This is a genomic window from Shewanella sp. 10N.286.48.B5 (genome assembly GCF_002874355.2).
Lineage (GTDB): Bacteria > Pseudomonadota > Gammaproteobacteria > Enterobacterales > Shewanellaceae > Shewanella.
Window position 1 is genome coordinate 1,268,774 of the sequence record NZ_MCVG02000001.1, and the last position, 57,671, is coordinate 1,326,444.

47 protein-coding genes, 2 pseudogenes and 1 riboswitch (2 of these 50 running past the window's edge) are annotated in these 57,671 nt (G+C 41.3%); of the genes and pseudogenes, 25 read left to right on the forward strand and 24 right to left on the reverse strand.

Translation table 11 applies throughout. From position 1 onward, the window contains the following. The 4 genes from BCU57_RS05485 to BCU57_RS05500 all read left to right on the forward strand — a co-directional run. Positions 1 to 659 carry the 3' portion of an SDR family NAD(P)-dependent oxidoreductase gene (locus BCU57_RS05485; protein WP_055024799.1) on the forward strand. 142 nt of this gene lie to the left of the window's left edge, so the window shows 659 of its 801 coding nt (coding positions 143-801); its start codon lies beyond the left edge, outside the window; it ends in the stop codon at positions 657 to 659. A 45-nt stretch (positions 660 to 704) separates the two neighbouring features. Beyond that, on the forward strand, positions 705 to 1,016 hold the full coding sequence (locus BCU57_RS05490; protein WP_055024798.1) for an EthD family reductase: 312 nt from the start codon (positions 705 to 707) through the stop codon (positions 1,014 to 1,016). 120 nt (positions 1,017 to 1,136) lie between these two features. Further along, positions 1,137 to 1,781, forward strand: coding sequence for a DsbA family oxidoreductase (locus BCU57_RS05495; RefSeq protein WP_055024797.1), 645 nt, complete (start codon positions 1,137 to 1,139; stop codon positions 1,779 to 1,781). Positions 1,782 to 1,846: 65 nt separating this feature from the next. Further along, positions 1,847 to 2,290, forward strand: coding sequence for a YiiD C-terminal domain-containing protein (locus tag BCU57_RS05500; RefSeq protein WP_082419996.1), 444 nt, complete (start codon positions 1,847 to 1,849; stop codon positions 2,288 to 2,290). A 309-nt stretch (positions 2,291 to 2,599) separates the two neighbouring features. Here BCU57_RS05500 and BCU57_RS05505 read toward each other — a convergent pair whose 3' ends face one another. The 8 genes and pseudogenes from BCU57_RS05505 to BCU57_RS05540 all read right to left on the reverse strand — a co-directional run bounded on the left by BCU57_RS05505 (position 2,600) and on the right by BCU57_RS05540 (position 11,335). Next, positions 2,600 to 3,256, reverse strand: a complete 657-nt coding sequence (locus BCU57_RS05505; RefSeq protein ID WP_102437146.1) for a recombinase family protein — start codon at positions 3,254 to 3,256, stop codon at positions 2,600 to 2,602. Positions 3,257 to 3,295: 39 nt separating this feature from the next. After that, positions 3,296 to 3,760, reverse strand: coding sequence for a thioredoxin-dependent thiol peroxidase (bcp, locus tag BCU57_RS05510; RefSeq protein ID WP_102437148.1), 465 nt, complete (start codon positions 3,758 to 3,760; stop codon positions 3,296 to 3,298). 146 nt (positions 3,761 to 3,906) lie between these two features. Beyond that, positions 3,907 to 4,392: a bacterioferritin comigratory protein gene (locus tag BCU57_RS05515; protein ID WP_102437150.1), complete on the reverse strand. Its 486-nt coding sequence runs from the start codon at positions 4,390 to 4,392 to the stop codon at positions 3,907 to 3,909. Beyond that, positions 4,392 to 6,593, reverse strand: coding sequence for a tyrosine-type recombinase/integrase (locus tag BCU57_RS05520; protein ID WP_102437152.1), 2,202 nt, complete (start codon positions 6,591 to 6,593; stop codon positions 4,392 to 4,394). The genes BCU57_RS05515 and BCU57_RS05520 overlap by 1 nt, the downstream gene beginning before the upstream one ends. A gap of 13 nt (positions 6,594 to 6,606) precedes the next feature. Next, complete coding sequence (locus BCU57_RS05525; protein ID WP_102437154.1) at positions 6,607 to 8,964, reverse strand: hypothetical protein; 2,358 nt, start codon at positions 8,962 to 8,964, stop codon at positions 6,607 to 6,609. 1 nt (position 8,965) lies between these two features. After that, the gene (locus BCU57_RS05530) at positions 8,966 to 10,360 is read right to left on the reverse strand and encodes a tyrosine-type recombinase/integrase (RefSeq protein ID WP_102437156.1); all 1,395 of its coding nucleotides are present in this window, start codon (positions 10,358 to 10,360) and stop codon (positions 8,966 to 8,968) included. A gap of 90 nt (positions 10,361 to 10,450) precedes the next feature. After that, a pseudogene (gene bcp, locus BCU57_RS05535) lies at positions 10,451 to 10,786 on the reverse strand (thioredoxin-dependent thiol peroxidase); the annotation flags it as partial. 21 nt (positions 10,787 to 10,807) lie between these two features. Beyond that, on the reverse strand, positions 10,808 to 11,335 hold the full coding sequence (locus BCU57_RS05540) for a glycine cleavage system protein R (RefSeq protein ID WP_102437160.1): 528 nt from the start codon (positions 11,333 to 11,335) through the stop codon (positions 10,808 to 10,810). A gap of 353 nt (positions 11,336 to 11,688) precedes the next feature. Between BCU57_RS05540 and dapA the strand changes: the two genes are divergently transcribed. The 5 genes from dapA (at position 11,689) to BCU57_RS05565 (ending at position 18,651) form a co-directional block, all read left to right on the forward strand. Beyond that, positions 11,689 to 12,576 carry a 4-hydroxy-tetrahydrodipicolinate synthase gene (gene dapA / locus BCU57_RS05545; protein ID WP_102437162.1) on the forward strand — a complete coding sequence of 296 codons (888 nt, stop codon included), beginning with the start codon at positions 11,689 to 11,691 and terminating at the stop codon, positions 12,574 to 12,576. Next, positions 12,577 to 13,677, forward strand: a complete 1,101-nt coding sequence (gene bamC, locus BCU57_RS05550; protein ID WP_102437164.1) for an outer membrane protein assembly factor BamC — start codon at positions 12,577 to 12,579, stop codon at positions 13,675 to 13,677. Positions 13,678 to 13,988: 311 nt separating this feature from the next. Beyond that, positions 13,989 to 15,071 carry an efflux RND transporter periplasmic adaptor subunit gene (locus BCU57_RS05555; protein WP_102437166.1) on the forward strand — a complete coding sequence of 361 codons (1,083 nt, stop codon included), beginning with the start codon at positions 13,989 to 13,991 and terminating at the stop codon, positions 15,069 to 15,071. Then, entirely contained in the window at positions 15,068 to 18,160 is a 3,093-nt protein-coding gene (locus tag BCU57_RS05560) for an efflux RND transporter permease subunit (protein WP_102437168.1), read from the forward strand. The genes BCU57_RS05555 and BCU57_RS05560 overlap by 4 nt, the downstream gene beginning before the upstream one ends. 155 nt (positions 18,161 to 18,315) lie before the next feature. Continuing rightward, complete coding sequence (locus BCU57_RS05565; RefSeq protein WP_102437170.1) at positions 18,316 to 18,651, forward strand: Fis family transcriptional regulator; 336 nt, start codon at positions 18,316 to 18,318, stop codon at positions 18,649 to 18,651. Positions 18,652 to 18,772: 121 nt separating this feature from the next. On the opposite strand, the gene fadE is transcribed toward BCU57_RS05565, so the two are convergent. Then, complete coding sequence (gene fadE, locus BCU57_RS05570) at positions 18,773 to 21,220, reverse strand: acyl-CoA dehydrogenase FadE (protein WP_102437172.1); 2,448 nt, start codon at positions 21,218 to 21,220, stop codon at positions 18,773 to 18,775. Between the two features lie 240 nt (positions 21,221 to 21,460). Here fadE and BCU57_RS05575 point away from each other — a divergent pair, with 240 nt between their 5' ends. After that, a complete protein-coding gene (locus BCU57_RS05575) occupies positions 21,461 to 22,240 on the forward strand; it encodes a class II glutamine amidotransferase (protein WP_102437174.1) in 780 nt (259 codons plus the stop codon). Here BCU57_RS05575 and BCU57_RS05580 read toward each other — a convergent pair. The 3 genes from BCU57_RS05580 to trhA form a co-directional block, all read right to left on the reverse strand. Then, positions 22,223 to 23,026, reverse strand: coding sequence for a DUF3108 domain-containing protein (locus BCU57_RS05580; protein WP_241903482.1), 804 nt, complete (start codon positions 23,024 to 23,026; stop codon positions 22,223 to 22,225). The two genes, BCU57_RS05575 and BCU57_RS05580, sit on opposite strands and share 18 nt — an antisense overlap. A gap of 23 nt (positions 23,027 to 23,049) precedes the next feature. Further along, positions 23,050 to 23,394: an MGMT family protein gene (locus BCU57_RS05585; RefSeq protein WP_102437176.1), complete on the reverse strand. Its 345-nt coding sequence runs from the start codon at positions 23,392 to 23,394 to the stop codon at positions 23,050 to 23,052. Positions 23,395 to 23,596: 202 nt separating this feature from the next. Next, positions 23,597 to 24,277, reverse strand: a complete 681-nt coding sequence (gene trhA / locus BCU57_RS05590) for a PAQR family membrane homeostasis protein TrhA (RefSeq protein ID WP_102437178.1) — start codon at positions 24,275 to 24,277, stop codon at positions 23,597 to 23,599. Positions 24,278 to 24,537: 260 nt separating this feature from the next. Here trhA and BCU57_RS05595 point away from each other — a divergent pair, with 260 nt between their 5' ends. The 8 genes from BCU57_RS05595 to BCU57_RS05630 all read left to right on the forward strand — a co-directional run bounded on the left by BCU57_RS05595 (position 24,538) and on the right by BCU57_RS05630 (position 33,793). Next, positions 24,538 to 25,938 (forward strand): hypothetical protein, encoded by a 1,401-nt coding sequence (locus tag BCU57_RS05595; protein WP_102437180.1) that lies wholly within the window; start codon positions 24,538 to 24,540, stop codon positions 25,936 to 25,938. 225 nt (positions 25,939 to 26,163) lie between these two features. After that, a riboswitch (TPP riboswitch) is annotated at positions 26,164 to 26,263 on the forward strand. Between the two features lie 255 nt (positions 26,264 to 26,518). Beyond that, positions 26,519 to 28,585: a phosphomethylpyrimidine synthase ThiC gene (gene thiC / locus BCU57_RS05600; RefSeq protein ID WP_102437182.1), complete on the forward strand. Its 2,067-nt coding sequence runs from the start codon at positions 26,519 to 26,521 to the stop codon at positions 28,583 to 28,585. 2 nt (positions 28,586 to 28,587) lie between these two features. Further along, positions 28,588 to 30,405, forward strand: a complete 1,818-nt coding sequence (gene thiE / locus BCU57_RS05605; protein ID WP_102437184.1) for a thiamine phosphate synthase — start codon at positions 28,588 to 28,590, stop codon at positions 30,403 to 30,405. Beyond that, positions 30,402 to 31,250 (forward strand): HesA/MoeB/ThiF family protein, encoded by an 849-nt coding sequence (locus BCU57_RS05610; protein ID WP_102437186.1) that lies wholly within the window; start codon positions 30,402 to 30,404, stop codon positions 31,248 to 31,250. Before thiE ends, BCU57_RS05610 begins: the two co-directional genes overlap by 4 nt. A gap of 22 nt (positions 31,251 to 31,272) precedes the next feature. Beyond that, on the forward strand, positions 31,273 to 31,476 hold the full coding sequence (thiS, locus tag BCU57_RS05615; RefSeq protein ID WP_102437188.1) for a sulfur carrier protein ThiS: 204 nt from the start codon (positions 31,273 to 31,275) through the stop codon (positions 31,474 to 31,476). A gap of 2 nt (positions 31,477 to 31,478) precedes the next feature. Next, entirely contained in the window at positions 31,479 to 32,243 is a 765-nt protein-coding gene (locus tag BCU57_RS05620) for a thiazole synthase (RefSeq protein ID WP_102437190.1), read from the forward strand. Positions 32,244 to 32,338: 95 nt separating this feature from the next. Further along, positions 32,339 to 33,448: a 2-iminoacetate synthase ThiH gene (thiH, locus tag BCU57_RS05625; protein WP_102437239.1), complete on the forward strand. Its 1,110-nt coding sequence runs from the start codon at positions 32,339 to 32,341 to the stop codon at positions 33,446 to 33,448. 81 nt (positions 33,449 to 33,529) lie between these two features. Then, positions 33,530 to 33,793, forward strand: a complete 264-nt coding sequence (locus BCU57_RS05630) for a chemotaxis protein (RefSeq protein ID WP_102437192.1) — start codon at positions 33,530 to 33,532, stop codon at positions 33,791 to 33,793. Positions 33,794 to 33,862: 69 nt separating this feature from the next. Here BCU57_RS05630 and BCU57_RS05635 read toward each other — a convergent pair whose 3' ends face one another. The 8 genes from BCU57_RS05635 to cmoA all read right to left on the reverse strand — a co-directional run bounded on the left by BCU57_RS05635 (position 33,863) and on the right by cmoA (position 42,727). Further along, the gene (locus tag BCU57_RS05635) at positions 33,863 to 34,765 is read right to left on the reverse strand and encodes a LysR family transcriptional regulator (RefSeq protein ID WP_102437194.1); all 903 of its coding nucleotides are present in this window, start codon (positions 34,763 to 34,765) and stop codon (positions 33,863 to 33,865) included. Positions 34,766 to 34,851: 86 nt separating this feature from the next. After that, on the reverse strand, positions 34,852 to 35,997 hold the full coding sequence (locus BCU57_RS05640) for a DUF3541 domain-containing protein (RefSeq protein WP_102437196.1): 1,146 nt from the start codon (positions 35,995 to 35,997) through the stop codon (positions 34,852 to 34,854). Further along, the gene (locus BCU57_RS05645) at positions 35,975 to 37,780 is read right to left on the reverse strand and encodes a hypothetical protein (protein ID WP_102437198.1); all 1,806 of its coding nucleotides are present in this window, start codon (positions 37,778 to 37,780) and stop codon (positions 35,975 to 35,977) included. The genes BCU57_RS05640 and BCU57_RS05645 overlap by 23 nt, the downstream gene beginning before the upstream one ends. Further along, a complete protein-coding gene (locus BCU57_RS05650; protein WP_076536381.1) occupies positions 37,743 to 38,699 on the reverse strand; it encodes an alpha-L-glutamate ligase-like protein in 957 nt (318 codons plus the stop codon). Before BCU57_RS05650 ends, BCU57_RS05645 begins: the two co-directional genes overlap by 38 nt. Then, positions 38,699 to 40,204: an inactive transglutaminase family protein gene (locus tag BCU57_RS05655; protein ID WP_102437200.1), complete on the reverse strand. Its 1,506-nt coding sequence runs from the start codon at positions 40,202 to 40,204 to the stop codon at positions 38,699 to 38,701. The genes BCU57_RS05650 and BCU57_RS05655 overlap by 1 nt, the downstream gene beginning before the upstream one ends. An 8-nt stretch (positions 40,205 to 40,212) precedes the next feature. Beyond that, entirely contained in the window at positions 40,213 to 40,977 is a 765-nt protein-coding gene (locus tag BCU57_RS05660; protein WP_102437202.1) for an ATP-dependent zinc protease, read from the reverse strand. Positions 40,978 to 41,006: 29 nt separating this feature from the next. Beyond that, entirely contained in the window at positions 41,007 to 41,999 is a 993-nt protein-coding gene (gene cmoB, locus BCU57_RS05665; protein ID WP_102437204.1) for a tRNA 5-methoxyuridine(34)/uridine 5-oxyacetic acid(34) synthase CmoB, read from the reverse strand. Continuing rightward, a complete protein-coding gene (gene cmoA, locus BCU57_RS05670; protein ID WP_102437206.1) occupies positions 41,996 to 42,727 on the reverse strand; it encodes a carboxy-S-adenosyl-L-methionine synthase CmoA in 732 nt (243 codons plus the stop codon). Before cmoA ends, cmoB begins: the two co-directional genes overlap by 4 nt. Before the next feature lie 236 nt (positions 42,728 to 42,963). Here cmoA and BCU57_RS05675 point away from each other — a divergent pair, with 236 nt between their 5' ends. The 7 genes from BCU57_RS05675 (at position 42,964) to BCU57_RS05705 (ending at position 54,182) form a co-directional block, all read left to right on the forward strand. Next, positions 42,964 to 45,795, forward strand: coding sequence for a diguanylate cyclase domain-containing protein (locus tag BCU57_RS05675; protein WP_102437208.1), 2,832 nt, complete (start codon positions 42,964 to 42,966; stop codon positions 45,793 to 45,795). 301 nt (positions 45,796 to 46,096) lie between these two features. Continuing rightward, positions 46,097 to 47,878 carry an aspartate--tRNA ligase gene (aspS, locus tag BCU57_RS05680; RefSeq protein ID WP_102437209.1) on the forward strand — a complete coding sequence of 594 codons (1,782 nt, stop codon included), beginning with the start codon at positions 46,097 to 46,099 and terminating at the stop codon, positions 47,876 to 47,878. A gap of 118 nt (positions 47,879 to 47,996) precedes the next feature. Beyond that, on the forward strand, positions 47,997 to 48,743 hold the full coding sequence (locus tag BCU57_RS05685) for a YebC/PmpR family DNA-binding transcriptional regulator (RefSeq protein WP_102437211.1): 747 nt from the start codon (positions 47,997 to 47,999) through the stop codon (positions 48,741 to 48,743). A gap of 15 nt (positions 48,744 to 48,758) precedes the next feature. Then, complete coding sequence (gene ruvC, locus BCU57_RS05690; protein WP_102437213.1) at positions 48,759 to 49,280, forward strand: crossover junction endodeoxyribonuclease RuvC; 522 nt, start codon at positions 48,759 to 48,761, stop codon at positions 49,278 to 49,280. Then, on the forward strand, positions 49,277 to 49,894 hold the full coding sequence (ruvA, locus tag BCU57_RS05695) for a Holliday junction branch migration protein RuvA (RefSeq protein ID WP_102437215.1): 618 nt from the start codon (positions 49,277 to 49,279) through the stop codon (positions 49,892 to 49,894). Before ruvC ends, ruvA begins: the two co-directional genes overlap by 4 nt. Positions 49,895 to 49,929: 35 nt before the next feature. Then, positions 49,930 to 50,937: a Holliday junction branch migration DNA helicase RuvB gene (ruvB, locus tag BCU57_RS05700; RefSeq protein WP_076536398.1), complete on the forward strand. Its 1,008-nt coding sequence runs from the start codon at positions 49,930 to 49,932 to the stop codon at positions 50,935 to 50,937. Between the two features lie 731 nt (positions 50,938 to 51,668). Further along, a complete protein-coding gene (locus BCU57_RS05705) occupies positions 51,669 to 54,182 on the forward strand; it encodes a TonB-dependent receptor plug domain-containing protein (protein ID WP_102437217.1) in 2,514 nt (837 codons plus the stop codon). Between the two features lie 122 nt (positions 54,183 to 54,304). On the opposite strand, the gene gloA is transcribed toward BCU57_RS05705, so the two are convergent. From gloA to BCU57_RS05725, 4 genes and pseudogenes are all read right to left on the reverse strand, one after another. Then, on the reverse strand, positions 54,305 to 54,715 hold the full coding sequence (gloA, locus tag BCU57_RS05710; RefSeq protein ID WP_102437219.1) for a lactoylglutathione lyase: 411 nt from the start codon (positions 54,713 to 54,715) through the stop codon (positions 54,305 to 54,307). Positions 54,716 to 55,048: 333 nt separating this feature from the next. Further along, positions 55,049 to 56,052: pseudogene (locus BCU57_RS05715) on the reverse strand (acyltransferase family protein). A 346-nt stretch (positions 56,053 to 56,398) separates the two neighbouring features. Continuing rightward, positions 56,399 to 57,067 carry an endonuclease III gene (nth, locus tag BCU57_RS05720; RefSeq protein WP_102437224.1) on the reverse strand — a complete coding sequence of 223 codons (669 nt, stop codon included), beginning with the start codon at positions 57,065 to 57,067 and terminating at the stop codon, positions 56,399 to 56,401. Between the two features lie 3 nt (positions 57,068 to 57,070). Continuing rightward, positions 57,071 to 57,671, reverse strand: partial view of an electron transport complex subunit E gene (locus BCU57_RS05725; protein WP_102437226.1) — the 3' portion only. It continues 95 nt past the right edge of the window; only the last 601 of its 696 coding nucleotides appear in the window; its start codon lies beyond the right edge, outside the window — the gene reads right to left on this strand; the stop codon is at positions 57,071 to 57,073.

Here is a 57,671-nt window from a genome sequence, read left to right on the forward strand (position 1 = left end):
AAGAGCAAGCTACGTTGCTTACGGAACGCTACGGAATTAAAGCAATGACAGTTTCTGCTGACTTAAGTACGTCAGAAGGCGTCGAAAAAGTTAAGCAAATTGACAAAAGTATTGGGCTACTTGTACTAGCCGCTGGTATTGAAGTTAATGGTTCGTTTGCTAAATCATCTCTAGAGCAAGAGTTGAAGATGATACAGCTTAACGTTACCTCTGTATTGCAACTGACTCACCACTTTACACCAGCGATGATCGAAAGAAAAAGAGGCGGTATTTTAATGGTATCAAGTCTTTCTGGTCATATGGTTTCCCCATATTTTTCAAATTATGCAGGTACCAAAGCCTATGTTCTTCAGCTAGGTGCATCTCTTCATGGCGAACTTAAACCCAAAGGTATTGATGTAACGGTTCTTTCTCCTGGGTTAACAACTACACCGATGACTGCTGATAATGGTGTTGACTGGTCAAAACTACCTATGGTTGCAAAAGATCCTGCGGAAGTAGCAGAAATAGCTATCAATGGTTTGGGTAGAAAAGCAGTTGTGGTTCCAGGTAAACGTAATCGAATGACCGCTATTCTTTCTGGGATCATCTCCCACCAAAAGCAGGCAATAATGGGTGAATCAATGATTGGAAAAGCAATGCCCAAGAACAAAATGTAACCCCCAACAGTTTAAAACTTTAGTGAAAGAAAAAGGGAAAAAGCAATGATTAAAGTATACGTAATATACCCAAATAACGATGATGTGATTTTTGATTTTGATTACTACTGCAACAAACATGTTCCTATGATAGGAGAGCTTCTGGGAGACGCACTAAAAGGGGCGACAGTAGATGCAGGGCTAACAAGTGTTGTTCCTGGTGAAGCAGCGGCATATGTGGCGATTAGTACAATTTCATTTGAATCTATAGAGTCATTTCAAACGGCATTTGGCCCAAATGCAGAGAAGATAAAAGCTGATGTACCGAACTTCACTAATACCGTTCCAACAATTCAGCTTTGTGAGCAAAAAATATAGAACCGCAACTCTCTACGGTGAAAATGAGCAGGATACCGAATAATAAACAATTTGGATTCAGCTTAGTGTTATTTAATGAAATAAAATTGAAGCTAAACGCTTGATAAAAAAGAGTTAAATATGAATAAGAAAATCAAATTGGATATAGTGTCAGATGTGATTTGTCCTTGGTGTATTATCGGTTATAAGCGTTTAAATACCGCGATAAAAGAGCTTGGGATAGAAGATCGCATTGAGATTGAGTGGCAACCTTTTCAGTTAAATCCAGATATGCCGCTTGAAGGTGAAGACCTACGTGCCCACCTTAAAAGGAAGTACGGTACTACATTAGAAGATAGCATTCGTTTCAGAAAAGAGATGACAGAGCTTGGAGAAGACGTTGGGTTTAAATTCGACTACTTTGACGGGCTAAAAGCTGTAAATACCCTTGATGCTCATATTCTTCTGGAGCATGCAAAAAGTGTAGGCAAGCAAACCGAGCTTAAAAACCGGTTATTTGCTTCGTTTTATAGCGAGCAAAAAGATATATCCAGCAAGAGTACCCTCGAGCAAGAGTTGCAAAGTCTTGGTATTAATGTTGACGAAGCAATGCAATGCCTAGATGACGATAATATGCGAAGTCATGTCCAGTCGCTGGAACAGAAATGGAAACAAGCGGGTATATCAGGTGTTCCAACAGTTGTATTCAATCGCGAGAGCGCTATTTCTGGAGCCCAATCAGTGGATACGTATAAGCAAGTATTAACTGAATTAGCTAAAATGTAATTCCTGCATCCCTCTAAAACGGACTTTTGCAATATTTTGGCGGTCTAAAAAAGGCAACGGTCTATATGAAACATAGAGAGCTTGAAGTCTACCTTCATCATCATATACCAGTATCAAAGTCTCTCGGTATCGGTGTGAATACTTGTAGCAGCAAAAATATCGAGATTACTGCACCATTGAGAATGAATACAAACCACATGAATACGGTGTTTGGCGGCAGCTTGTCTGTTGTTGGTATTTTGGCAGGTTGGTCTTTAGTTTATGCCCAGCTGGAGGGTAAAAAACATCAAATTGTTATTCAAAAAAATAGCATTCGATACTTGAAACCCGCCAGCAAAGATGTAACAGCAGTATGTAAATATGACAACCTTACGGCGTGGTCTCGGTTTCATCGTGCGTTTCAACGCAAGGGAAAAGGTCGTGTTCAAATAGCCTGCAATCTATTTTGTGCGGATGAGTTGGTTGCTACTTTTGAGGGAGTATACGTCGTTTTTAATAAAGAGTTATAAGGTCAAAATGCAATGAAGGCTACAAAGTACTTGAATAAATTGAGCTTAGACATGGTTGACTTGGTTTGTTATCAAAAAGAAGTATAAGATAAAAAACTTAGCACAAGGTAAAGCTTCGTGATCTTGCCCTGTACTCTTCGGCTACCGTTCACCGCTCGTTTTGTAGATAAAGAGGGTGAAACTAATTATAGATCTTTGATAATTTCGGATACTTTTTCTAATCAATATTAGTCGACGTAGACAGAGTACTCTAAATGATTTCTGTCCAAAAACGAGTTAGTGATTAGCGGGGCTTGAAGTTAGTTAGCTTTATGTTTGGAACATATCGGTCTGGAATTCAGCCTTCTTATTATGAAGTCCACGGTCTTCTAACCAAGAATAAAATCTACTTCTAGTAATCGAAACACCGCGTTCGTTTAGTTTTCTTAGGATTTCAGCTTTGGAGGCCTTGGTGTCGAGGAGGTTCAATATAAACGCCGTATGCTCATCAAGCCTGGACTTAACCTTCTGTCCCTTCTGACGACCAGATGATAGCCCTTTGGCCTTTCGTTTAGCGTGACCTGCTTTGGCTCGTTCAGATCGTTTCTGAGCCTCTACAGCGCTGGCAAAAGACTGCCCAATAACTGTAAAAATGATTTCAGCATTATCAACGTTCTCAGAGTTAATTATGATGTCGTTGTATGCTAAATGCAGCTCACCGTATGAGGCTATCTGGCCGATAGCGCCGACCAACTCCATAACCTTGTGGCGACCCAGCCGAGTGATATCCGATACAATGATGCTTTGTTGAGAGGTAATGAGGGAAGATAACTTCCGCTCACTAAGTTCAGTCTTGGTGGCAGACACATGTTCTTCTATCCAATCCGATATTTGTATGCCACGTTTAGCGGCATACGCCTTGATAGCTTCTCTTTGTGATTCGCCATCGGCTCTTTGTGGATCTGATATTCGAATGTAGCCAATCATGCCTGCCCCCAAGTTGAAGAGTTAATTGCTCATGGACGGTTATTTGCTGTTTAGGTAGTTCAATACAACTTCATGGTGGTCTTTGGTTTTGAACTTGTTAAACACATGCTCAAGGTTACCAAACTCATCAATCAGAAAGCTTGTTCTTACAACGCCCATGTTTTCACGGCCCATGAACTTTTTGAGTTGCCAGACACCGTACTTCTCACACACTTCGTGCTCTTCATCGGCTAGCAGAGTGAAGTTCAGCTCTTGCTTGTTGATAAAGTTCGTCAGTTTTTTCGGGGTGTCGGGGCTTAGACCTAACACAACAACGTTGTGAGCATCTAACTCAGCTTTAGTGTCACGCAACCCTTGAGCCTGAACTGTGCAGCCTGGTGTTGAAGCTCGTGGGTAGAAGTAGAGCAGGACCTTCTTTCCTTGAAGCTCAGATAGCTTCACTGGGTTATTGTCTTGGTCATTTAAAGTAAAATCTGGTGCTGTTTGTCCGGCTTCGATTGCCATTGGTTTTGTCCTTACTTTCTCAATTAATGGTATGTGGCGTAGCTTTGTTCGCTATGTCCTATTTAGTGCATTTATATTACGTTAGAGTATACATTTTTAACGTTAATTCAGTGTCCTGTCTAGTGATTACACTAAACAGGATACTTTTATCTAAAATCGCCTTTGATAAGGTTGTCTGGCCTTGCTTTGATGACCTTATCCATTGCCTTCTCTCGCTCACTTTCATGCAACATCTCCATGAGTTCCTTAACCATTTTTATGTGGCTTGCTGCTTGTTTGGCTAGTGCTTGTTCATGGCTTCTAGCGATGTCGAGGTACTCCTTTTTTTTCTTATTAGCTTGAGTCTTGTCGAGCTTTAGCTGTTTCACTTCCGCCTGTAAAACATCAATAGGTGACTGGCTTGAATCATCTTGTGCTACACGAAATTCCAGTGACTTATTCTCCACCATATCCTTAACATCTTTGTGCCTGCGCAATGCCCCAACAGAAAGTCCAGCTTCTTTCTCGACGGTACTATTGTTGATTTTTAGCTTACCTTCTCGGGCTTTCTTCTTTAGCTCTCGGTTTTCAGGCTTACCCTCTAACAGTCGCTCTAGGGCATTTATGAGCTTATTCTTGGTTGTTTGTGTCATTACGCAGTCACTCCGCAGGGTATCAGCATGTCTTGAACTTCTTGTGGTATTACAACGGGTTCATAGCTGATATCTAAGTCTTTCATAATGCGTTCAGCCGCCGTGATTTTGACATACACTTCTGACGCTGTTTGAGGCGTTAATTCATCATGCTCAATGTCCCATAGCATATGAATTTCGGCTTCCTTGCGCTTAGCTTCGGCAAACACGGCATCGACAATATAGTCGTTCTTACAGTCTACACATTCTAATAGGTTGACTTGTGTACGTAGGCTACAACCTGTTGAAGTGCAGTAAACGCCAGGGGCGACAGCGTGGATGTGGCGCTTTTGATCTCGGATTTGATTTTTCCAATAGTTGAGCGAGAGCATGTCGTTATCGACCTTATCTTTAAAAAGGTTACGCTCAGCCTTGATAATGTTTTTGGCAAACTCTTTGCCCTTGCCGCCAGCGACACGCTCTTTGTTTGCTAGCTTCTTGTAGATGTTGAGGTACACCTGCGCTTTTTGATCAATCCTTTCTTCATCAATGGCGTGAGCCAAGCTTTGTTTTTGCTTTCTGATTTTTTGGAACTTACTGGCATTCTTAGCGTAATGGCGTGTCATCGCCATCGATACATGGCTGAACTGCTGCTTGAGTTGGGGGAACGCACAAAGCTCGAAGCCGATAAGATAGTAGGCAAACGAGCGACGCAGCTGATGTCCTGAGAAGTTATAGTCATCCCCCACATTAAACGAAAGGTTAGGGTCGGAAATCTTCAAATCGATGACATCGTCATTGGTTAGCGCTAGCTTCTTTCCTAGTGCGCCTTCAAACCACTTCTTTGTATGTCTAGTAAGGTTATCTTTGTTGGTAGCACCGCAGCCCTCTTTTGTCTTGTGGAAAAATGCTTGGCTATCGGGGTGACGCTGTCTAAGTGGCGAATGAAGCGCTTGCAGGATCTCGTAAGCCTTTTTGCCGACCTCTGTGGTGACAAACTCATCCTGCTTTGACTGAGAGCCTTTGGCGGTTTTTGAGAGGTCTGCATGAATAACGTAAATGGTTTGCCCTGATATGGTTTCTGTTGTGCACCCATTTGCGGTATGTAGGTGAAAGGTTTCATCAGCGCGCATACCTGTGCGGGACATTAATGCCCAGAGGCAGCCACCATTGAGTTGTTTAAATAATGATTGCGCCTCTCTAAGTCCGGTTATCTTCCTGTTGCCAATCGTCAATGTTCGCTCAGGGTGGAATTTGTCGACGTATTCATAATGGAGTGCAGGCTTGTGTTTGTTGAGTAGTTCAAGGGTTGATTCTTGTGTTGGGTTATTGAGCGCGAGAAAAGCCGATTGAAAGGCTATATTCTTTTCCTTAGAACCTTTATTTGCTGAAGAAAAATACCACCGAAGCCCGTCATTTTTTAACTGTGCCTCATCGCTAACAAGGTATTTAGCATACCCTTGGTAGGTTTTGTCATTGTAGTCAGCTATGTAATTAGATAGTTTGCTCAGCTCGTCACGAATGGGGTATAGCTCGTTCACTAATGCTTCTGATTGTTGAAGTCCCAAATAGTACAGCCGCTGCGGGATAACCGTGTACTGCACTGGCTCGTTAATGGTTAAACCAAAATCCGAGGCAGATAACGCTTTGGTCAGGTTAACCTTGAACGGTAGTCGTGTTGCCTCTATGAACAGTTTCTTGAGTGCTACATAAGTATGTTCTCGTTCGAAGTCCAAAACGGTAACATCACCTAATACCCAAGCCTCTAACAGCTCAAAACTTAATAACTCAAAGCTATTGTGGCCTTTATTCAGTAGGGCGGTGGCGACTTTCTTTAACCCAGTGATAGTTTGCGCAATGCTCATAAATGAATAATCTTTGGGCGAGAGCCACATCATACTCAATGCCAGTGCCTTCAATTGGTTTGTTAGGTTACGTTCCATCACCTTTCCGTTTAGAAAGAAATCTAGAGTATCCTTTTTGGTGGCATAAGGCTCAAAGAACGATTGGAGTTGACGCCAAGCATTGTTATCTCCAATTTTACCCAGTGACTCACCTGTGACGCTAAAACCAATATCTAGCGCTTCAAAATCATCCCACTCGCCCGATTTAATGGCAGGTTCTAACACATCCTTCAAGTAATTTGTGTAGCTTCCAACGTGATTTTGTGCGCTTAACAGGGCATCTTGTTGGCCAATGTTGTACTTAGGTAACTTTATCATGATTGGCTCCCAATTAACGGTGTAGGGCTAAAATGGCGTGATCCATAGATACCCGAGGGTGACGCCCGTTTTGGTTAAATAATACCATTGCACCGTCGTACACATCCTTGCTGGCACCATCGAGAGTAACCTCAAAAGCGGCGATTCTTTCATGGACTTCCTCTTGCGCGTTAGGGTATAGGTTTACTGCCTCCTTCAGCACATCAATAAAAGAGATAAGTTTATAGATGGATTGAGTCTCATCAACGGCTTTGGCTGATTGGCATTTATGGCACATGTCGTATTCAGCACAAGATAGTTGTAGCTTCATGGCGTTATTGGTTTCACGCTGGGTGTTTTTTCCACCTGCAATGTTTTGTTGCCCATTGCAATGAATGCCATTGGGGTTGGTTTTTGCCCTTTCTTCCTCTTGCTTCTTTTTCCATTCATCATGCGTCAGCATTGAGATGCCAAGTTTGGCTGCCACTATCTCTTTTGCTTGCTCTAAACCCGTGTCTTCATCCAATAGCTCTATCACTTGTAGAGCCTGTGAGACGATGACTCTGTTGAGCCTTGGGTCACCATTTGCATAGTGCTTATCAATGGTTTGAAGAAGGTTTTGCAGGAGGCTTTGAACGCCGCCAGCGCCACTCACTGAGTACGCTTGGTTACTGGTCATTTCTCGCCAGCGGCTTGATTGAAGCGATATGAAGTATTCGTTGGTTTCAATTGACCATGTTGTCATTAGATTAGCGCTGATAAGGCTTATTCCGTCCCAGTCTTTAGGGGCTTCCTTCTGATGACCTCGTTTGAGCAGCAACCGCTCAGCTCTTTTAGATTGTTGCTTATCGGCTAACTCTGTGGCGAATTGTTCAATATCTTCGATTAACGCCTTGTCAGCAGCAGGAACAGAGAAGTGGTGGCTCTCGCCATTGCGGTATTTGAACGACACACTGATATTCCCCTCAGCGTCTTTATCCGAATAAGTCAGCGGCAGTAAGATGCCCTTCAGGGGTAAGTCTGTGTAACACGATAAAATGCAGTAGGCGCTATTTGTTGCGCCCTGAACGGATTTTGTTTTTGAGCACGGGCGAGTGACTTTGCTTACGACAGTTCGGCCAAGTGTATTCGTCTGTTTTTTTAACTCGATAATATGCTGGTTTCGATAGCTGTAAAACAGTTCCTTAAACCATGGCAGGCAAGATGCACGAGTGGGTGAGAGTACGTTTAACTCTACCATCAGGTGCTTATTTATTTCCATCAAATTGAACGTGCTACTTTTCTCCCCTTGGTTATTCAGCGTAAACAGTAACTCTGAGCCTTTTTCGCCACCGCCGTAGAGTGCTGAAAGCGTTTCAAGGGTTTTAATAAACTTAACTCCATCGCGTTTATCAACATCGAAGCTTTGGTTGCTAAGAACAGCGTCTACCTCTTTATTTGCGCGTGCCTTAAAGCTCGATACCTTAACCACTTGTAAGCTTTTATCCCGCTCATCAGTATGAATCGTGATTGGATGAGCGATGCTTTGTACGTCGCCATCGTTTAATGAGGTAAAAAAGCACATTAAGTGATAAGCCGCCCCCATCGCCATGTTAAACGCAGCGGCAGATTTTACGGATGTGCCCGTTTTACTCTTCCCATGGGTTTGGGCTTTGAGAGACGTTTTAATTGAAATGATTTCTTGGTGGCCACCTAAGTCAATAACGACTGGCAGCTCGATAGGCAGGACAAGGTTTTGTTTTTTTGCCGCAATGAGCTGTGGGGCTAGGATGAAAAATAACTCACTAATCCGAGCAACAAGCACCTCTTCTTCAGCGTCAGAGTAACCCTTATATGGTGTCTGTTCGCCACTAAACCCTCTGTGATGGGTTGCCCATGTGTCAGCGGGTAATCCACACCATGAAAGGGCGGTGCGAAGTGCTGACGTTTTATTAGAGGCTGTACTTTCTTGGATACCCAGTTCATCACCGTGGCTCATCTCCCATAGCCTTTTGGATGGGCGGTACATTTTCATCCGGTGCCGCAGTTCGCCATCATTCCCGGCATATTTTAAATAGCCAGCTTCAGAAAAGGGGTCAACGTTTACAGCGTCACTAAAGACAATGAAGGCTCTTAATGCATCGTATAAGGACGAGACGGTTGCTGCCGACCTGCCATAATCAACATACTGGTTGGTTTTTTTACAAAAGCTCCTTAAAAAAGGGATACGGCTGTTGATTTTGACATTATTACTGTCTGCGCCAAGGTGTAACAGGAGTGATATATCAAACTCGGTTGCCTTCCTGCTGTTGCTGTTCTTGTAGGGGATGCTGAGGTGCAACGGAACCACATTCTTATTGTTTCTGACGTGGTTAACCGTTTTTGAGTTCTTCGCGAGTGGACTTTTTGCCATGCTAGCACCCCTTGTTAATCTTGTTGTTTTTGCTCTTTGCAACCCGTAACTGCTCATTAAACTTATTCATGAACTTAATGTACTTTTCCGTCGTTGCGGTGCTTTCATGTCCCATTAGCGAGGCTAACTCGTCCATTAGGTACTCATAAGCAACCTGCCGCTCCCTAGATTCCCGCCAAAGCCAATGCGTGGCATAAGTTGAGCGAAGATCATGGATTCGATAGTACCAAGTAGGTTCTATTGCCCGGATGCACTGTCGCAGCTCGCTAAAATGCGCCTCTAGAGTGTTTAGTGTGTAAGGCCGCCCTTTATTGGAAAGAAAAAGGTACTCAGTGGTATCCAGTTCTTTTTTGGAATTAATCAGATCCTTTCGGCGAGTTAGGTTCTTTTGTCGCTGACTACATTCCTTGAATTGCTCTAATTCCTCATGCAGTGCGATAGGGATTTCAATCGTTCGTGGCTTACTGCCCTTGGTATGTGTAATGCTCAATGGCACGACATCTAATGCACTAAAATCTTTATTCCCAATATCGCGAGCAGGGAAATGGGTCGCTTCATCAATCCTAAGTCCTGCCTCTTCACATAGTCTCAGTATCAGGGAAGCAGCTTTTGGCAATGTATGAATGTGTTGAGAGAACCGTTCTTTATGCTCGGGAGTCATAGGCTTCAATTTTTGATGAGCAGGCGTTTTATCGATTTTTGGGAACATCTTCATGATGTTTGAAATCTCATAGCCCCGCTTTGCGCCAGACTTAGTATGGGCAAGCATATCATGCTGGTTGATGCCCCCTACGTTAACCTCAACCTCGGTGTAGTGTGTCAGGACATGCTCATCATTATTTTTGAGGTAACCGTGTCTCTGCATCCACTTATAAAACCCAATAACAGCACCCATATAGCTTCTTGCTGAGTTAAGCGAGTACGCTTCATCACCAGTTGCCTCATTCCTAGAGCGACAGTTAGCTAAAAGATGCTCTGCAAATTGCCAAGGTGCGCCTTCTTCTTCATGTTTAGTCAGTGTTTTATAAGTTAGGTACTGAGGTGGTATCACATCCCCTTCATCATCTTGAGGGTGGTGGGTAGACTCTAAATATCGAGTAAAGGCCAATAAGCCTTTGGCCATTGATTTGGTGTCTTGAATTTTTCCTTCACCGCTGAGTTTTGAGACAAGATAAAGAGATTGTGGATAAACAACACGCCCATCTGGTGCAACGATAATATCGGTCTTCTTTATGCGAGACTGTAATTTGGATGGGGAAAGGTAGGGTGAGTGTGTCACTTCTCCAGAGTCAGTATCGATGACCTGTGAGATTCTCAGTTTAGCTAATGTATCTACCTCTATGGAGAGCAATCGGTAGTCTTCATAAACATCATTTTCGTCATGCTTTTCTATCACAAAACAACCCTCAATATGTTACCCACATATCAAAGGTAGATTGTCATAAAAAATTGTCAAGGGTTTTTGTCATAAAAAATTTCTAGGGGTGAATTGCTTCTCGCCCCACACGCCAAAGGCATCAGCAACGGCATGATCTTCATCACTGAGTAAGGCAAAGTTTAACTCTTGCTTGTCATTGAACTTAAGCAGTTTAGCAACTGGGTCAGGGCTTAAACCCAATACTGTGACATTATGATTTGCTAACTGGTCTTTGCTATCACGCAAGCCTTGAGCTTGCACTGTGCAACCAGGTGTTGATGCTTTAGGGTAAAAATAAACTAACACAGGGCCGGTTTTTAAAGCTTCAGTGAGAGAGACTGATTGGTCAAATTGATTTTGTAGGGTAAATTGTGGTGCTAAATCACCAAGGGTTAAGGTATTCATTTTATGTCCTTATTTTATATTCTATTTGTCACTGTTTTGCATATGATTGATAGAGCACTCAAGTGATAGTTCTTTTGCCAGTTCATGGATACTTTTTTCAAGCTTTATAAGATCAATTTTTTCCGGCACATTGATAGTAAATAAAATATGCTGCGTTAAATTATCGTCGTCAGCGTGAGAGCGCACCGCAGCAAGATCAAGGGAACGATCCGCTAAGAATTCGGTTATTCGCTTCATGGTGCCACGTTGATCTTGACCGTTAACATTGACCTCGATACGCGACACGTAATTTTGTGGTGTATGCTTGGAAGTACGTTTCATTACCATGAGTAATTCAAGCTGTACACTTAAGCTGGGTAACTGGGTTTCTATCTTTGTTATTGCTGCCCAAGAGCCTGAAATCATCATAATTAAGGTAAATTCATTACCAAAAAGTGCCATACGGCTATCGACGATGTCACAGTCACATTCACTTGCTAAACGGGCTAGACGACTTACTAAACCAGGGCGATCAGCACCCATAGCAGTAACGACCAGATAGTTGGTCATGGATTTTCCTCACTTTTTCGATATCATGGAGCGTAAACTAGCGAGCTAACGCAAAGTTTTTTTGCGGGCACTAATGCTACCATAACTAATGTAAAACCACATAAGTATGTCACTATGAAAGTTAATTCATATTAAAAATTTACTTCTTGGCATAACAACTTAGGTGTAAGATTGATTTCAATGAAATAAAGTACCTAACGTCATGATATAAAAAATATGCTTAGCCATTAAACAATCATCTGACGATGTAAATTTGTGCTTTAGTAAAAATGCATTTGAGAGCCCCCGTTAATGCTTGTCATTAGTTGTAGGCATCAGTAACATAGCGAATCCTGAAACCTTGGGGAATTTAGATGATAAACGGAAGCATCGTTGCCTTAATCACTCCTATGAATAGTGATGGCACAGTAGATTATAAAAGTCTTGAAAGACTGGTAGAGTTTCATATAGAGCAGGGGACTGATGCGATCGTTGCAGTCGGTACAACAGGTGAGTCTGCTACTTTACCCATTAAAGAACATGCACAAGTTGTGTCGCAAACTGTTAAATTTGCCGCAGGTCGTATACCCGTCATTGGTGGTAATGGCGCTAACGCCACTGCCGAAGCGATAGAACTTACCCAATCAATGGCTGATTCTGGCATTGTTGCCATGCTTGGGGTCACGCCTTATTACAATAAGCCTTCACCTAAGGGCTTAATTGCACATTATAAAGCTGTTGCAGCAAGTACTGATATCCCTCAAATTCTTTATAACGTCCCTGGACGTACTTCAGTGGATATGTTGCCTGAAACCGTGGCTGAATTAGTAGCGGTGGAAAATATTATCGGTGTTAAAGAAGCCACTGGCGATTTAACCCGTGTTGCTCGATTACGCGAGCTTTGCGGTCAGGATTTCAAACTTTATAGCGGCGATGATGCCACTGCGAGAGACTTTTTATTACTTGGCGGTGATGGTGTTATTTCGGTTGCTAATAATATTGTTCCAAAAGCATTTAAACAACTGTGTGATGCAGCATTAGCAGGTGACCATGCTTTATCCGAAAAACTAAACCTACCACTGAAAGGTTTATATGAGCATTTATTCTGCGAAGCTAACCCAATCCCTGTTAAATGGGCTGCGCATCAAATGGGTTTAATTAGCCAAGGACATATTCGTTTACCTTTAACTGAACTTTCTGAGCAGTTTCATGGTCAGTTGTTAGAAGCGATGAAACAAGCCGAGATAGAGGTAACACAATAAATGTTGAAGCAAGTCACTCCAATTTTACTTATAGCAGCAGTTTCTGCTTGTAGTTCACCGACAGATCGTCGCGTTGCCAATGGCAATGATGAATATGTTAACGCCAAAGAAGTCCCACTATTAGTTATTCCAGAAGGCTTGACTGAGCCAACTTATGGCCGTGAATACGACATTCCTAAAGTGGGTAACAAAGTTGATAAAGACTTAGTTGGAAAACGTCTGGATATTCGTCCTCCTTTACTGGTCTTGCCTATGTCTGAAGGTACGCGTATTGAAGAAGGCAGTGACAATATTAAAATTATTGTCGAATCAATTACGACCACAAAAGATCTAAAACAAGAAGTTTTTGATAATTTACATGGTTTCTTAGCAAAACATGAAGTACCTATCGAAAACGAAAATTATGACGAAGGTTTTATCGAAACAGGTTGGATAGACACGCAAGACGTCATAGAAACAAGCTGGTTCGGTGAAGACAAAGTGTATTTACTGCGTCAACGTTACCGTTATGAGGTCGATGTGAGTCCTCATGGTCGCTCAGGCAGCATGGGTATTGATCTCATTGAGCATGAAGAAAGCTACAATGGTGATGATCAGCAAGTGCTATTAACGGCAGAAGATAAACGCCGTTACACCGTTGATATGCTCAATAACACTATTGCTTACATCAGCTTAAAACGTGACAAGCAAATTAAAGCTGACCGTATTCAACAAAGTAAAGGTATTAACGTTGATCTAGTGGCTGAAACAGAAACCACTGGCGCTTATTACATTTCAGAAGTTGATTTCAATAAAACCTGGGATCGATTACGTATTGTATTGCCTGAGCTAGGTTTCGATATTGTTGATATGAACAGCGCCAAAGGTTTGTATTATATTGTCTTGGAAGAAACTGGCGGGTTCTGGAGTTCATTATGGGGCGAAGATAAGTTATCACTTGAAAAAGGTAACTATCGAATTGAGCTTGTTGAAACTGATGATAAAGATCAAACTGAAATCTTTATTAAAGATGCCGCAGGTGAGCCATTAGAAAATGAAACGATTACTGAAATCTATCGCGTAGTCAGCGAAGCAATGAAAGAAGATCGTAAAGTACGATAATGCGTTAAATTAACATTACCTAATTGTTCGTATTTTAGGCTATCAAAAAAAGAGACAGTATTTACTGTCTCTTTTTTTATGCTTTAAAAACAGTAAAAATAGTCATTTAACCTTCTATATCGATTGTTTACCAATTAAAAAGCTAAGATTGATCTTAGTTAACCCCGATCCCGTATATTCCGCAAATGTTTCCTAAGTTTGTTAATTGTAAGAAAAGGTAAAACACCTTGATACCAGTATGATGCTGAGTACACTAGCGGTTGGCTAAATCCCATAACATATCGTTTTTGAGTTTGATGAATGGAATCCCGATGAAAAAAATAATAATTCTCCTCGTTGCGTTACTGATAGGCTGGTTTACATACCAATCTATGAAGCCTACTGAAGAGGCCAAGGTGCGTGCTAAACCTATCCCAAACGTTGTTGTTGCTAAAGTGGCGATGTTGCCAGTAAGAGATGAGGTTGAGGCAATAGGAACCAACAAAGCGTTTGAGTCTATTACTATTACACCAAAAATCACTGAGAAAATCGCAGACATTAAATTTAACGATGGAGATGTGGTTAAAAAAGGCGATTTGCTGGTTCAATTACGTAACCGCGAGCAGCTAGCCAAAGTTAAAGCCGCTGAGTTTAAAGTCAGCGATAATTTACGTGAACTCGACAGAATTCGTAGTTTGGTTACCAGTAAAACGGTAGCAGAACTTGAGCGAGATAGATTACAAACCTTAATCGATACGACCCGCGCTGAGCTTGAGCAAGCTAAAGCTGCTTTGGGTGATCGCGCCATTCATGCACCATTTAGTGGTCGCTTGGGACTAAAGCTTGTCAGTGTCGGCAGTTTAGTGTCACCAGGTACCCAAATATCGACCTTAGATGATGTCAGTAAAATTAAACTTGATTTCTCAGTGCCAGAGCGTTTTATCCAACAACTCAAATTAGGTAAAACCGTTGAAGCGAAAGCGATTGCTTATCCAGATCGTATATTTAAAGGTGTGGTCACATCTATTGATACAAGGGTAAACCCAACAACACGTGCTGTGGTAGTTCGCGCTATTATTGCCAATGACGATGCAGCGTTATTACCCGGCATGTTGATGAAAGTTAAACTGATTAAACAAAATCGTGAAACCTTATTATTACCAGAATCTGCCATCATTCCTATTCAATCAAAACACTATGTATACACAGTTAACGAAGAGAATATTGTCGAGCGAAAAGAAGTCATAATAGGCATTCGTAATCGAGGTTGGGTTGAAATTCTTGATGGTGTCGGAATTGGTCAATCGGTCATTATCCGCGGGTTATTAAAAGTAAGACCGGGAGATGAAGTCACCACTCAGGCTGCAGAAGCGTTTAACTTTGCCAATGTCGCTGATGTGGAGAATGCGGCATGATCCTCACTGACATTTCCGTAAAGAGGCCGGTATTTGCTTCTGTTATTAGTATTTTAATTATTATTCTTGGCATGGTGTCATTTGATAAGTTACCTCTTAGAGAATACCCCAACATTGATCCACCGGTAGTATCGATTGATACCAATTATCGCGGCGCGAGTGCTTCAGTGGTTGAAAGTCGCATTACCCAATTAATTGAAGACAGGATTAGCGGCGTTGAAGGGATCAAACAAATTACCTCAAGTAGCCGTGATGGACGCTCTTCTATTACCTTAGAGTTTAATATCAACCGTGATATTGAAGCGGCGACCAATGATGTTCGAGATAGAATTTCAGGGTTACTGGATAACTTACCAGAAGAGGCAGACCCACCAGAAGTAGAAAAGTCCAATGGTGGTGATGAAGTGATCATGTGGCTTAACTTAGTGTCTGATCAAATGAACACATTACAGCTAACAGACTATGCCCGACGCTATTTGGTCGATCGATTTTCAGTTGTCGACGGTGTTGCCAACATCCGTTTAGGTGGCGGTAAAGTTTATGCCATGCGAGTGTGGATAGACAGACAAGCTTTAGCAGCGCGTAAACTGACCGTAGCGGATGTGGAATCTGCGCTGCGCTCAGAAAACGTTGAGCTTCCGGCGGGTTCTATTGAGTCAAAAGAGCGCCATTTTACTGTCAGGGTTGATAGAAGCTTTAGAACCGCTGAAGACTTTGCCAGCCTTGTTATTACCCAAGGTGATGATGGCTATTTAGTGAAGCTTGGTGATGTGGCTAAAGTGCAAATTGGCTCAGAAGAAGAGCGGATAATGTTCCGCGGTAATACTGAATCAATGATTGGCTTAGGGGTATCTAAACAATCAACCTCAAACACCTTAGAAGTCGCCCGTGCTGCCAATGAGTTAGTCGATGTTATTAATCCGACATTACCAGCAGGAATGGAGATTAAGCGCTCATACGACAGCTCAGTATTCATTGAAGCGTCAATTAAAGAGGTGTACCAAACCTTATTTATCGCGATGCTATTAGTGATAGTGGTGATTTATCTGTTCCTAGGCAGTGTGCGCGCGATGTTAATTCCAGCGTTGACTGTTCCAGTGTCGTTAATGGGGACTTTTATTGTTTTATATTCATTAGGTTATACCATTAACTTACTGACTTTGCTGGCGATGATCCTTGCCATTGGTATGGTGGTTGATGATGCCATTGTGATGTTAGAAAATATTCATCGCCGTATTGAGCAAGGTGACTCACCGCTTAAAGCGGCCTATTTAGGTGGCCGTGAAGTTGCTTTTGCGGTAGTTGCGACAACATTGGTATTAATTGCCGTGTTTATGCCGATCACGTTTTTAGAAGGTGATTTAGGTAAGCTGTTTAAAGAGTTTGCAGTTACCATGAGCGCCGCAGTGATTTTCTCAAGCTTAGTCGCATTAACCCTAAGCCCAATGATGTGCTCTAAGTTGCTTAAACCCGCCGGTGAAAGCACTTGGTTAGTACGTAAAGTTGATGACGTGATGGATAAGTTATCTGCTATTTATCAATCGCATTTGGTGAGTGCGATTAAAAAGCCCTATCTTATCGGCGTAATTGTCGTGGTGGCTTTTGCGTTAAGTGGCTACTTGCTTAAACAAGTACCTCAGGAATTTGCCCCTCGCGAAGATAGAGGCTCAATGTTTTTGGTGGTTAATGGCCCTGAAGGAGCAAGCTTTGAGTACATTGAAAAGTACATTGATGAAATTGAAGGCCGTTTAATGCCATTAGTTGAATCGGGTGATGTGAAACGCTTATTGATCCGCGCTCCTCGTGGTTTTGGTCGCTCAGCAAACTTTTCAAACGGCATGGCGATTATCGTTTTAGAAGATTGGGCCGAGCGACGTCCTGCCAGTGAAATTATTACTGATATTCGCGCTCGAATTTCGGACTTAGCAGGGGTCAGGGCATTTCCCATTATGCGTCAAGCCTTTGGCCGTGGTGTCGGTAAGCCTGTGCAGTTTGTATTAGGTGGTCCAAGTTATGAAGAGTTAGCTTTATGGCGAGACATCATCATGGAAAAAGCTAAAGAAAATCCGATGTTAACCGGGCTTGATCATGATTATAAAGAAACCAAACCTCAACTTAGAGTGTCAATTGATAAAGACAGGGCTGCTGATTTAGGGGTGTCAATATCACATGTGGGCAGAACCTTAGAATCGATGCTGGGCTCACGTTTAGTGACGACCTTCATGCGAGAAGGGGAAGAATATGATGTGATCATTGAAGGTAATCGTGAAAATCAAAATACTGCTACGGATTTAGAAAATATCTACGTGAGATCTGATCGAACCGGCGAGTTAGTGCCACTATCGAATATTGTCACTGTAGAAGAGTATGCTGATGCCAGCTCTTTAAATCGCTATAACCGCATGCGGGCGATCACTATCGAAGCAAACTTGGCTGATGGCTATAGTCTAGGTGAAGCGTTAGATTATCTTAATGATTTATCCTATACCTATTTGCCTGCTGAAGCGGTGATTAGTTATAAAGGGCAATCGCTGGATTATCAAAGTTCAGGCAACTCCATGTACTTTGTGTTTATCCTAGCGTTAGGTATTGTGTTCTTAGTATTGGCGGCGCAATTTGAAAGTTATGTGCATCCTATGGTGATTATGCTTACAGTACCTCTGGCTACGCTAGGCGCATTAATTGGCCTATGGTTTACCGGACAAAGTATCAATATTTACAGTCAAATTGGTATTATTATGCTGGTGGGGCTAGCGGCTAAAAATGGTATTTTGATTGTTGAATTTGCCAACCAATTGCGTGACAAAGGCATTGAGTTTGAACAAGCAGTCATTCAAGCCTCATCCCAACGTTTAAGACCGATCCTCATGACCGGTATTACCACTGCAGCTGGTGCTATTCCATTGGTGCTATCAAGTGGTGCGGGCTCTGAAACACGTTTTGTGATTGGCGTGGTAGTGTTATCAGGTATTTTGTTAGCAACCTTCTTCACCTTGTTAGTGATCCCGGTGGCTTACAGTATCTTTGCCCGAAACAGTAGCTCGCCTGAAGCGATTGCCAAGCAACTAGAACAAGAGTTAACGACTTAGTGACAATCTGCTTAAGTGAATTAGCTGTTATAAACGCTATGTTGACTTAAGCACTTCAAAAAGCCAGTTGTGAATAGTCACAACTGGCTTTTTTATGTCTGTATAGTGACAACTCAGTGACAACCCTATAATTCACAGCTAATCGAAGGTTAACGATGAAAAAATCCGACAAGAAACGTGATAACCAAATTCGTCAGCAGTTAACACTGGTGTGTGATTTATTAATGTCAGAGTGTGAGGGCTTTCAATGGCTCACGCATTCGGTAAACTACACCGCTTTTCCTAAATCGTTAAAAGTGATTTGTGTATTTAGTAATGAGGCGCAAATAACCAAGGTCAAATTAGCCAAGCAAGATGCGTTTATTGTGCAGATGATAAGCCATTATTTACAGGCTGTTTCTGTGGAGATAACTGCTGGGCAGATTGTATTAGACAGTGAAGCGGCATGTGATAGTCAACATGAGGGTAATTGGGCAAAGCGTTTAACTTAAGTCATTATTATTTTTGCTTAACACTAGGGTAATTAGCGCAGCTTAACTTGGGTTTACAGCAAATAAAAAAGGGAAAGCAATGCTTTCCCTTTTGGTATTTTACTTAGCTTTAAAAAGTGAGTTAAGCCGCTTTAACTTGCTTGGCTTCACTAACAACCTTTGCTTCAAGCTCTTCAGGGTCAAAGTCATCAACATTGATTGACTTCATACGACCAATTTCAGCTCTTTCAAGTAAGGCCACTTCAGTATCACTTAACACACCTAAGGCTTTACCTTGTGCAGCGACTTTATCTAACCACATAAATGGTAGGCGTTTACCGGCAGCTTTACAGACTTTGTCGTATAAAGGCTCTGAAGCTAAAATATCTAATAAAGTTTGCTCTTGAATACCTACCGCATTGTGCTCTGAAGCTGTCCAGAATTGGCCTTGGCCTAAACGGTCACGACTGGCACATGGCGTTTGCATAATTTTAGACACTTTATGGTCTAATACATCGCTAGGACGTTTTAGTGGGCGACCAAATGGGAAGATAACAGCGCGAAGTGCAATGCCAAGACCCATAGGGAAGTTATCCAGTAAGTCATCTAAAGATGTTTGTAGTTTATGTAGTGAATCTTCTACAGCCCATTGAACTAACGGTAAATCTTCAGTTAAACGACCATCATCTTCATAACGCTTAAGCGTTGCAGACGCTAAATATAGCTGACTTAATAAATCACCTAAGCGTGCTGAAATACGTTCTTTACGCTTAAGGTTACCGCCAAGTGTTGCCATCGCTAAATCCGAAAGCAGGGCTAAGTTAGCACTGAAACGATTCATCTGCTGATAATAACGTTTCGTTTTATCATTATAAGGTGATTTGGTGAAGCGGCTAGAAGTAACGCCCATCCAGAAACTTCTTACAAAATTAGACATCGCAAAGCCAATATGACCGAAGATGGCAGCATCGAAGTTACTTAAGCCTTGACCCGATGTGGTATCAAAAGCAGATTCCATTTCAGCTAATACATATGGATGACAGCGAATAGCGCCTTGTCCATAAATAATCATAGAACGGGTTAAAATGTTGGCACCTTCAACGGTAATTGCAATCGGCGCTGCTTGATAACCACGACCCAAATAGTTATTTGGACCTAGACATACACCTTTACCGCCGTGAATATCCATGGCGTCGATAACACACTTTTGCATTCTATCGGTTAAATGGAATTTAACGATGGCAGAGATAACTGATGGCTTTTCACCTAGACCAATCCCCACAGTAGTTAATGAACTTACAGCATCCATCAAGTAAGCATTACCGCCAATACGTGCCATTGGCTCTTCAATACCTTCTAATTTACCGATAGGTAGTTTGAACTGACGACGAATTCGAGCGTAAGCACCTGTAGCTAATGCAGCTGTTTTAACGCCACCAGCAGAGTTTGACGGCAGGGTAATACCACGGCCTACAGAGAGACATTCAACTAGCATGCGCCAGCCTTGACCGGCCATTTCAGGGCCACCAATGATAAAGCTCAGTGGCACGAATACTTCGTTGCCACGAGTTGGACCATTTTGGAACATACAGTTCAATGGGAAGTGACGACGACCGGTTTCAACCCCTTGAATATCAGTAGGGATAAGGGCACAAGTAATACCTAAATCTTCGGTATCACCTAATAAGCTGTCAGGGTCGCGTAATTTAAATGCCAAACCTAATACTGTCGCCACTGGTGCTAAGGTAATGTAGCGTTTGTTCCATGTTAGTTTCATACCTAACACTTCTTCGCCTTCCCATTCACCTTTACAGACGATACCAAAATCAGGGATCGCGCCAGCATCACTACCAGCTTCTGGGCTAGTAAGTGCAAAACAAGGCACTTCAAGACCTTTAGCTAAACGCGGTAAATAATGATCTTGTTGTTCAGTCGTACCATAGTGTTGCAGTAACTCACCAGGGCCTAGAGAGTTTGGTACCCCAACCGTTGATGCAAGTTCACTACTCACGCCAGCTAATTTTTGCAATACACGTGACTGAGCATAAGCTGAGTATTCAAGACCACCGTATTTCTTTTTGATGATCATGGCGAAGAAGCCTTCGTCTTTTAAGTATTGCCAAACTTCTTGTGGAAGGTCAGCTAGCTCATGTGAAACCTGATGTTGGTTAACCATTTTACACACAGTTTCAACTGGGCCATCTAAAAACGCTTGCTCTTCAGCAGTTAAACGCGCTTTAGGGTAGTTATGTAATTTATTCCAGTTAGGGTTACCAGCGAATAAGTCAGCTTCCCACCAGGTTGTACCTGCTTCAATGGCTTCTTTTTCAGTGGTAGACATTTCAGGCATGATGCCTTGATATACTTTAAGCAGTGGACGTGAGATGAAATTCTGACGAAATGATTTAACATTTAAAGGTAATGCTAAAACTATATAGACAACCCAAGCTAGACTGCCAACAATATCTAATACACTACCAATTAACATTACAACTGCTGCTGCAATTGTTGCTGTTAATAACGACACCCGCAAGTAAGTTGCTGCGCCGAGTACCGCGATCATGGCGATGATCCAAATAAGTGTCTCCACTGTCTTTCTCCTTAAAAGTGTTTAATATTTAAACACCTACAAATTAATGATCCTATTCACAGAACTGACCGTGGTCTGACCTGTATCACATAAAATTAAACCTAACTGGCGCTGATTACAAGTTATTTCAAACAATTGTTTAAAATATTTTGTTTAATAAAAATGCCAATTTTTTTCTGCACTAGGTACAATATAAATTACGTAATATTTTGAGTTAATTATATTTTTAAGGCGTGTTTCATGTGTGAGTTACTAGCGATGAGCGCTAATGTCCCAACGGATATTGTATTTAGTTTCACAGGCTTAGCTGAAAGAGGTGGTGTTACTGGGCCACATGTTGATGGTTGGGGGATCACTTTTTATGAAGGCAAGGGCAGCCGCACCTTTAAAGATGCTCGTCCTAGCAGTGAATCCCATGTCGCTCAGCTCATTAAATCTTATCCAATCAAAAGTGAGATTGTCGTCAGTCATATTCGTCAAGCAAACCGTGGCTGTGTTGCGCTGGAAAATACCCATCCTTTCACCCGCGAGTTATGGGGCCGATATTGGACTTATGCCCATAATGGACAGTTATCAGACTACCAAAATAAGTTTCAAGTAAATCATTTTCAGCCTGTTGGGGACACCGACAGTGAGCTGGCATTTTGCTGGATTATGGAACAGGTGTTAGGTGAGTTTGGTCATACGCCACCCGATGACATGAAACAGGTGTTTGAATTTGTAGCAACGCTGGCTGATGACATTCGAGCTTTAGGTGTTTTTAATATGATCCTAAGTGATGGTGTCGATTTAATGAGTTATTGCACTAATAATTTGTGCTTCATTACCCGCCGTGCGCCTTTTGGCAAAGCCAAATTAATCGATACTGATGTGGTTATTGATTTTAATAAAGAAACGACACCCAATGATGTCGTTACAGTGATTGCTACTCGTCCGCTGACAAAAAACGAACAGTGGCATATTTTACAGCCTGGCGAATGGAAGTTATTTAGGCAAGGCGAATTACTGATTAACAGTTAATCCAGCGTTTGCTTTAGTAACAGCTGTATCGGATTCTATTGCTTGCTGAATTTGATAATTATCTAACTGAATATCAAGCTGCTTACTACCTTTAGAAAAATGACTTAAACGCACGGGTAAGTAGTTTAATTCTGGCGCCATCCAAAAAAAGGTTTGGCGCTTTTTACTTTTTCGTACCACTTCTATTTTTACGGTTTGATAAGTGCCACTGTCTAATATCACTTGTTCTTTGCCGACAATTTTAAATTCATAATCATCAAACTCTTTTTCTTTGACCATTTTGTATTTAAGCAATTCGGGTTGGCGGTACATATCCATTCTAAATATTAATTGAGATACCAAGGGATCGTAGATATCCTCGGCAAAGGGTAATTTCTCTCTTTCGTCTTTATATATGGTGTGGATAACGCCTTGTCCAGCAGCAAAGGCGGTTTGCTCTGTGTAGTCAGATCCGGTGCCGCTACGTTTACTCATATAGCGGATGGGCTTAACCTTGCCATCTTCGAGTTTGAACTCACTATTAAGGTTACGCACATCCGATAGCATTAATAAGCTGATATCGCTATCAAAGCGATAGTTATAGTAGCCATTATCACTTTCAGGCAACTGGTAGCGAGCTTTACCGAGTTCGATACTGCCATAGAACACCCGATATTCAGCAGAGTGAGGGGTTAATGCATTGAGGTACTCGAGGTTTTCCTTGTCATCAGAAGCGACAGCATTAGGGGCCTGAGACAATGTAATGACAATAATATTGGCTAATAAAGCGGTGAATTTTCTAATCAAAGTAATACCTACCCATGCAATATTTAAAAAGGTAACGACATGACAAGGGTTGCAATGTCAGGGCGCCATTCATATTTTGACAATGAAACCTTGCCTTGGTTCACTTCTACTCCATCTGATCTTAGTCGCTGTTGCTGATTTTGGAAATGAATAGAATTGACTTTAAAAGAAATTTTTCCTTGGCTGTTAATCACTCTATACCAAGGTAAGTTTAGGTTATCGGGGGCGTCTTTGAGTGCTTTAGACACATACCTGGCTCTACCTGGTAGCCCAGCTAAGTCAGCCACTTTACCATAAGCTAAAACATGACCTGTGGGGATCATATTTACAATAAACCAAATTCTTTGCTTTGGGCTAAGGTTTTCCATTGATGGCTTTTGATCAGGTATGGGATGATAATTTATTGTAACCCGCTTTGGTGTTGCGAGTTAAGTAGACAATAGTAAGTATTCAATAGCCAGCTTATGAGTGTTGGTTATCGCTCATGGTTGATGAGCGATACTTTTTGAGTGAGTTTATAACAGTGAGACGAAATACTGACAGGGTTAATACTGTGGATATAAAGCAGGTTTATATGACTGTTAAATAAATACACAAGAAATGAGACAAGGCGCCTGCAAGTACAAATAAATGCCAAATAGCATGATTATAAGGAATACGCTTATTGACATAAAAAATAACCCCGATGCTATAAAAAGCCCCACCTGCAAGTAATAGGTTAAAGCCTAAATCTGACATGCCTTTGATTAAATCTCCCATGATGGTGACACAAAGCCAGCCCATAACAAGATACAAAATAACACTTAGCCCTTTGAAGTGGCCAATAAATAAGGTTTTAAAAATAATACCGCCTAAGGCTAATAACCATATTGCAGTTAGTATTAGCGTAGCACTATCATTTTGAAGGCTAATTGACATTAAAGGTGTGTATGTACCAGCAATAAGCAAATAGATTGCACAGTGATCAGCCATTTTAAAGCGTTTACGCCATAAGGGGCTTTTACTGGAATGGTATAAGGTTGAGGCCAGAAAAAGCATAATAATACTTAATCCATACACAGTGATCCCGATAGTGTCAGCGATATTAAGTTGGCCATTCGCTTTTATTAGCATTGCAATTAGCGCGGCGATACCCGCAAGTACCCCTATACCATGGGTGATACTGTTAGCTAATTCCTCAATCACACCATAGTCTGACTTTGATGTAGGTGTTGGTGCTAATGTTTGATTAGCATCTAACTCAAGTGACATAGTTGCATACAACCTTGTTAAGCAATTTACATTGAGTCTACCAGCAATATTCATAATAGGCCATGACTTTAGCGTACACGTGTAAGCTTAAGTTTGACGCTATGATAACTGTCTGATTTTGTGGGGAGTCGTGTGTCATCGACATAAATTAAATGAACTTAATGGCTTTTTTATCATCTAGTTTATGGTCAGCTTGTGGTTGAAGTCTGATCTAGCACGATTTATATCCAGTGATTCAAAAGCGACAGGAGGCGCGAGTAATGAACCAAGGTGGTGATAAACATTTAACACAAGGATTGGCAGCAAACACTAATTTTGAACCGGGTGCTAGTGGAAATTCGACAGGCTTAAATGGCACACAAGTTTCACATGGACAGCTTTACATAAATGCAAGCCGCCAAGAATCTGCGGTTGAAGTGATAGATTTCTGTGATCATGTTGTGATGTTACAAACGGTGAATGCAACTAGCACTGAAGTCACTAGCACTGAAGTCACTAGCACTGAAGTCACTAGCACTGAAATAATGAGCACTGATGTAATTAAAGCCCAAACATTACCGCTGATCTGTGGGCTGATCGACAATCAAAATAATCAAGGTCGCTTTTTAAAACAAAATTCTGATAACGAGTTTAAAAAGATACTGACATCACCATCGAGCATTATTGTTGCAGGGCTACATGTTGTGCTGGTGTTTATGCTATTTTCCTTAGCTGATAACACCATTAGCCATTTTGTCGAGATCAGCCGTGAACAAGCCGTTAAAGCTGCGACATCTGAAAGTGACAACCAAGAAATAAAAGCCTACTTTTTAACGGCTGAGCAAATTACCCAGCTAGCTAAGACCCTGCCAAGTGAACAAGCCTTGATTGAAGAGGTCGTCAGTGAAGTCATTACCAATGAAGAAATAATCGATCAAACTATATCGAACAAACAAAGTACTAATAAGGTTGTCGATACAAGCTCAATAGCGCCTGCAGTTGCAACTAGCCCAAAAGATACTGTCAATCAAAAGGCAATTTCCCCAAAGCCTATTGACCAAAAAGATATTGACCAAAAAGCTGTTAACCAAAAAGCTGTTAACCAAAAGCCCATTGACTACAAGCCCATAATTGAAAAATTGCCAATAGCAGAAGCAGTGCAAGCCAAAACGCACCAGTTCGATTGGTCTTCAGTTGATAGCATGTATCTGCAGCAGCAAAAAGATAGCAGTAACGAACATCTATTTAAGCCACAATTGTTTAATGAAACCATCTCAGAGGCCAATACCATAACAAGCGACAATTTATCGGCCATCAATCAAGCTAGCCATTCCTTTATAAATAAACTCAATCAACAACAAGTTAATCAGCAAATAAGTCAGCAAGCCCATTTAGCGACTTCTGTTAGTGGTGCCAGCACCAGTGAGTTAACCCCTGAAATGGATGATATAGAGTTAATAGTAATAGAAGATAAGCGCCAACCAACTACCCTCAATCATCGTTTAGATCCAAATAGAATTGTTAAGATTGGTGAAACTTGCCATCGATTGGTGGCATTACCAACCCAAATTAACCCTTATGCCGAAGGCTTAGATTTAGGACACCCATGTGAAGGAGGCAAAACAAAAAAAGCACTAGATAACGCCATTCAACAACGCTTATCGAAACTTAAATTACCTTGAACTGTTCAGACTTTCACAAAAGATTTATTTCAACAACATCAAAAATGAATAATATTCATCAAATTTATTTATCAAATTATTTCTGTATTAATTGGGCCTTAATCGCTTGGTTGTAAATTAAATCCATATATAACAGTATTTTAATTAGTGAAATAATTTAACTCGTATTACAATTCGAAAATTGTCAAAGACTTGTATTTTATTAAATAAGCTGACTATACTGCAGCCATCTTGTCGGAGTGCCTTTATGGCTGAGACCGTTTATTCGGGATCCGTTGAACCTGATCAGGCTAGAACCTGCGAAGGAAACAAGCAGTTAATTTGCTTATTTTTACCCTACAGTCAGCAGCAATTTTATAGTGAATGGCTGCGTGGCTAGATCATAAATATTAGTGCAAAATAAAAGATAGAATTAATTAAAGCAGAGTTATTGCTGAAGTTAATTTAACCCGCCATTTGTCGATATTTAAGGTCCAAAGTTAAGGTGTAAATTCAAGTCAATTACAGAGTTAATGTTAACTCGCTCGTCATCAACAATTCTCCAGGCAAGCAACTCTATTTTTTTATTTTGAGGTTGCTTATGTCAAATCGTCGTGAAACCCGCGCTCAAGCGCAAAATTTTATTGAAACCCTAAAACCTTTACAGCCCCCAAATTCTGAAAAGATCTATCTGAGCGGATCCCGCCCCGATCTGTTAGTGGGCATGCGTCAAATTCATCAAAGCGATACTATCCTTGGCGGTAGTGAAGATGCGCCCGTGACTGAAGCCAACCCAGCCATTAAAGTTTATGATTGCGCCGGTGCCTATTCAGATCCTGATGCTGAAATTAATGTCCGTTTAGGCTTAAACAAGTTTCGCCAAGCTTGGATTGAAGAGCGCGAAGATACAGAGCAACTTGATGGAGTTAGCTCTGACTTTACCCAACAGCGTTTGGTTGACGACGGTTTAGATCATTTGCGTTTTGAAGCCCTTGTTCGCCCTAAAAAAGCCAAGTCAGGCCGCCGCGTTACGCAAATGCATTACGCTCGTAAAGGCATTATCACACCTGAGATGGAATATATTGCCATTCGCGAGAATATGGCTAGAGAGCAAGTCACTGATGAGATTTTGACTCAAAAAGCCGCCGGTGAAGCTTTTGGCGCTCACATTGGCCAGCCTATTACCGCTGAATTTGTCCGTGATGAAGTTGCCCGCGGCCGCGCCATTATTCCGTTAAACATTAATCATCCAGAAGCTGAGCCAATGATCATCGGGCGTAACTTTTTAGTCAAAGTTAATGCCAATATCGGTAATTCAGCGGTAACCTCGTCCATCGAAGAAGAAGTCGAAAAGCTGGTCTGGTCAACGAGATGGGGCGCTGACACTGTAATGGATTTGTCTACGGGGCGCTATATCCATGAAACCCGTGAATGGGTCATTCGAAACTCTCCTGTCCCCATTGGTACAGTGCCCATCTATCAAGCGTTAGAAAAAGTAAATGGTGTCGCTGAAGACCTAAATTGGGACATTTTCAAAGATACCTTGATTGAACAGGCAGAGCAGGGCGTCGATTACTTTACCATCCATGCTGGGGTACTGCTGCGTTATGTACCAATGACGGCAAAACGTCTTACTGGCATCGTTTCTCGTGGTGGTTCCATCATGGCAAAGTGGTGTTTAAGTCACCATAAAGAAAGTTTTTTGTATGAGCACTTTAGAGAGATTTGCGAAATCTGCGCTGCCTACGATGTGTCATTGTCATTAGGCGATGGTATGCGGCCCGGCAGTATTGCCGATGCCAATGATGAAGCGCAATTTGCTGAATTAGAAACCTTAGGCGAGCTGGTTAACATTGCTTGGGAAAATGATGTGCAAACCATCATTGAAGGCCCAGGCCATGTACCGATGCAGCTCATTAAAGTGAATATGGAAAAGCAGCTTGCCCATTGTGATGAAGCGCCTTTTTACACACTCGGCCCACAAACCACCGATATTGCGCCAGGTTATGATCACTTCACCTCAGGGATTGGGGCGGCCATGATGGCTTGGTATGGCGTGGCCATGCTGTGCTATGTCACTCCTAAAGAGCATTTGGGTTTACCGAATAAAGAAGACGTTAAACAAGGACTTATCGCTTATAAAATTGCAGCTCATGCTGCCGATGTGGCTAAAGGTCACCCTGGTGCGCAAATTCGTGATAATGCCTTATCAAAAGCAAGGTTCGAATTTCGCTGGGAAGATCAATATAACTTAGGCTTAGACCCAGATACCGCAAGGGCTTATCACGATGAATCGCTCCCCCAAGAGTCTGCCAAAGTCGCGCATTTTTGTTCTATGTGTGGGCCAAAGTTTTGCTCAATGAAAATCACTCAAGAAGTGCGTGAATACGCTGCAAAGCAAGCGCGTGATCAGTTACAAAAGGTGAACGTGCTTGACGCTAGCGAATTTAAACACCTGCAGGCACACTCTAATCACAATGTTAATTCCGTAGACGCAAGTGCAGATATAAGCGTTAGTAGCGGTGTAGATATTCAATCAGCCATGGCACAAAAGTCAGCTGAATTTAAAGCCACAGGCTATGCAATTTATCATCCGTTACCTTCTAAGCCAGACACAGCAACAAGCGCAGATTTAGCTGTTAAGACCACTGCTGAATTAGAGGCTTAACCATGAATGTTTCACAACCACATAGCTTAGAAACCATGTCGCCCATCGTCTGGACTATTGCCGGTTCAGATAGTGGTGGCGGCGCCGGCATACAGGCAGATTTAGCAACTATAAATGACTTACAGTGTTTTGGCTGCAGCACAATTACCACTGTTACTGCGCAAAATTCGGTGGCTGTAACACTAGTCGAGGCTGTGTCAGAATCCATCTTATTGGCTCAGCTAAATACACTTGCTAGCGATTTAGCGCCAGCAGCCATAAAAATTGGCTTAATTGCCAATCAACAACAATTGGTACTCATTGCTCATTGGTTAAAGACATTTAAAAGTCAGAGTTTAGCTAACCAGCTGATCCCGATTATTTTAGATCCTGTCATGGTTGCCAGTAGTGGTGATAGCTTAAATGAGCGCGCAAAAAAGCCGTTAGATTTTAGCCCTTTTAAAGGTCTAATTAGCTTAATTACCCCTAATGTTAGGGAGTTACACACGCTGACTGATACTAACAGCGTGGAATTTGAACCTCGGTGCACAATTAAAAGCCAAAGCCTAGACTCAAGTGATGGTTTTTATAGTGCGGCAGCGCAACTGGTTAAACAGCTTCATTGTCATGTGCTCGCCAAAGGCGGTGATGCAGTATGGCAACAAACCAAAGCCAATGATTTGTTCATTTGCCGTAAAGTTCACGGCGTGAGTGACGCCCATCAATATCAAGCTTATTGGCTTAATAGCGAGCGAGTTAATACAAGTAATAACCATGGCACAGGTTGCACCTTATCCACTGCGATAGTATGCTTTTTAGCCCATAACTATGTACTTCATGATGCCGTTGTGATGGCAAAAGCATATGTACTCAAGGGATTAGTGTGCAGTGAATCATTTGGTAAAGGCGCAGGGCCAGTGGCAAAAACCGCTTGGCCTGATGAAATACAATACTACCCTGAAATTACTGCCGTAAGTGGCGCTGAAATTAACCATTTAGGTAAAACACAGCAAGAATTAGCTGCTGTTGGAAAGTTTAGCAATGGATTAATAAATACAGCTCAGGGCTACCTAGATTGCCGCTTTCCTGCGCTGCATAAGGGCATTGGTGTTTATCCGGTTGTGGATGACGTGACTATGCTGCAAAGTGTGTTAGAAGCCAATTGCACCACAGTGCAGCTGCGAATTAAAGCTAATGCTGTCAATGAGGTCTCTAATGATGCTCAGCAAACCAAACTAGTACAAGATATTAGCCGCGCAATAGCTCTGGGTAAGCAATATAACGCCCAAGTGTTTATTAACGATCATTGGCAACTGGCAATACAGCTTGGTGCATTCGGGGTTCATTTAGGTCAAGAAGACCTTGAGTTAGCTGACTTAAATGAAATTTCAGCGGCAGGGCTAGCCCTTGGGTTATCTAGCCACAGCGTATTTGAAATTCTATTAGCTCAGCAATTAAATCCATCCTATATCGCCTTAGGGCATATTTTCCCAACGACCACTAAGGTGATGCCGTCAAAGCCTCAAGGCTTAGCAAAATTAGCACGCTACAGTGCATTACTTAACAACGTATGCCCAACCGTGGCCATCGGTGGTATTGATGCAAGTGTTATAACGGATATCAAAGCCACTGGGGTTGATAGTGTTGCCGTGGTAAGAGCCATTACTGAAGCAGAAAACCCTGCCAAGGCTTATTCATTGTTAGAGCAGCAATGGCATCTAGCGGCTGCACAACAACCTCAGCAACAACCTCAGCAACAACCTCAGCAACAGCCAAGGCAATCACATGTAAAATCCCACAAGCCATCAGTGAAACAGCTGCAGTGTGAGCCAGTGTCATGACGATTACACAACAGCGTCAAGCTAATAAGAGTGGGCTCACTTCCAAGCAGTTTATCAAGTATGCCAGTCATATTTTACTGACTGATATGGGTGAGCTTGGTCAGCTTAAAATACTCAATAGCCGGGTACTTATCATTGGGGTAGGTGGTTTAGGTCACAGTGTTGCTCAGCAATTGGCCGCCGCGGGAGTTGGAGAACTGATATTGATGGATCATGACAAGGTAGAGCTTTCAAATCTGTCGCGGCAATTACTTTTTGACGAACAAGATATTGGTTTAAGTAAAGCGCTACTTGCCAAAGATAAGTTAGCAGCAGCCTATGAAGACGTAAATATCATGGCAATTGAGCAGGCCTTTGGTGCTCATACGGAAGGCGCTGATACAGATGGTGCAAAATTAGTTGAATCTGTCGATCTGGTGTTTGATTGCACTGACAACTTTACTAGCCGCTTAATGATTAATGAAGTTTGTGTTCGTCACGCTACAGGGCTAATTAGCGCAGCGATTTCCGCTAATGATGGGCAATTATTTTGCAGCTCAACTGACTATCCGCAAAGGGGCTGTTATCAATGCCTGTACCCACAAGATACTCATGTTTCACAAACATGTGTATCAATGGGGGTTAACACTGCTGCTGTTCAAACGGTTGCATCAATGCAAAGTTTATTGGGGCTAAATTGGTTAACAGCCGATGACTTAGGCAAAGGCCAGCTAGCGGGTAAGTTACATGTGTTTAATGCTAAAAGCTTGCAATGGCAGATTATACAAATGAATCAAGACCCTAAATGTAGTTGTTGTAGCGCAGCTATTACAGCGTCAACAAATGACGTCAACTCATGCAGATAACTTTACCGCAAAAGGATTAAACATGATTGAAATTGAATTTAATGGCCAACCAGAGCAGTTGCAACAAGCGCCAAGCTTATTAGCGCTAATAGAGTCTAAACAACTTAATCCCAAAGCACTGGCATTAGTGCTCAATCAACAAGTTGTACCAAGAAGTCGCTGGCAGGCCATTCAATGCCAGCCTAATGATAAAGTAGACGTCTTTTCAGCTGTAGCAGGTGGGTGATTATGTTAACCATAGCCGGACATCAATTTGAGTCTCGTTTATTTACAGGTACAGGAAAGTTTAGCGATGCTAACACTATGCTAGCTGCCATTGAGGCCTCTAACTCACAATTAGTGACCCTCGCAATGAAGCGTATTGATCATAGTAAAGACTATGATGACTTGTTGACGCCATTACAGCAAATGGGAGTTAAGTTATTACCCAATACTGCAGGGGCAAGAACCGCTAAAGAAGCTATTTTTGCAGCAGAACTTGCCAGTGAAATGCTTGGCACAAAGTGGATCAAACTTGAAATCCATCCAGATCCGAAATACTTGATGCCAGATGCTATTGAAACCCTTAAAGCTGCCGAAGTCTTGTGTAAAAAAGGCTTTATTGTGTTGCCTTATGTTCATGCAGATCCTGTGCTGTGTTACCGGCTAGAGGAAGTGGGCTGCGCCGCTGTGATGCCGTTAGGCAGTCCTATCGGCAGTAATCAAGGTTTAGCCACTGAGCCTTTTTTAGAGATGATCATTGAGCAAGCTAATGTGCCGGTGGTTGTTGATGCTGGGATTGGCGCACCTTCGCAAGCTAGCCGAGCAATGGAGCTGGGCGCAGATGCCGTGCTAGTCAATACTGCGATTGCCAGTAGTCAATCTCCCATAGTGATGGCGCGGTGTTTTGATTTTGCGGTTAGAACCGGTCGTGATGCCTATACCGCCGGACTTGGCAGTGTTACCAAACAGGCAGAACATACTAGCCCGCTGACGCAATTTTTACATCTGTAAGCCAGATTATTCCCTTACAGGTGAATGATTTGGTTTGAGTAATTTAACTTTGAATGCGGTTGGTTCAACAAATTAAGTTAATAGAGTGGCGCACCATGAGTTTTGTCGAGCAATTTAAACAGCTAGATTTAATCGATTTATCAATGCGGATTAATAGCAGCACTGAAGCTGATGTGCAACAAGCATTACAGCGCCCCCAAGGTCATATTGACAGTTTAATCGCGCTTTTATCGCCTGCTGCATTACCTTTTTTAGAAACGATGGCGCAGCGGGCATATCAGATAACCCGGCAACGCTTTGGGGCTAATATTGGTTTATACCTGCCATTGTATTTATCTAACTTGTGCGCAAATGAGTGTGACTATTGCGGTTTTTCTATGAGTAATAAACTCAAACGAAAAACCTTAACAGAGACCGAATTATTAGCTGAAATTAAAATCATTAAACAGCGAGGTTTTGATTCAATATTACTGGTTTCTGGAGAACATGAAACCAAAGTAGGCATTGAATACTTTAAAACCATCTTGCCACTGGTAAAACAGCATTTCAGTTATGTAGCAATCGAAGTACAGCCTTTGGCGCAAGATGAATACGCCCAGCTGGTGGGGTTAGGGCTCGATGCTGTGATGGTATATCAAGAAACTTATCATCGCCAAACCTATGCCAAGCATCATACCAGAGGTAAAAAACAAGACTTTACTTATCGGCTCACTACACCAGAAAGGGTCGCGGCGGCTGGGGTTGATAAAGTGGGATTAGGGGTATTGCTCGGATTAGACAGTTGGCGCGTAGATGCGTTATTAATGGGCTATCATTTGGCCTATTTAGAAAAACATCACTGGCGCAGTCGTTACAGTATTTCTTTACCGAGATTAAGACCGTGTACCGGTGGAATTAGTCCTAAAGTCGAATTAACTGATGTGGGCTTAGTGCAATTGATCTGTGCGTTTCGATTGTTTAACCCCCAGCTTGAAATTAGTTTATCTACCAGAGAAACCCAGCAGTTACGTAACAACTTATTGCCTTTAGGGGTGACTCATATCAGCGCTGGCAGCTCAACCCAACCTGGTGGTTATCAAAATCCCAACACCCAGTTGGATCAATTTGAAATCTCAGATGAGCGCAGCGCGGTGCAAATAGTGCAGCAAATACAAAAGTCAGGGCTTAACCCAGTATGGAAAGATTGGGAGACAAACTGGTATTAGTTTTTAAATTGGTATGCATTTTATCAAGACTATTCAATGTGATATAACTTGCTATTAGGTTGTTTCAAAAGGAGTTGTATCATGGAAATAGCATCAAGTTTTACCCTCGGTGTTCAAGGACTGCAACAGGCGCACAATGATTTAGCGCAGGCGACCACGGCGGTAGCCATCCCAGAAACGCTAAGTTCTGCCTCAGTACTAATAACTGCAGATAGCGTCACGCTTAGCTCGCAAACAGCGGCCCTGATTGATGCTCAGCAAGCTATTTCTCACGCCGAGGTTGCAGTAGATGTGATAAATGTCTGGTCTGAAAACATTGGCACCATAATCGATGTCTCAGTGTAGAACTCAATGTAACTTGAGCTGGCATTAATGACTTTGAGTATCATTAAAGCTAAATAAATCAAATATCTATCAAGGCTTGTTTTGGTCAATATCGTGCTGTAATAAAATTAAAGATTCTAACAATTTACTGGCAGGCCCCTGATTATCTCGGTTAGGGATAACCAAAGTTAATGCAATTTTACGACTTTTACTGCCTTTAAGAATAAGCCTGGCGAGCTTACCTTGGCGAATATCATCCTCGACCAAATAAGCGGGCGCCCAACAAAAGCCAATGCCACTTTGTAACACGTTTTTTGCTTCGTGAAAGTTTGATACTGTCCAGCGCTGCTCTGACTTTAACCAACCAGTATCTACTGATTTTTCAGTTGCAGTGTCTTTAATGACCACTTGTAAGTGCTGCGCCAGCTCTGTTTCATCGGCAACAATACCGCACTGGGTTAATGGATGAGTCGGACTGCATACAAGGTATAAGTCTGACTCACACAGGAACTCGGCAATATGGCCTTTTGCAGGAATACCGCAAATAGCGATATCGGCGATGTTATTGTCAATTAATTCTTGTGTGCCTGTGATCACCGAGTCAATGACAGTCACTCGGGTCCCACGGCTATCGGGCCAAAAGGCTTTTAAGGCGTCCACAAGAAATTGCATTGGATAGATGATTTCGCGGGCAATGGTCAAGTTGGGCTCCCAGCCTTGTCCTAAATTGCTCGCAAGTTGCTCAAGTTCATCAACGGTTTGGGTTAAGTGACGTGAGCGCCTGAGTAGTACTTCACCTTGCTGCGTTAGGTAAGCTTTGCGTCCCTTTACTTCAAGTAATTGAATCCCAAGTTGGTTTTGTAGTTTAGCCACAGCGTGATTGAGCGAAGATTGGCTTTTATTCAGCTTTTCTGCTGCTTGGGCGTAACCACCAAAGTCCACTACAGATTGAATAATTCGCCATTGCTCAAGTGTGGATTTTGCTCTATTCATACAAAACTCATTAGTTTACAGGTCAATATTAAAAAGAGCGTATCACACAGTGATACGCTCTTGAAGGCAATCGAGAACCCGCTTAATTACTTAGCGCTAGGTTTCTCTTTTGTATTGCTGTTAGTTTTAGTGAGATCTTTAGGCGTCACTTGCACCGGCAAATACTTTTTCGTCGCTTTTATTTCAGCAAGGTAAGGGCCTTTATGCAGCTTCTCTGGCCAATCAAGAAGCATCATCGCCAATACATTGCGGTGTTCGCCTGACACCATATTGGGATTACCACGAGGTGACGGGATCAGTTGATACTCAGGGATAAATGACGCCGCAATATGGTTTTGAGTCTTTTTAACCACAGGATGGTTTGGCTGACCCGCTAATAAAAAGCTAATGCCGACTTCTGAAATAATGTCATCGGTTGCATCAGTTAAGATCCGATCAATGTTGTTATTAAAGTAATCTAAAATCCATTGATAATCTTTGGCGTTAACTTGCTCTTGATAATAACCACTAGAGGCAAAAATAAAGTGTGTCATACCATATAGCTTGTTTCGGTACTGCTTTTTATCAAGATTGTTGTCTTTATCGTCAGGATAAGTCTCGATGAACGCTTGTTTATATACCTCGACATAATCCCCCACATTTAGCTGTTTAGCCCAGTAAACATAATTCACTAACTGCGCGGCCCATGATGTGATCATTTTAGGATCAGTCAAAGCTGGGGTTAAATCATAGGCTTTTAAGCCTTTAATCATTTGCTCATGACATGGCCCCATGAAACCCAGTTCATCGGTGCGACTGGCATAGCGCAATAAAATATCGCTATAGAAAATAAACTCTGGAAACGGCTTAAGGGCTTTTTTACGCGCTTTAGCACGAGGACCTTTACCTAACACGCTAATAGCTTGTTCGGCTTCATCTTCAATAAAATTAGGTTTATCCATATTACAGGCAAAGTAGTTTTGTCTTTCTGTAATGGTGATCAAATCAATTAAAGCGGCATTAGCGTACTTTTCATCACCAGTCATGCGATACATACGTAAACCATAATGCCCTTGAATTCGAGGTGGCAAGGAATACATATTTTGTTCAAGGTTAAGCTGAATTGCGCTTCGAACTTGCTGGTGAGTTAATTGATGGTTATCTCTGGTTTCAGCAAAGCTGCTGGCACAAGTAAGTAGCAACGAAAAGCTGATTAAACTGGTTAAGGATTTAAATTTTCGAATTGCCAACATTAAAGGCTCTCCTGATGATTGATGATGGATCAGTCGGTGGATTAAGTATAATGCTCATTTGTTGGATTAGGGATAAATTATCTTCATTAACTACCAAAATATCAAAAACTTGGCGATTTGTTATTGAAGCGTTAGTGTCTGTATTAATCAAATTAACTAAATTTTGTTGCCAAAGTGGGTGATAGTAATCGAGCCCTTCATTAGCTATGCCGTTAAAGCTATAGGCCATATTTTTTGCATCCGGCCATTGTTGATTAAAACTCGCCTGAAAAGCCTGATTGATGGCGCTATTTAGTTGTTGATTATTTATATCATCCCCTTGCTGCTCAGAGTTTAAATAATACCAAGCGACTTTGCTGCGAAATACCCTAAGTTGCTGTCGATAAGACTCAGCAAATTGCTCTCTCGCTGAAGGGGTTAAATAGGCTAATTGGTGTTGTAGATGACTGCTTAACCAATAATAACCTAATAAATAATTATCTGTTGATACTCCAAGCTTATTTACCAAATAGAATTGGCTGCCTCGAGTCATAGCAGTAATGGCCTCGCTGAGGCTTTTCACCAGTTGCATTGCTTGGCGCCGATTAGATAAATATTTTGGAAAAACCACGCTCGCTTGGGCAAATTGCTGACCGATCACCGGATACCTAATGATATTCGCCATCGAATGCTTACTTGTATGGATATAGAGTTCACCAACTAAACGCTGCTGATGCCACAAGCGATAAGTTGTAATTGGTTCTGATGGTTCATTGACCGTTGCAGTGCCATTGCCAGTACTCGCGATGGTATTGGTTTCATTAGTGGACGACATATCAGCTTGCATTTGGAGGGGAATCGCTTCGAATTCAAGCCCCAGAGGCGTTAAAACATCGACAACTTGCTGAAATAAATCACTACTGTTTTTGGGGCCGAGATAAGGGGTATTTTTTATCTGACTAAGGGTTTTACCGATATTCCAAGGCGCTGTATTAATATTATTGGTTTGGCTTTCTAAGAAGGATAATAACAGCTGATTTGTTAATAACGGCTTTGTTGATAATGATTGGGTTGCCTGTAATGGCTCGCTTTGGGCTTCAGCTGAAGCAATGCTGGGCTCAGGCGCTGAAACTTGCTGCTTAATGGTTTTAATTGTCGCTAATAACTGCTGATTTTTACTTTTTGCCCGTGCTTGATAGGCCTGCCAAGTGGTTTTTCGGCATTGCTCATCTGGTTGTAAAAGTAAGTATTTGGCTAAACTGATCTCAAAAGCAGAGTTTGTATCATCGCGGTTGGTATCTAACTGGCATTGTGCGTTATTAAATACCAATTTCAAATTACTATTACTAAGGTTTCGTCTTATCGTTGCCTGTGCATTGTGTAACTGTGATTTGGTATCGATATCAAGTTGGGCTAGTGTAATCGCGTTAATTTTATTGGCTAATAAAGAGTAGGGCATGTGGCTATCTTCAAGCTCAGCGATAAAACTGGATAATTGAGGCGCTGTTAACAATGCTGATAATTCATCAGCTAAATGTAATTGGCACATTAATAGCCCTTCACGCTGGTTATGAGTGGCTAAGTGGCGGTAGTAATTTAAACGGTCGTTAAAATTGTTAAAGCCTAAGGTTAATTGCTCAAACTGTAATGTTTGGTAAGGGGTTGTTTGCTTTAAATCTAGGGATGCTAAAGACGGTTTGTATTGCAAACATTGTTGCACAAACAGCTGAAGAGGATTGGCAACTGCTTGCGCAGTTGCCAATAAACTAAAAGTTAGGATTACTACAGAAATGCTTTTTGGCATAAGCCACACGTTCTTCCACTGAAACGGCAGGGCCTTTGATAGACTCAACATGTTGCAAGCGTTGTAAAATCCCTCTACCGTTTGCGGTTTGAATTGCAAGTCCTGGTCGAGCATTTAGCTCCAGTAGTAATGGACCTCGCTGCTTATCCAAAACCATATCGGTTCCTAAATAACCCAGTTCACACATTTCATAGGCACTGGATGCGGTATGAAGCAGGGTGTCCCAGTTTGGGACTTGAATTTGTGACAATTCAAATTGAGTATCAGGATGCTTTAAAACAGGTTCATCAAATTGAACAGCAAACAAACTTTTGCCTGTAGCAATATCTAAACCGACACCGACAGCGCCTTGGTGCAAATTAGCTTTGCCATCAGAAGCAGCTGTTGAGCAGCGTAGCATGCCCATTACTGGATAGCCTTTAAACACGATTAAGCGGATATCAGGCACGCCTTCGTAACTAAAACCATCAAAAACCGGATCGAACTCAATCAAGCCTTCAACAATGGCGACATCAGGGGTGCCGCCTAAAGAAAACAACCCACTTAAGATGTTGGAGACATGGCGATAAACTTCAGTCGGCGTCACTTCATCGCCATTAGGTTTATAATAGCGACCGCCTTCCACTTTAGTGATCACCAAAATCCCTTTACCGCCAGAACCTTTTGCTGGCTTTATCACAAAGCCAGTACGGTCGATGACCATTTGCGGAATATCATTGATTTTGTGCTGCTCTTCAACAACACCAATCAAGTCAGGTACGGCAATACCATTGGCTAAAGCTAATTGCTTGGTAATCAGCTTGTCATCCACGCGTTTGTAATATTTACGAGGATTATATTTTCCAATGTAATCGATATTACGCTTATTCATATTTAATACGCCTTTGCGGCGCAGCTCCCAAGGCCAGGCAAAGTTCATTACTGATCTCCAGCCAAAGGTTTAAAGCGTTTAAGCTCTGTGAGACGGTAGCCAGTGTATTGGCCCATCACTAACACCATTGCTAAAATCACTAAGTGAATACCTAAGAAGTTAAATACCCAATATTGGATCCAACTGTTACTCATAGCAAGGTAGGCTAAGGTGGCGACAAACAAGCTACCACCGCCGGCCATCACTACCGCTTTAGGGCCTTCTTCTTCCCATAAAATTGACATACGTTCAATGGTCCATGCCAAAATGATCATCGGGAAGAAGGTAATGGTTAAGCCTTCACTTAATCCCACTTTATAGGAAATAAGCGTAAACAAGCCGATAATAAATATCACTACAATAATGACCGCGGATATTCGGGATATGAGCAATAAGTTAAGTTGCGATAAATAGGAGCGGATCATCAAACCAAAGGCGACAATTAACAAGAAGCCAATTAAGCCGGTCAATAATGTGGTTTGAATAAAGGCTAATGCAATCAGTACCGGCATAAAGGTACCTGATGTCTTGATACCGATAATCACTCTTAAGAACACCACCACAAGCACGCCAATTGGGATCAATAAAATCCCTTTGAAGGTACTTTGTTCTTCTAGTGGTAATTGGTACAAAGAAAAATCCAGTGCATCTGAGTTCTTCATCATATCGATAGAGGTTGCCAGTGCTGAGCGTGTTTCTTGCAACATTGAAAAGTTAACTTGCGAGTTACTGCCACCAACAACATCTAACACCGATTGGTTATTGTGTTGCCATAAAACCAAGTTATCAGGACGGCCTTGTTTGTTGCCTTCAACATCAAATAAAACCCATTCACCATTATGATAAACCTGCACATAAGGATTGAGTTGCTGACGACGACGTTGGTCTTCTAGCATTAGACCACTCACTTGTTTTGCAGGAACGCCTTTAGAGTGCAGCATTTGCAAAAACAACTGGGTACGAGTGTTAACTGATAATAACAGTGCTAAATTCTGCGATTGATTAGTGTCGTTAATCACTGACATTAACTGCTGTGCGTAAGAAAGGTTATTAGCACTGCGCTGCCATACATCGTTCATGATTTGGTCAGCGGCGCCTTTTTCAGTGACTTGCCATAAAAAGGGTTCTGGTGTTTCAGGTACTTCATCTTGGGTGACGTCAAGTTGACCTGTCGGTACCAGTGTTACACGGTAATATAAGGATTGACGTCCAGAGGATTCACGAATTGACCAAACTGCTCTTCTGTCAGCCCCTTCTGAGATATTTAGACCATATCCCGGTGAGGTAGCATTTTCTGAAAGTACATCAAATGCAGGATCTTGTGGCAAAGAGAGTGATACTTCGGTTGGGTTATTATTACCATTAAACATCACTTTTGCTTCCACTGACCAGCTTTGAACCTGCTGACCAGGAAGGAAAGGGACGTTGTGTTCAACGCTGCGATAAATACTGGCTGCAGTACCGAATATAAATAATAACGCGACGAAGATAAAAAACGGTTTACGTGAATGCATTAGAAGTCCTATTTAACTTTTGTCGTTATTTGTTTGTCTTTTTTTCCATGAATATAGCTCTGGCCGACATCGACTACAGCAATATCTTTCATAAATTTACGACCAAGTAGTAAGGGATAATCTAAATGGCTACGATCGGTTAAGTTTAAGTCAGTTTCAGCGGCGTATTTACCAATTTGCAGGTGGGCATGAATAACGGGGCGGCGATCATCAGGTTGTTCTGCATCTTGTTTAATGCGCACAAAACGTTCAACTTTATGTTCAAAAGTATCTCCAGGTTGATCCTCTCCATTGATCATTACATCGAAGCGAACCCATTGAACGCCATTACGTTCAAATAACACAATATTGCGGGCATCTAATGATGACGATTCAGCGCCAGTATCAATACGCGTTGCAAAAGCGGCTTTTAATTCGTCAATAAAAACACTTTCTACTTCACCCAGAACAAACTTATCGGTTATTGCTGACTCAGGACACTGAGGTGGTTCATTTAATTGCGCTAATGCAACGGCATCAGCATCCATTTTTTCAGATTGTTTGGTAAGAGTATCGGTGATTTGTAACCTTAATTGTTGTACTTCTTCGTTTAAGGCAACAATTTCAGGTGTGGCGCTAATACATTGGCTATTAATCGCTTCAATAATAGCGGCCTGAGAACTGGCTAAATTTGAAGTAAACTCTTCACTACCAACCGGAGTTACTTTTTCTGTTGAAGCACAGCCGGTGATTAACGCGGCTGTACAAGATAAAATAAATACCTGCTTTAACATGATAATTCCTGTTATTTTAATAATCTAGGTTAAATTAAGTCGTGATTAGGTTGGTTCTTTATTGCAATAATCGTTGCACGTTTGGGTGCAGGGTAACCTTCTACCGTTAAACTAACATCATTTGGATCAAGATAATCCACTAACGACTCGTTTTTCATCCATTTAGTTGAGCGCTGTTCTGCCATAGAGGTGACATCAACATCGACACAACGGATATCGGTAAAATCGCATTTTTTAAGCCATAACATTAACGCATCAACGGAGGGTAAAAACCATACGTTGTTCATTTTGCCGTATCTGTCTTCTGGCACTAAAACCGCATTTTCATCACCATCGATAACTAAAGTTTCTAATACCAATTCGCCGCCCATACGCAGTTGATCACGTAACTGCATTAGATGGTCGATAGGTGAGCGGCGGTGATATAACACTCCCATAGAAAACACTGTATCAAACGCATCAAGTGCTGGCAGTTCTTCAATTCCTAATGGCAATAAATGAACAGGATGCTGATTACCCGCTAAACGCTTAACGGCTTCAAATTGGCATAAAAATAACGGCGAAGGGTCAATACCCACGACACGTTTTGCGCCAGCCCCTAGCATGCGCCACATGTGGTAGCCGCTACCACAACCTACATCTAGCACGGTGCGATTCTCTAACGGTGAAATATGTGGTTTTACTCGATCCCATTTCCAGTCACTGCGCCATTCGGTATCGATATCAATACCATGAATATTAAAAGGACCTTTACGCCAAGGTTGAAACAAGCCTAAAAGGTTTTCAAGTTTTTCAGTTTGACCTGCAGTTAATTGGCTGCCATCGCCAATTTTGACACCATTGAATAAATCGATGCTTGTTGGAGTAGGGTAATTAAGTTTGTTAAGGACTTTTTCCCATTTAGGTAAATTGCCGTGTTTATGTTCACGTTGCCACTTTCCTAAAATAGCCGGTAATTCTTCCAACCAGTGTTGTAACGATGAGTCGGCAATTTGTTGATAAAAAGAGCTGAAACTAATCACTTGATAGCCACCATAGATGCGAAATTAAAACATTGGAACCATACAGTTGAATGACTAAAGCCATTATCAGTAAAGCGTTGTTGGTGGATTGTTAAACTGTCTGGGCGCATCACATTTTCAAGTGCGCTGCGTTTTTGGCTGATTTCTAACTCACTGTAGCCATTAGCACGTTTAAAATCGAGGTGCTGTTCATACAGCAATGATTGAATCACATCATCTTCAAAGCAGAGCTTTTCTGAGATCACTAAAATGCCGCCAGGCAATAAGCCTTGAAATATTTTTTTGATCAGGCTATCTCTATCTTGCACCGGTAAAAACTGTAAGGTGAAATTTAACACCACCATCGATGCATTGGTGATTTCTACATCTCTAATGTCACCACAAATTAACTCAACCTCAGTATCACTGACATAAGCCGCGAGATTTTCCTGACATCGAGAAACCATAGACTCGCTATTATCTACTGCGATAATACGGCATTGGCGTTGTTCAATTTGACGACGAATACTTAAGGTAGCAGAGCCTAAGGAGCTGCCTAAATCATAAATATTAGAATTTGGCGTTACATACCTATCAGCAAAATCACCTATCGTATTAATGATTTGTGCATAACCAGGTACAGAACGTCTGATCATATCGTTGAACACACCAGCGACGCGATTATCAAATTGAAAATCTGATATTTTGTCAGTTGCTGTGGCGTAAATTGTGTCTTGTTGAGAGTTCATCTGCAGTAACTTAGGAGTATTATATTGTCATTCTAGCTAATCCTAACAAATAGCAGCAAGTATCCCATTGGAATTTTTGTAAATTATTTTGTTTATTGGCTATTTTCTCGGTAAATTATTCATCTTGTTAGACAATTAGTCGATATAAAACGGTATGATGTACAGTAATTAAAAATAACCAACAAACACATAACCTTTTTCTTCAGAGAAAATACATCTTGCACAAGGGATAGCGCTTGAAGTTCACTCAATTTATATTTGTCATCATAGTCAGTTTAGTGCTCACCACTGCTACTTGGGCTAATACCTCCTCAGATGAGATACTAGTAAGCTCACTACCGAAAACAATATCTATTTCAATGAGTGAAGACGCTTACCCTTATCAATTTGTTGATCAAAATGGTAACCCTTCGGGTTTGATGGTCGATTTATGGCACGAATGGTCAGTTAAGAGTGGCATTAAAGTGATTTTTAAGCCCATGCCATGGAAGGAGTCACTCTCTGCTGTTGAAGAAGGTAAGGTCGATGCCCATATAGGAATGGTAGTAAACGCGAAAAGAAAGACAAAATTTGCTTATGCCAATCAAATAACAACATTAAATAATTACGTTTACCTTCATAATGATATCGCCACTAAGAAAAGCATCACAGATTTAAAACCTTTTAAAATAGGGGTTATCGAAGGCACATCTCATCTCGATGATTTATTAGCCATTGAACCTAGTCTCACATTTAAAACCTTCAAAACTAAACGTGAACTCGTGGACGCGGTAATTGATGGCGAGCTATATGCTTTTGCTGCTATTCAAGGTTATTATCAAGGGATTCCGGTTAATTTTGATTTGGCCAATAAGTATCAAACTTCCGCTAGGATCTCAGTTAATACAGTTAATTTAGCGCCAGCGGTTGCCAAACGGCACAGTCATTGGGTTGCTGAAATTAACCAAGGTTTTGCGCAAATATCAGCGAAGGTGGTTGATGATATTGAGAAACGCTGGTTTGGCCTGAGACGTGAATCAGGCGGCTTAATGATCGCTATGCAAGTTGAAATTGAGCCGTTTGTTGATATAAACCCTGAAGGTCAACCCCATGGTTTATTTGTCGATATTTGGCAGTTATGGTCTGAAAAAACGGGTATTAGTATCAACTTTATACCTAGCGATATGAACGGTAGTATTAATTTCGTTAAAAAAGGTTTAGCCGATGTACATATTGGCTATCCTGAAAGTGACAGCATAAATACTGGCTTGCATCGAGCTAATCATTTATACACTGTAAAAAGTCGTTTTTTTAGTTACCAAAAAGAATTAACCAATATTAGTCAAGTTGATGGTAAACGCATTGGTATTTTTGCCACATCTCCTTATATTGTTGAACTGAGAACATTATTGCCTAATGCGCAGCTGCGGTATTACGATTCTATGGCTCAAATGGTCAAAGCGAGCCAAGACGGCGATATTGTCGGCTTTGTTGCATCGAGTGCGACTACGTCACATTACTTACTTAATAATAAAAAATGGGCAGATTTCAATCAGCTCACTTCAACTGAATTTAGCACCCAGATTTATAACCTCACCAATGTTGAAAACACAGAGCTTGCTGAGCGTATCACCAATGGTTTCAAGCTGATTAGTTTGCATGAACTAAATAAAATAGAGCGTAAATGGCTGGTTAATAATGACGACCGCACTTTTATTAGCCGTGATAAGCAAATATTTTTAAGTCATAACGAGCAAAAATATTTGGACTCCTTAGGTGCATTAAAATTGGGCTATTTAGACGACTGGGCACCAATGGAATATCAAAATGAACAGGGTGAGTTTTCTGGCGTTAACAGCGACGTCACTGACATTATCTCTAATCAATTAGGAATCGATATTATTCCAGTTGCTTATCAAGATTGGGATAGCCTTAACAATGATATTAAATCAGGAACCATACACATGGTCGCTAGTATGGCCAAGAGTAAATTGCAGCAGCCTACGCTCGAATTTACCGATGGTTACTGGCCATCTCCTTGGGCCATTGCCACCTCACTCACTGAGCAACCACTATTTAATTTAAGTCAATACACAAGTAAACGGATTGCTGTGGTCAAAGGGTACAGCATCAATAATCAATTAAGGCAACAATTTCCAGGCTTAAAGATCATGCCTGTGGCAGATGTCAAAAGTGGTTTAAAAGCCGTATCTACAGGTCAAGCTGATTTATTTATTGAGCAAGTGGTTACCTTGGCTTATGCACTTAATGAAGGTGGTTTCCCTGATTTAAAAATAGCACTGGTAGCGGATTTAGCAGAGCAAAAAAGTCATATTGGCGTATATTCAGAACTTAAAAAGCTCATCCCACTAATTAATCGTGCCTTAGAAACTATTGATGAAACAAAGCAGCAGCAAATGTATCAGCAATGGGTGGCCATTAACTTAAGTAGCGAAGCGGATAAATATCAACATTGGTTTAAGATGCTGTTGATAGGGTTAGTTATTGTTAGCGCTATTACATTGTTGGTTATTTGGGGTAACAGGCGGCTGAAGGCAGAAGTGGAGCTTCGTAAACAAGCACAATTAGAAAGTAAATTTGCAGCTGAGCATGATCCTGTGACTCATTTACCTAATCGGTGTTTACTTGATGATAGATTAGCTTGCGCCGTCACCGCTCATCTAAGAGAACAACATAAATTTGCCATTTTATTTATTGATATCGATAAGTTTAAAGCAGTTAATGACACCTATGGCCATCATGTTGGTGATCAAGCATTAGTTGCTATAGCAAATAGCTTGAAAAAAGCGGTTAGAAAATCAGATACAGTTTCTCGATTTGGTGGTGATGAATTTGTCATACTACTGAATAATATCGATAACGCAGAAAGTGCAATTAAGGTGGCTGAAACCATTACTGCTAACCTAACAGAGCCTTTGAGGATTGATGGTATCAGTCTAACGCTTACTGCCAGTATCGGTATGGCGATTTATCCTGATGATGGTGATAACGCCATTGCATTGTTAAAGTGTGCTGATAAAAATATGTACCGCAACAAGAAAAGCGCTAACAACTTAGGTTACCAGTAAGCTGAATAGTCTTGATTAATTTCTAACAAATAAACTTAAGGCTTGGCAGCGGTTAACCAAAAATGCAGCAGATCCACAAAAAAAGCATTGGATGATGCTTTTTTGCACGTTTATTGTGCTAACTTTTTCCTAAAGCCGCGTTAATTGCAGTAAACTATTTCAAAGCTTGTAGTAAAATAATGTTCGGATTTATTTATCACGTCATTGACGTTGTTTAAGTACTATAGTTGCTAGCATTATTTATCTAATGTTTAACAGAATTATTTTTTAGAACCTATTACCGAATTAAGGGTAGAGTTAAATGCGCAGTCAATATTGTGGAGACGTCAATAAGTCTCATCTTGGTCAAGAAGTCACCTTAGTAGGTTGGGTAAACCGTAGCCGTGATTTAGGTGGCGTGATTTTTTTAGATCTTCGTGACAGAGAAGGGATTGTACAAGTTGTTTATGATCCGGATTTAGAAGATGTTTTCAAGGTTGCCAGTAGTTTACGTGGTGAATTTTGTGTACAAGTAAAAGGCGTGGTGCGTGCAAGACCAGAAAGCCAAATTAATGCACAAATGAAAACCGGTGAAATTGAAGTATTAGGTAAAGACTTAGTTATTATCAATGCTTCTGCGCCGTTACCACTAAGCATGGATAACTACCAAAACAATAGTGAAGAGCAGCGTTTAAAATACCGCTACTTAGATTTACGTCGCCCAGAAATGGCTGACAGAATCGTATTTCGCTCTAAAGTGACTAGTGCTGTGCGTTGTTTCCTTGATGACAGCGGTTTTTTAGATATTGAAACGCCAATCTTAACCAAAGCTACACCAGAAGGCGCTCGTGATTATCTAGTTCCAAGCCGGACCTATAAAGGTCAATTCTTTGCCTTACCTCAGTCACCACAGTTGTTTAAGCAATTGTTAATGATGTCTGGTTTTGACCGTTATTACCAGATCGTAAAGTGTTTCCGTGATGAAGATTTACGTGCAGATCGCCAACCAGAATTTACTCAAATAGATATCGAAACTTCTTTCATGTCGTCAGATCAAGTGATGGCGAAAACTGAAGAAATGGTTCGTGGTTTATTTAACGACTTATTAAATGTCGATTTAGGTGAATTTCCACGTATGCCATATGCAGAAGCCATGGCACGTTTTGGTTCAGACAAGCCTGATTTACGTAACCCACTAGAGTTAGTGGACATCGCTGATTTGGTTAAAGACGTAGAATTTGCAGTATTCAGTGGTCCAGCTAACGATGTCGAAGGTCGTGTTGCGGCATTACGCATTCCAGCAGGCGCATCTTTGTCTCGCAAACAAATTGACAACTACACTAAGTACGCTGGCATCTATGGTGCTAAAGGCCTAGCGTGGATGAAGATTAACGACTTATCTGCTGGCATTGAAGGTATTCAATCACCAGTACTTAAATTCTTAAACGAAGAAATCGTTAACGAAATTATCAGTCGCACAGGTGCGCAAACTGGTGACATCGTGTTATTTGGCGCTGATAAAGCCAATGTTGTTGCTGAAGCAATGGGAGCACTACGTCTTAAAGCCGGTGAAGATTTTGACCTACTTGAAGGTGAATGGCGTCCATTGTGGGTTGTTGACTTCCCAATGTTTGAGAAAATTAATGGTGGTTTCCACGCTGTTCACCATCCGTTTACCGCAGCATGTGATGTTACCCCGGAGCAATTAGAAGCGGATCCAGCCGCTGCGATTTCAGATGCATACGATATGGTATTAAATGGCTGTGAATTAGGCGGCGGTTCAGTGCGTATTCATAATGCAGAGATGCAAAGCGCGGTATTCCGTATCTTAGGTATTTCAGATGAAGAAGCCAACGAGAAGTTTGGCTTCTTACTTGAAGCATTACGTTATGGTACACCACCTCATGCAGGTTTAGCCTTTGGTTTAGATCGCATTATCATGTTAATGACAGGTGCAAGCTCAATACGTGATGTAATGGCATTCCCTAAAACAACCACTGCGGCATGTCCGTTAACTAATGCCCCAGGTTTTGCTAACCCGCAGCAGTTAGTTGAATTAGGTATCAATGTTATTCCGCAAGAGAAGCCCGCTACTGAAGAGTAATCTAAAGTTTGGCTACATTGATAAAATAACAAACCGAGGCATATGCCTCGGTCTGTTTTTATAATACCTAAGTGTGTAATCTAACAGGTATTGAGACCGGAAATTTAAAGGACTTACCATGGCTGGACACAGTAAATGGGACAATATTAAGCATCGTAAAGCGGCCCAAGATGCCAAGCGTGGCAAATTATTCAGTAAATTTATTCGTGAGTTAACCGTTTCAGCACGAGAAGGCGGATCAGATCCAGATGCTAACCCGCGTCTACGCGCCGCAATAGACAAAGCTTTATCAAATAATATGACCCGAGACACGGTAGAGCGCGCAGTAAAACGTGGTGCCGGCGAGCTTGATGGTCAGCAGCTTGATACCATTATTTATGAAGGGTACGGCCCAGGTGGCACCGCAGTGATGGTTGAAACCATGACCGACAACAAAAACCGAACTGTCTCTGGCGTACGCAATGCATTCAGTAAGTCAGGTGGTAACCTAGGCACCGATGGTTCTGTCGCTTATATGTTTACAAAATCTGGGGTCATTTCATATCCAAATACTGTCGATGAAGATCTACTGATGGACGCTGCCTTAGAAGCGGGTGCAGATGATGTGGTTTCCCATGATAATGGTGCATTTGATGTACTCACCACGCCTGATGCATTTGGCAGTGTTAAAGATGCCCTAGATGCTGCTGGTTTTGAAGCAGTAAATGCCGAAGTCACCATGATTGCCGGTACTAAAGCCGATTTAGATGCTGATACCGCAGCTAAATTTATGCGCTTGATCGATAATTTAGAAGATCATGATGATGTTCAAGAGGTTTATCATAACGCTGAAATATCAGACGAAGTAATGGAAAGTCTAGGTTAAGGAAACCTTAAAACCGTGACAACAATATTAGGCATTGATCCTGGTTCACGAATTACCGGATACGGCGTCATCAAGTGCCAAGGCAGACAACAACTGTATTTAGGCAGTGGCTGTATTCGAACCTCAGCAGATGATTTGCCGACTCGATTAAAACAAGTTTTTGATGGCATTACAGAAATCATCAAGCAATACCAGCCGGATCAATTTGCCATTGAACGGGTTTTTATGGCAAAAAATGCCGATTCGGCTCTAAAGCTTGGGCAAGCACGCGGCGTCGCCATTGTGGCGGCCATGAATGCTAATTTGCCGGTTGCTGAATACAGTGCAACCCAAATTAAAAGTGCTGTTGTGGGGACGGGGCGCGCGCAAAAAGCGCAAGTTCAGCATATGATCCAGCAAATTTTTAAATTGCCTGCTGCGCCTCAAGCTGATGCTGCTGATGCACTTGGCGTTGCTATTTGTCACTACCACACTTATCAAAGTTTAATTGCGCTGGGTGGAAAAGCTCAAAGCCGCACATATGGAAGATACAAATGATTGGAAGATTATGCGGATTGGTGGTTGAGAAACAGGCCCCAGAAATTGTACTTGATGTTAATGGCGTTGGTTACGAGTTACAGGTACCAATGACCAGTTTTTACGAGTTACCGGAATTAAACCATACCGCAATGCTATACACCCACTTTGTGGTACGTGAGGATGCGCAATTACTTTATGGTTTTATTACTAAGCAAGAGCGGGCGTTATTTCGCTTATTAATAAAAACCAATGGTGTCGGCCCTAAACTGGCGCTTACCATTTTGTCAGGTATGACCGCTGGCGAGTTTGTTAATTGTGTTGAGCGTGATGATATCGTGACCTTAGTAAAACTTCCCGGTGTCGGTAAAAAAACTGCAGAACGCTTAGTTATTGAAATGCGCGATAAACTGAAAAGTTTACTCGAAGCTTCCGTTGGCTCCGAGCGTGAGTTTGCATTGCAAACTAACTATCAACCTGCAGTGGTTGAAAACAATGCCGAAGAAGATGCTATTGCCGCACTAGTATCATTAGGCTACAAACCCGCGCAAGCGAGTAAAGCGGTTATAACAGCTTATTCAGACGGCATGACCAGCGAAGTATTAATTAAAGCCGCGCTAAAATCGATGCTTTAACTCCGGTATTTAATTGCTTAATTAAAGAGATATAAATGATAGAAGCAGATCGCTTAATACAACCACAAGAATTTGAGCAAGAAGTACATATTGATAGGGCGATGCGCCCTAAAATGCTTGAAGACTATACAGGTCAAGATGATACTCGCGCCCAGCTTAAAGTGTTTATAGAGGCAGCGCTTAAACGTGAAGAGGCCTTAGATCATATGTTGATTTTTGGCCCTCCAGGTTTAGGTAAAACTACGCTGGCGATGATTGTTGCCAATGAAATGGGTGTAAATATTAAGTCTACTTCAGGACCTGTACTTGAAAAAGCGGGCGATCTCGCTGCACTACTGACAAACCTTGAACATGGTGATGTGCTATTTATCGATGAAATACACCGCTTAAGCCCAGTAGTGGAAGAAATTCTCTATCCTGCAATGGAAGATTATCAATTAGATATTATGATTGGTGAAGGACCTGCAGCACGTTCCATTAAACTGGATTTACCACCCTTTACTCTAATTGGCGCCACCACCCGAGCAGGGGCGTTAACGTCGCCTTTGCGCGCCCGTTTTGGTATTCCACTGCGTCTTGAGTTTTATAACGTAAAAGATCTTTGTACCATTGTGACTCGCTCAGCCAAAGTCATGGAATTACCCATCGATGAGCAGGGCGCCTTTGAAATTGCAAAACGCTCAAGGGGAACACCTCGTATCGCTAATCGTTTGTTAAGACGTGTTCGCGATTACGCTGAAGTAAAGCATGATGGCTTTGTAACTGCAGAGGTCGCACAAAAAGCGCTGGATTTACTTGATGTTGATTTAGAAGGCTTTGATTATCTAGACAGAAAATTATTATTAGCCATCATTGATAAGTTCATGGGCGGGCCAGTGGGTTTAGATAACCTTGCCGCAGCTATTGGTGAGGACAGAGAAACCATTGAGGATGTATTAGAGCCATTTTTAATCCAACAAGGCTTTATACAAAGAACACCACGTGGCCGAATTGCAACAGATAGAGCATATCTGCACTTTGATATCATAAAACCAGCAGTTTAATTTGTTGTAATAAAAAATGGAAAGCTAAGGCTTTCCTTTTTTTACTTATAAATAATGGTGCATTATTGAATAAATATTCATTATTAACTTATCGACGAATTGTAACATTTATAAATGATTAAAAATAAAACATACCGGATGGCATAATACTCAATTGTTAAATTGTAATAACCTAACACCTGCTTGTGTTGTACTTGTTAAAACCTAATGCTATTTAATTGAGCCATACAAACAATCCTACAGATAAAATTACCTTTCATTGTTATAAATATACTTGTTTAAATAATAACCACAGTTAATAATTCTATAAAGACCCAGTACTGGTGCGGGTTACAGTGTTTTAGATCCTAAACAGATCTTAAACTGAATAAAAACTGACTAAATAAATTTTATATGGCGCAAGCTTCAATAATATTGTGTGATCATTGTCACATATATTCGTTTTGATAAGTATTAAAAATGTTATTTTTGCACTAGATGATAACACTTTATTTGATGGTTATTGGCAGTGTTATTCACTGCTAAGTAAAATAAATTCTATTTTAGCGCGATAGCTACTTATTAGTGTTAACACTTGCACTTGTAAGTTATTAACAAGATAACGGTCAAAAGTTAAAGGTTAGTGGTTTGACGAAATATCTCTGGTTATACAGTATCTAGTTCAACGCAAATTTAAATACTTATTTAATTGCGTACATAGAATAAGAAAAGATATCACCAGGGAGCTACAAATGCTTAAAAGATCTAAATTATCAAACAGCGTAAACGTCGCGTTATTAGCGTCAGTTTCAGCTGCTTCAGCCGTTTCGGTAAGTGCTTACGCAGCAGAAGAATCTGCTAACGTAGAAAGAATTGCAGTAACGGGCTCCCGTATTCAACGTCAAGATATGGAAACAGCATCGCCTGTCACCACGATTGACGCCAGTGCTATCAAAGCGGAAGGTTATAACTCTGTAGATGAAATTCTACAATCTCAACCTGCTATGGCCGGTATGGCTGCAGGTGCGACCACCAACAACGGATCTGATGGTGTAGCGCAAGTTGATTTACGTGGTATGGGTTCAAACAGAACATTAGTACTGTTAAATGGTCGTCGTATGGTGAACTCAGGATCTGGCGCAGACAGTGCAGTCGATTTGAACACTATTCCAGTTGCAATGATTGCTCGTGTTGAAATCTTAAAAGATGGCGCATCAGCAGTATATGGTTCAGATGCTATTGCTGGTGTTGTTAACATCATTACTAAAAAAGACTTTGAAGGTTTCCAGTTTGATATCAATGGCGGTGCAACTGACAAAGGTGATGGCGAGAACCTAGAGCTAAGTGCATTATATGGTTTTGATACCGGCAAAGGTAACGTGACTTTTGGTTTAGCTTACTCAGAGCGTAAAGGTGTAATGCAGGGCGATCGTGATTGGGTTGCTAAGGGTGATAGCTCTTTTATTCCTGAAGGCACTTTAGGTGGCAAACAAATTAACCCTGAGACTGGCGAATGGGGCGATCGTGAATACGGATACGATTTCACCCAAGATAGCTGGTTACAAACGCCAAATAAACGTTACAGTTTTTTTGCTAATGGTAATCACGAATTCTCAAATGACATGATTTTAAGCGGTGATATCCTCTACACTAAACGTAAATCTAATCAAATGATGGCAGCTCAACCAGCTAACTTAGATTTAAAAGTTTGTGAAGGCAATATTAAGCAAGATGACTGTATTACATTAGACGATGCAATGATTGCTGGTGGCGTTGCTGCTGATGAAGACGGCATGATCAACTACCGTAAACGTATGAATGATGTTGGTAATCGTGTTTATGAACAAGAAACAGATACCCTACGTGTATCTGCTGGTCTAGCCGGTTATTTAGATATTAATACCGGTATGGACTGGGATGTGTCTTATACCTACGGCAGTAACAAAGCTGATACTTGGGTACATAATTCAATTCACCAAGGCAACATGATAAAATCAATCAATGCGAATCAAGATGCATGGTTTGGTGGCGATCCTATGAGCCAAGAGATGATTGATGCCGTTAGCTACACAGAGCAAACTGATGGCGGTAACGATCAACATGTTATTGCTGGTGTGATCAGCGGTGAAGCATTTGATTTAGATGCTGGTGCAGTGGCTTTCGCAATCGGTGTAGAGTACCGTCATGAAAGTGGTTATTACAATCCAGATCCAGTAATTATTGCTGGTGAAGGTACTGCAGCGCAGCAAGATCCAACTGATGGCAGCTTTGATGTATTCTCTGTTTACCAAGAAGTCAGTGTTCCTTTCACTGAAAAATTAACTGGTGAGTTTGCACTTCGTTATGATGATTACTCGACCTTTGGTAGTGCTGCAACTTGGAAAGTGGGCTTAACTTATGAGGCGACCGATGATTTAATGCTTCGTACAGTAGCTGCTACTGGTTTCCGTGCGCCAAGTGTCAGCGAATTATTTGGTGGTAACTCAGGTTCATTCGACTACCTAGATGATCCTTGGGGTAATGAGTTAGATGACCAAATTTTAGTTAACTACACCTCAGATGAAAACTTAGATGCTGAGTCGTCAGAATCCTATACTGCTGGTTTAGTTTACTCACCAAGCTATGTTGATGGTCTATCTATCACACTTGACTGGTGGAGATTTAAGATTGATAACGCGATTTCTCGTTTAGACGTTCAAGCAGGTCTAAATAACTGTTTTGCTGGTGATGTAAGTGCTTGTGAAACTTTTAATATTGGCGCTAATGGTGATTTATCTGACCTAAGTAACCCACTAACGAACGTTGGTTATCAAGATACATCAGGTATTGATTTTAACTTAGCATACAGCTTTGAAGCATTTGGTTTGGATTGGAAAATCAATAACGATCTGACTCACTTGATTAAGTTTGAGCAAGATGGCCAAAATTACACTGGTACAATTGGTGGTATGTTCGGTGGTTACGCTGAATACAAAAACAACTTCAACATAAGTGCAAGACAAGGTGATTGGAGTGTAATGTATTCGAACCGTTATATTGGCGAAATGAATGACATCAACACGGATGCTCCGATTGATTCAATTCTTTATCACAATGTTTCCGCAACGTATTTCTTCAGCGACGCAGTGTCAGCTAACATTGGTGTGAAAAACTTAACCGATGAAGAGCCACTGATGATCCCAAGTGAAAACGATGCAGGTACAGTTCCTGAAGTGTATGACACCATTGGTCGTCAAATCTACGCAGGTGTATCATTTAAGTTCTAAGCAATTAAAACTTATATGAATCCAATAAAAAGCCAGCTAACGCTGGCTTTTTTGTATTGTCACCAACTGACAATCTTAGTTAGATAGTTATTCTAACCATTAAGCTAATTTTTTGCTGATTTTTAACCTAAGCCCTGAGTCGCTGACTTCATTTGGATGAGTTCTATTTTGTAACCATCTGGGTCTTCTACAAAGGCAATTTCGGTGCTTCCACCTGCAACAGGGCCTGGTGCGCGAGTGATATTGGCGCCAGCAGCTGCAATGGCTTCACAGCGGGCGTATATGTCTTCTTCGCCAATAGCTAAATGCCCAAAACCTGTACCCAAATCGTAGCTCTCAGTACCCCAGTTATAAGTTAATTCAACTACAGCTTGTCCAGTTGACTCATCCCCATAACCGACAAAGGCGAGGGTATATTGATATTGCTTGTTTTCTGATTTTCGTAATAATTTCATCCCCATAACTTGGGTATAAAACTCAATGCTACGGTCAAGGTTGCCGACACGGATCATGGTATGAAGAAGTTGTGACATAATATTCTCTATAATTGAATGTATGTAAGTAACTGTTCAAGCATAACAAATTTTCATCTGAGATATAAAATTGATTTCAGGTTAAAATTTACGTTTTAGTTCACAGTTTTGTTGTTAAACAATAGGAAAATAATTATTAAAAGCTAAAATTAACTTATATTCATTTGGAGACAAGATAATGACAACAGAACTAAAAATGGCTCTTGGTACCTCAGTAGTAATCGCAGTATGTTTCAGCGCATTTTTTGTATCAATGTTTTAAAACTTGCTGAAAATATTCACAAAAAACCGCTTATAGCGGTTTTTTTGTGCCTTAAATTTGACTTGGTCAAACTAAGTACCTGTTTGCTTCTTTTTATGGGTAAGTTTTGCAGCTTTAGCAAATATGTTAGCAAAGCAAGAACACAATGGTGCTGAAAACATATAAGGTATTTTTAGTTTATTAATCAGCACTAAAACAGCCAGCGGTGCTAACAGGGCAAAGATAAAACCGATAACAAGCTGTTCGATAAAAGAGTGTATGCCTAGTTGACTTAGTAGTGCTCTAGCGGCTCCGCCCGCAACAACATGCATCAGATATATTGCCATTGAACAGCGACCTAAATAAGCAAAAAAACTTAGGTTAAATTTTGCCAGATGAATAGATAAAGAAACGATAAAACCAATTGAAATTATAGCCAGTAACAAAGACTGTATACCTCTATCACGATATTCTAATGACAGATAACCGTGAAATATCCATTGCCCTAATATGAAAGCCAAAAATAATCCGACAAGGGCTAATTTGCTATCAAGCCACTGCGTTTTTATATGCAGTGAAAAAATAATTCCTAGAGCGAAAAAAGCTGTGTTTTCAGTAATATAATTGGTTATTTTATCATCTGAAATCATCGAGCTAGTTAAGTACATTATAATGCTGAAAATGCCAAATACAGCGCTGAAGCGTTGTGGTAATAAACGATATGCTAGCGTCGATAATGCAAAGATTAACAATAAAGCATATAAGAACCAAAAATGTGCTCTAGGGGCCCACAACAGTGAAAGGACGTCAGTAAAAGAGGGACTTCCATTGGTGTAGCTAGGTAAAAGTAATTCTAATGAACCTTGTAACATTGACCACAATAAGTAGGGGTAAAAGATAGTATCAATTTTACTGAAAACTAATTTTTTCGGTCCTCTTTTTTGTAATGATGTAACAAAGAATAACCCTGATAAAAAGAAAAAAGCGGCATGTGAAAACTATAAACTAGGCTATCAGCAATTTTGTAAAAAGGAACGGGTAAGTCTATGCCCGAATGATAAATGCCACGGGCTACATGTCCATACACCACTAACATAATGCCTATTGCTTTAGCGTATTCAACCCAAGCTGTGTCTTTCTGTGTCACGAAATGTCCTTTTCTAAATGTTGTGCTTTAAACCACAAATAATTCTTGCTACGCATTGAGTATTTAGATGAATTAGCTGTAAAGGTTATGACGGATAGCTGCAAGTATCATTAGCTTATAATGATAGCAAAATAGATCACAGTATTAACATTTTATTAATACAAAAGTATTAACTGATTTGGGCGCGGGATTGTATTTACAGGATGGTATTTAACAGTTTAACCATTGCCAATTGGAAGGCAATGGTTCGTAGAGATGCTCTAATAAAAAGTACTAAAAAGATAACATTAAATGATTAATCTTCTGGGTAAACCTTATCTTTGTATTCGCATAAATCTTCAATAATGCATGAACCACATCTGGGTTTACGGGCTATACAGGTGTAACGGCCATGTAGAATGAACCAATGATGTAAATCGAACATGAACTCTGTCTTTCGTGGAGTGTTCTTTATAATGGCTTGCTCTGTTTGCTCAACCGTTTTACCTTTAGCGTAACCAGTGCGATTAGCTAGGCGTTGAATGTGAGTATCAACAGCTAAAAAATATCTACCTTCATTATCTTTTAGCCAGCCAAATGCAGTGTTGAGTACCACGTTGGCAGTTTTACGGCCAACGCCAGGGAGTGCTTCTAATGCCTCTCGATTTTCAGGTACTTCGCCGCCATGTTGATCAATTAGCATTTTACAGGCTTTAATAACATTTATCGCTTTGTTGTTATAAAGCCCAATGGTTTTAATGTAAGTTTTTAAGCCATCAACGCCAAGATCGTAAATTCCTTGAGCTGTGTTGGCGACAGGGAATAATTTGTCAGTGGCTTTATTGACGCTGACATCGGTTGCTTGCGCCGACAGGGTGACGGCAACCAGCAGTTCAAACGGCGATGAAAAGTTTAATTCAGTTTCAGGTTTAGGGTTATTGTCCCGAAGACGGGTTAACATTTCATAACGTTTTTGTTTGTTCATCTATTAGCTAACCTTGGTAATTCTGGCGCGCGCTATGGCTTCGCTTTGTTGTTTTGGTTGTCGGCTTTCGAGTTTTGCATCAATAACATTTTTAAGGGCAATTAACAGTCCCATGGCGATAAACGCCCCCGGCGGTAACATTGCAATTAAAAAATGGCTATCGAGTTGAAATACTTGAATCGTCAGTGCGCTTGCCCAGTCACCTAACAGCAGCTCAGCACCATCAAATAAAGTGCCTTGACCAAGAACTTCACGTACTGCGCCAAGCACCACTAAAATGGCGGTAAACCCAAGTCCCATCATGAGCCCATCAAAAGCAGCGCTGCTAACATTGTTGCGTGATGCAAAGGCTTCTGCTCGGCCAATGATCACACAGTTGGTGACAATCAAGGGCAAGAAAATGCCTAAAGAAAGATATAAGCCATAGGCATAAGCATTTATTAACAGCTGAACACAGGTTACTAGTGCGGCAATGATCATCACAAACACTGGAATACGGATTTCTTTTGGAACAAAGTTGCGCACCAATGATACCAGTACATTAGAACCAACCAGCACTAGCAGTGTGGCAACACCTAAGCCTAAAGCATTAGTTACCGTAGCT

Excerpts from the sequence above, each read along its gene's own strand:
- BCU57_RS05585 (WP_102437176.1), bottom strand. The coding sequence starts at position 23,394 with ATGGAAAACCTTAGCCCAAAGCAAAGAATTTGGTTTATTGTAAATATG.
- BCU57_RS05505 (WP_102437146.1), bottom strand. The coding sequence starts at position 3,256 with ATGATTGGCTACATTCGAATATCAGATCCACAAAGAGCCGATGGCGAA.
- BCU57_RS05540 (WP_102437160.1), bottom strand. The coding sequence starts at position 11,335 with ATGACCAACTATCTGGTCGTTACTGCTATGGGTGCTGATCGCCCTGGT.
- BCU57_RS05635 (WP_102437194.1), bottom strand. The coding sequence starts at position 34,765 with ATGAATAGAGCAAAATCCACACTTGAGCAATGGCGAATTATTCAATCT.
- bcp (WP_102437148.1), bottom strand. The coding sequence starts at position 3,760 with ATGGCAATCGAAGCCGGACAAACAGCACCAGATTTTACTTTAAATGAC.
- BCU57_RS05500 (WP_082419996.1), top strand. The coding sequence starts at position 1,847 with ATGAAACATAGAGAGCTTGAAGTCTACCTTCATCATCATATACCAGTA.
- BCU57_RS05560 (WP_102437168.1), top strand. The coding sequence starts at position 15,068 with ATGATCCTCACTGACATTTCCGTAAAGAGGCCGGTATTTGCTTCTGTT.
- dapA (WP_102437162.1), top strand. The coding sequence starts at position 11,689 with ATGATAAACGGAAGCATCGTTGCCTTAATCACTCCTATGAATAGTGAT.
- BCU57_RS05705 (WP_102437217.1), top strand. The coding sequence starts at position 51,669 with ATGCTTAAAAGATCTAAATTATCAAACAGCGTAAACGTCGCGTTATTA.
- bamC (WP_102437164.1), top strand. The coding sequence starts at position 12,577 with ATGTTGAAGCAAGTCACTCCAATTTTACTTATAGCAGCAGTTTCTGCT.
- gloA (WP_102437219.1), bottom strand. The coding sequence starts at position 54,715 with ATGTCACAACTTCTTCATACCATGATCCGTGTCGGCAACCTTGACCGT.
- thiE (WP_102437184.1), top strand. The coding sequence starts at position 28,588 with ATGAATGTTTCACAACCACATAGCTTAGAAACCATGTCGCCCATCGTC.
- BCU57_RS05555 (WP_102437166.1), top strand. The coding sequence starts at position 13,989 with ATGAAAAAAATAATAATTCTCCTCGTTGCGTTACTGATAGGCTGGTTT.
- BCU57_RS05610 (WP_102437186.1), top strand. The coding sequence starts at position 30,402 with ATGACGATTACACAACAGCGTCAAGCTAATAAGAGTGGGCTCACTTCC.
- BCU57_RS05640 (WP_102437196.1), bottom strand. The coding sequence starts at position 35,997 with ATGTTGGCAATTCGAAAATTTAAATCCTTAACCAGTTTAATCAGCTTT.
- nth (WP_102437224.1), bottom strand. The coding sequence starts at position 57,067 with ATGAACAAACAAAAACGTTATGAAATGTTAACCCGTCTTCGGGACAAT.
- BCU57_RS05575 (WP_102437174.1), top strand. The coding sequence starts at position 21,461 with ATGTGTGAGTTACTAGCGATGAGCGCTAATGTCCCAACGGATATTGTA.
- BCU57_RS05490 (WP_055024798.1), top strand. The coding sequence starts at position 705 with ATGATTAAAGTATACGTAATATACCCAAATAACGATGATGTGATTTTT.
- BCU57_RS05565 (WP_102437170.1), top strand. The coding sequence starts at position 18,316 with ATGAAAAAATCCGACAAGAAACGTGATAACCAAATTCGTCAGCAGTTA.
- BCU57_RS05495 (WP_055024797.1), top strand. The coding sequence starts at position 1,137 with ATGAATAAGAAAATCAAATTGGATATAGTGTCAGATGTGATTTGTCCT.
- thiS (WP_102437188.1), top strand. The coding sequence starts at position 31,273 with ATGATTGAAATTGAATTTAATGGCCAACCAGAGCAGTTGCAACAAGCG.
- BCU57_RS05520 (WP_102437152.1), bottom strand. The coding sequence starts at position 6,593 with ATGATAAAGTTACCTAAGTACAACATTGGCCAACAAGATGCCCTGTTA.
- BCU57_RS05660 (WP_102437202.1), bottom strand. The coding sequence starts at position 40,977 with ATGTTAAAGCAGGTATTTATTTTATCTTGTACAGCCGCGTTAATCACC.
- thiH (WP_102437239.1), top strand. The coding sequence starts at position 32,339 with ATGAGTTTTGTCGAGCAATTTAAACAGCTAGATTTAATCGATTTATCA.
- BCU57_RS05685 (WP_102437211.1), top strand. The coding sequence starts at position 47,997 with ATGGCTGGACACAGTAAATGGGACAATATTAAGCATCGTAAAGCGGCC.
- cmoA (WP_102437206.1), bottom strand. The coding sequence starts at position 42,727 with ATGAACTCTCAACAAGACACAATTTACGCCACAGCAACTGACAAAATA.
- ruvA (WP_102437215.1), top strand. The coding sequence starts at position 49,277 with ATGATTGGAAGATTATGCGGATTGGTGGTTGAGAAACAGGCCCCAGAA.
- trhA (WP_102437178.1), bottom strand. The coding sequence starts at position 24,277 with ATGTCACTTGAGTTAGATGCTAATCAAACATTAGCACCAACACCTACA.
- ruvB (WP_076536398.1), top strand. The coding sequence starts at position 49,930 with ATGATAGAAGCAGATCGCTTAATACAACCACAAGAATTTGAGCAAGAA.
- BCU57_RS05525 (WP_102437154.1), bottom strand. The coding sequence starts at position 8,964 with ATGGCAAAAAGTCCACTCGCGAAGAACTCAAAAACGGTTAACCACGTC.
- aspS (WP_102437209.1), top strand. The coding sequence starts at position 46,097 with ATGCGCAGTCAATATTGTGGAGACGTCAATAAGTCTCATCTTGGTCAA.
- BCU57_RS05645 (WP_102437198.1), bottom strand. The coding sequence starts at position 37,780 with ATGCCAAAAAGCATTTCTGTAGTAATCCTAACTTTTAGTTTATTGGCA.
- thiC (WP_102437182.1), top strand. The coding sequence starts at position 26,519 with ATGTCAAATCGTCGTGAAACCCGCGCTCAAGCGCAAAATTTTATTGAA.
- BCU57_RS05655 (WP_102437200.1), bottom strand. The coding sequence starts at position 40,204 with ATGCATTCACGTAAACCGTTTTTTATCTTCGTCGCGTTATTATTTATA.
- BCU57_RS05595 (WP_102437180.1), top strand. The coding sequence starts at position 24,538 with ATGAACCAAGGTGGTGATAAACATTTAACACAAGGATTGGCAGCAAAC.
- BCU57_RS05620 (WP_102437190.1), top strand. The coding sequence starts at position 31,479 with ATGTTAACCATAGCCGGACATCAATTTGAGTCTCGTTTATTTACAGGT.
- BCU57_RS05515 (WP_102437150.1), bottom strand. The coding sequence starts at position 4,392 with ATGACACAAACAACCAAGAATAAGCTCATAAATGCCCTAGAGCGACTG.
- BCU57_RS05630 (WP_102437192.1), top strand. The coding sequence starts at position 33,530 with ATGGAAATAGCATCAAGTTTTACCCTCGGTGTTCAAGGACTGCAACAG.
- BCU57_RS05650 (WP_076536381.1), bottom strand. The coding sequence starts at position 38,699 with ATGAACTTTGCCTGGCCTTGGGAGCTGCGCCGCAAAGGCGTATTAAAT.